Origin of the sequence: Rhizobium aureum (genome assembly GCF_030182495.1) — a bacterium.
GTDB lineage: Bacteria > Pseudomonadota > Alphaproteobacteria > Rhizobiales > Rhizobiaceae > Rhizobium > Rhizobium tropici_C.
This window is the reverse complement of the sequence record NZ_JAQJCI010000009.1, coordinates 112380-168840: the sequence shown is the minus strand read 5'-3', so window position 1 is coordinate 168840 and position 56461 is coordinate 112380. Positions and strand designations below refer to the sequence as shown.

Annotated in this window: 55 protein-coding genes, 2 tRNA genes and 1 riboswitch (1 of these 58 running past the window's edge); of the genes, 24 read left to right on the top strand and 33 right to left on the bottom strand. The window is 61.1% G+C overall.

The window, feature by feature from the left end:
• From PH552_RS21110 to PH552_RS21100, 3 genes are all read right to left on the bottom strand, one after another.
• Positions 1-157, bottom strand: partial view of a pyridoxal phosphate-dependent aminotransferase gene (locus PH552_RS21110; RefSeq protein WP_183762642.1) — the start only. The gene continues 1010 nt to the left of window position 1, outside the view; 157 of the gene's 1167 nt are visible here — the first part of the coding sequence; the start codon lies at positions 155-157; its stop codon lies beyond the left edge, outside the window.
• 146 nt (positions 158-303) lie between these two features.
• A complete protein-coding gene (gene mscL, locus PH552_RS21105; RefSeq protein ID WP_112343776.1) occupies positions 304-729 on the bottom strand; it encodes a large conductance mechanosensitive channel protein MscL in 426 nt (141 codons plus the stop codon).
• Positions 730-983: 254 nt separating this feature from the next.
• Positions 984-1550 (bottom strand): TetR/AcrR family transcriptional regulator, encoded by a 567-nt coding sequence (locus PH552_RS21100; RefSeq protein WP_183762639.1) that lies wholly within the window; start codon positions 1548-1550, stop codon positions 984-986.
• A 138-nt stretch (positions 1551-1688) separates the two neighbouring features.
• Between PH552_RS21100 and PH552_RS21095 the strand changes: the two genes are divergently transcribed.
• Positions 1689-2900, top strand: coding sequence for an MFS transporter (locus PH552_RS21095; RefSeq protein WP_183762636.1), 1212 nt, complete (start codon positions 1689-1691; stop codon positions 2898-2900).
• 8 nt (positions 2901-2908) lie between these two features.
• Here PH552_RS21095 and PH552_RS21090 read toward each other — a convergent pair whose 3' ends face one another.
• The 5 genes from PH552_RS21090 to PH552_RS21070 all read right to left on the bottom strand — a co-directional run bounded on the left by PH552_RS21090 (position 2909) and on the right by PH552_RS21070 (position 9137).
• Entirely contained in the window at positions 2909-3352 is a 444-nt protein-coding gene (locus tag PH552_RS21090; RefSeq protein ID WP_183762633.1) for a YybH family protein, read from the bottom strand.
• Positions 3353-3453: 101 nt separating this feature from the next.
• On the bottom strand, positions 3454-5664 hold the full coding sequence (locus PH552_RS21085; protein WP_183762630.1) for a 3-hydroxyacyl-CoA dehydrogenase NAD-binding domain-containing protein: 2211 nt from the start codon (positions 5662-5664) through the stop codon (positions 3454-3456).
• A 13-nt stretch (positions 5665-5677) separates the two neighbouring features.
• Positions 5678-6886: an acetyl-CoA C-acetyltransferase gene (locus tag PH552_RS21080; protein WP_112343771.1), complete on the bottom strand. Its 1209-nt coding sequence runs from the start codon at positions 6884-6886 to the stop codon at positions 5678-5680.
• A gap of 35 nt (positions 6887-6921) precedes the next feature.
• Complete coding sequence (locus PH552_RS21075; RefSeq protein ID WP_285166272.1) at positions 6922-8718, bottom strand: acyl-CoA dehydrogenase C-terminal domain-containing protein; 1797 nt, start codon at positions 8716-8718, stop codon at positions 6922-6924.
• A 56-nt stretch (positions 8719-8774) separates the two neighbouring features.
• Positions 8775-9137, bottom strand: coding sequence for a hypothetical protein (locus PH552_RS21070; protein ID WP_183762626.1), 363 nt, complete (start codon positions 9135-9137; stop codon positions 8775-8777).
• A gap of 62 nt (positions 9138-9199) precedes the next feature.
• On the opposite strand from PH552_RS21070, the gene PH552_RS21065 reads away from it, so the two are divergent.
• The 3 genes from PH552_RS21065 (at position 9200) to PH552_RS21055 (ending at position 14947) form a co-directional block, all read left to right on the top strand.
• A complete protein-coding gene (locus PH552_RS21065) occupies positions 9200-12868 on the top strand; it encodes a peptidoglycan-binding protein (RefSeq protein WP_285166271.1) in 3669 nt (1222 codons plus the stop codon).
• A gap of 292 nt (positions 12869-13160) precedes the next feature.
• Entirely contained in the window at positions 13161-14084 is a 924-nt protein-coding gene (locus PH552_RS21060; RefSeq protein WP_183762620.1) for a sulfite exporter TauE/SafE family protein, read from the top strand.
• Positions 14081-14947 (top strand): TIGR02186 family protein, encoded by an 867-nt coding sequence (locus tag PH552_RS21055; RefSeq protein ID WP_246698529.1) that lies wholly within the window; start codon positions 14081-14083, stop codon positions 14945-14947. Before PH552_RS21060 ends, PH552_RS21055 begins: the two co-directional genes overlap by 4 nt.
• Here PH552_RS21055 and PH552_RS21050 read toward each other — a convergent pair whose 3' ends face one another.
• Positions 14948-15451 carry a winged helix-turn-helix transcriptional regulator gene (locus PH552_RS21050; RefSeq protein WP_113249470.1) on the bottom strand — a complete coding sequence of 168 codons (504 nt, stop codon included), beginning with the start codon at positions 15449-15451 and terminating at the stop codon, positions 14948-14950. It lies immediately after the preceding gene.
• A 111-nt stretch (positions 15452-15562) separates the two neighbouring features.
• Between PH552_RS21050 and PH552_RS21045 the strand changes: the two genes are divergently transcribed.
• The gene (locus tag PH552_RS21045; protein WP_112343766.1) at positions 15563-16117 is read left to right on the top strand and encodes a dihydrofolate reductase family protein; all 555 of its coding nucleotides are present in this window, start codon (positions 15563-15565) and stop codon (positions 16115-16117) included.
• 1 nt (position 16118) lies between these two features.
• On the opposite strand, the gene pdeM is transcribed toward PH552_RS21045, so the two are convergent.
• Together pdeM and PH552_RS21035 are read right to left on the bottom strand one after the other, a co-directional pair.
• Positions 16119-16856: a ligase-associated DNA damage response endonuclease PdeM gene (gene pdeM, locus PH552_RS21040; protein WP_183762760.1), complete on the bottom strand. Its 738-nt coding sequence runs from the start codon at positions 16854-16856 to the stop codon at positions 16119-16121.
• 42 nt (positions 16857-16898) lie between these two features.
• Positions 16899-19409: a ligase-associated DNA damage response DEXH box helicase gene (locus tag PH552_RS21035; protein ID WP_285166277.1), complete on the bottom strand. Its 2511-nt coding sequence runs from the start codon at positions 19407-19409 to the stop codon at positions 16899-16901.
• Positions 19410-19813: 404 nt separating this feature from the next.
• On the opposite strand from PH552_RS21035, the gene PH552_RS21030 reads away from it, so the two are divergent.
• The gene (locus PH552_RS21030) at positions 19814-20317 is read left to right on the top strand and encodes an RrF2 family transcriptional regulator (protein WP_183762617.1); all 504 of its coding nucleotides are present in this window, start codon (positions 19814-19816) and stop codon (positions 20315-20317) included.
• A 30-nt stretch (positions 20318-20347) separates the two neighbouring features.
• Entirely contained in the window at positions 20348-20809 is a 462-nt protein-coding gene (locus tag PH552_RS21025) for a carboxymuconolactone decarboxylase family protein (RefSeq protein ID WP_183762614.1), read from the top strand.
• A gap of 215 nt (positions 20810-21024) precedes the next feature.
• Here PH552_RS21025 and PH552_RS21020 read toward each other — a convergent pair whose 3' ends face one another.
• Positions 21025-22065, bottom strand: a complete 1041-nt coding sequence (locus tag PH552_RS21020; protein ID WP_095433900.1) for a glutamine synthetase beta-grasp domain-containing protein — start codon at positions 22063-22065, stop codon at positions 21025-21027.
• 445 nt (positions 22066-22510) lie between these two features.
• Here PH552_RS21020 and PH552_RS21015 point away from each other — a divergent pair, with 445 nt between their 5' ends.
• Positions 22511-22702: a DUF2735 domain-containing protein gene (locus tag PH552_RS21015; RefSeq protein WP_015338743.1), complete on the top strand. Its 192-nt coding sequence runs from the start codon at positions 22511-22513 to the stop codon at positions 22700-22702.
• A gap of 9 nt (positions 22703-22711) precedes the next feature.
• On the opposite strand, the gene PH552_RS21010 is transcribed toward PH552_RS21015, so the two are convergent.
• On the bottom strand, positions 22712-23347 hold the full coding sequence (locus tag PH552_RS21010) for a YitT family protein (RefSeq protein WP_183762612.1): 636 nt from the start codon (positions 23345-23347) through the stop codon (positions 22712-22714).
• 108 nt (positions 23348-23455) lie between these two features.
• On the bottom strand, positions 23456-24400 hold the full coding sequence (locus PH552_RS21005) for a class I SAM-dependent methyltransferase (protein ID WP_113249473.1): 945 nt from the start codon (positions 24398-24400) through the stop codon (positions 23456-23458).
• Positions 24401-24566: 166 nt separating this feature from the next.
• Between PH552_RS21005 and PH552_RS21000 the strand changes: the two genes are divergently transcribed.
• From PH552_RS21000 to PH552_RS20990, 3 genes are read left to right on the top strand one after another with little or no spacing between them, the layout of a single operon-like run.
• Positions 24567-24833 (top strand): DUF6460 domain-containing protein, encoded by a 267-nt coding sequence (locus PH552_RS21000; protein ID WP_112343759.1) that lies wholly within the window; start codon positions 24567-24569, stop codon positions 24831-24833.
• Position 24834: 1 nt separating this feature from the next.
• Complete coding sequence (locus PH552_RS20995) at positions 24835-25338, top strand: CAP domain-containing protein (RefSeq protein WP_112343758.1); 504 nt, start codon at positions 24835-24837, stop codon at positions 25336-25338.
• Positions 25339-25354: 16 nt separating this feature from the next.
• Positions 25355-26704: an MATE family efflux transporter gene (locus PH552_RS20990; protein WP_183762610.1), complete on the top strand. Its 1350-nt coding sequence runs from the start codon at positions 25355-25357 to the stop codon at positions 26702-26704.
• On the opposite strand, the gene PH552_RS20985 is transcribed toward PH552_RS20990, so the two are convergent.
• The gene (locus tag PH552_RS20985) at positions 26680-27768 is read right to left on the bottom strand and encodes a quinone-dependent dihydroorotate dehydrogenase (RefSeq protein WP_183762607.1); all 1089 of its coding nucleotides are present in this window, start codon (positions 27766-27768) and stop codon (positions 26680-26682) included. The two genes, PH552_RS20990 and PH552_RS20985, sit on opposite strands and share 25 nt — an antisense overlap.
• The gene (locus PH552_RS20980; protein WP_183762754.1) at positions 27765-28121 is read right to left on the bottom strand and encodes a DUF952 domain-containing protein; all 357 of its coding nucleotides are present in this window, start codon (positions 28119-28121) and stop codon (positions 27765-27767) included. The genes PH552_RS20985 and PH552_RS20980 overlap by 4 nt, the downstream gene beginning before the upstream one ends.
• 105 nt (positions 28122-28226) lie before the next feature.
• Between PH552_RS20980 and PH552_RS20975 the strand changes: the two genes are divergently transcribed.
• From PH552_RS20975 to PH552_RS20960, 4 genes are all read left to right on the top strand, one after another.
• The gene (locus PH552_RS20975; RefSeq protein ID WP_246698528.1) at positions 28227-28655 is read left to right on the top strand and encodes an ELKS/Rab6-interacting/CAST family protein; all 429 of its coding nucleotides are present in this window, start codon (positions 28227-28229) and stop codon (positions 28653-28655) included.
• Between the two features lie 138 nt (positions 28656-28793).
• Complete coding sequence (locus tag PH552_RS20970; RefSeq protein WP_113249476.1) at positions 28794-29459, top strand: LexA family transcriptional regulator; 666 nt, start codon at positions 28794-28796, stop codon at positions 29457-29459.
• 15 nt (positions 29460-29474) lie between these two features.
• On the top strand, positions 29475-30560 hold the full coding sequence (locus tag PH552_RS20965) for a thermonuclease family protein (protein ID WP_183762605.1): 1086 nt from the start codon (positions 29475-29477) through the stop codon (positions 30558-30560).
• A 122-nt stretch (positions 30561-30682) separates the two neighbouring features.
• Positions 30683-31096 (top strand): tellurite resistance TerB family protein, encoded by a 414-nt coding sequence (locus PH552_RS20960; protein WP_112343752.1) that lies wholly within the window; start codon positions 30683-30685, stop codon positions 31094-31096.
• Positions 31097-31162: 66 nt separating this feature from the next.
• Here PH552_RS20960 and PH552_RS20955 read toward each other — a convergent pair whose 3' ends face one another.
• The 3 genes from PH552_RS20955 to PH552_RS20945 all read right to left on the bottom strand — a co-directional run bounded on the left by PH552_RS20955 (position 31163) and on the right by PH552_RS20945 (position 34076).
• Positions 31163-32038: a transporter substrate-binding domain-containing protein gene (locus PH552_RS20955; RefSeq protein ID WP_112343751.1), complete on the bottom strand. Its 876-nt coding sequence runs from the start codon at positions 32036-32038 to the stop codon at positions 31163-31165.
• A gap of 116 nt (positions 32039-32154) precedes the next feature.
• A complete protein-coding gene (locus PH552_RS20950; protein WP_112343750.1) occupies positions 32155-32730 on the bottom strand; it encodes an acyltransferase in 576 nt (191 codons plus the stop codon).
• Between the two features lie 119 nt (positions 32731-32849).
• Entirely contained in the window at positions 32850-34076 is a 1227-nt protein-coding gene (locus PH552_RS20945) for an MFS transporter (protein WP_183762602.1), read from the bottom strand.
• A 101-nt stretch (positions 34077-34177) separates the two neighbouring features.
• Here PH552_RS20945 and PH552_RS20940 point away from each other — a divergent pair, with 101 nt between their 5' ends.
• Positions 34178-35080 carry a LysR family transcriptional regulator gene (locus PH552_RS20940; protein ID WP_183762599.1) on the top strand — a complete coding sequence of 301 codons (903 nt, stop codon included), beginning with the start codon at positions 34178-34180 and terminating at the stop codon, positions 35078-35080.
• A gap of 16 nt (positions 35081-35096) precedes the next feature.
• Here PH552_RS20940 and PH552_RS20935 read toward each other — a convergent pair.
• Positions 35097-35170: transfer RNA gene (locus PH552_RS20935), tRNA-Gly, on the bottom strand.
• Between the two features lie 58 nt (positions 35171-35228).
• Positions 35229-36323, bottom strand: coding sequence for a 2'-deoxycytidine 5'-triphosphate deaminase (locus PH552_RS20930; RefSeq protein ID WP_162709562.1), 1095 nt, complete (start codon positions 36321-36323; stop codon positions 35229-35231).
• Positions 36324-36395: 72 nt separating this feature from the next.
• Positions 36396-36474: riboswitch (SAM riboswitch) on the top strand.
• 43 nt (positions 36475-36517) lie between these two features.
• Between PH552_RS20930 and PH552_RS20925 the strand changes: the two genes are divergently transcribed.
• Positions 36518-37705: an O-succinylhomoserine sulfhydrylase gene (locus PH552_RS20925; RefSeq protein ID WP_112343747.1), complete on the top strand. Its 1188-nt coding sequence runs from the start codon at positions 36518-36520 to the stop codon at positions 37703-37705.
• A gap of 81 nt (positions 37706-37786) precedes the next feature.
• On the opposite strand, the gene PH552_RS20920 is transcribed toward PH552_RS20925, so the two are convergent.
• Complete coding sequence (locus PH552_RS20920; RefSeq protein ID WP_183762596.1) at positions 37787-38500, bottom strand: DNA helicase; 714 nt, start codon at positions 38498-38500, stop codon at positions 37787-37789.
• A 610-nt stretch (positions 38501-39110) separates the two neighbouring features.
• Here PH552_RS20920 and apaG point away from each other — a divergent pair.
• Positions 39111-39503, top strand: coding sequence for a Co2+/Mg2+ efflux protein ApaG (gene apaG, locus PH552_RS20915; RefSeq protein ID WP_069611387.1), 393 nt, complete (start codon positions 39111-39113; stop codon positions 39501-39503).
• Positions 39504-39521: 18 nt separating this feature from the next.
• Here apaG and PH552_RS20910 read toward each other — a convergent pair whose 3' ends face one another.
• The 3 genes from PH552_RS20910 to PH552_RS20900 form a co-directional block, all read right to left on the bottom strand.
• Positions 39522-40511, bottom strand: coding sequence for an Hsp33 family molecular chaperone (locus PH552_RS20910; RefSeq protein ID WP_113249770.1), 990 nt, complete (start codon positions 40509-40511; stop codon positions 39522-39524).
• A 158-nt stretch (positions 40512-40669) separates the two neighbouring features.
• Positions 40670-41587, bottom strand: coding sequence for an ornithine carbamoyltransferase (argF, locus tag PH552_RS20905; protein ID WP_069611241.1), 918 nt, complete (start codon positions 41585-41587; stop codon positions 40670-40672).
• Between the two features lie 168 nt (positions 41588-41755).
• Positions 41756-42955 carry an aspartate aminotransferase family protein gene (locus PH552_RS20900; RefSeq protein ID WP_113249771.1) on the bottom strand — a complete coding sequence of 400 codons (1200 nt, stop codon included), beginning with the start codon at positions 42953-42955 and terminating at the stop codon, positions 41756-41758.
• Positions 42956-42959: 4 nt separating this feature from the next.
• Here PH552_RS20900 and PH552_RS20895 point away from each other — a divergent pair, with 4 nt between their 5' ends.
• A complete protein-coding gene (locus tag PH552_RS20895) occupies positions 42960-43253 on the top strand; it encodes a hypothetical protein (protein ID WP_183762593.1) in 294 nt (97 codons plus the stop codon).
• 126 nt (positions 43254-43379) lie between these two features.
• On the top strand, positions 43380-43907 hold the full coding sequence (locus PH552_RS20890; RefSeq protein ID WP_183762590.1) for a GcrA family cell cycle regulator: 528 nt from the start codon (positions 43380-43382) through the stop codon (positions 43905-43907).
• A 190-nt stretch (positions 43908-44097) separates the two neighbouring features.
• Here PH552_RS20890 and phoB read toward each other — a convergent pair whose 3' ends face one another.
• The 7 genes from phoB to phoR form a co-directional block, all read right to left on the bottom strand.
• Complete coding sequence (phoB, locus tag PH552_RS20885) at positions 44098-44781, bottom strand: phosphate regulon transcriptional regulator PhoB (protein WP_004128368.1); 684 nt, start codon at positions 44779-44781, stop codon at positions 44098-44100.
• Positions 44782-44812: 31 nt separating this feature from the next.
• Positions 44813-45526 (bottom strand): phosphate signaling complex protein PhoU, encoded by a 714-nt coding sequence (gene phoU, locus PH552_RS20880; RefSeq protein ID WP_112343740.1) that lies wholly within the window; start codon positions 45524-45526, stop codon positions 44813-44815.
• Between the two features lie 51 nt (positions 45527-45577).
• Positions 45578-46393: a phosphate ABC transporter ATP-binding protein PstB gene (gene pstB, locus PH552_RS20875; protein ID WP_112343739.1), complete on the bottom strand. Its 816-nt coding sequence runs from the start codon at positions 46391-46393 to the stop codon at positions 45578-45580.
• A 14-nt stretch (positions 46394-46407) separates the two neighbouring features.
• On the bottom strand, positions 46408-47742 hold the full coding sequence (gene pstA / locus PH552_RS20870; RefSeq protein ID WP_183762588.1) for a phosphate ABC transporter permease PstA: 1335 nt from the start codon (positions 47740-47742) through the stop codon (positions 46408-46410).
• A complete protein-coding gene (gene pstC / locus PH552_RS20865) occupies positions 47739-49220 on the bottom strand; it encodes a phosphate ABC transporter permease subunit PstC (protein WP_183762586.1) in 1482 nt (493 codons plus the stop codon). Before pstC ends, pstA begins: the two co-directional genes overlap by 4 nt.
• A gap of 74 nt (positions 49221-49294) precedes the next feature.
• Entirely contained in the window at positions 49295-50329 is a 1035-nt protein-coding gene (locus PH552_RS20860) for a substrate-binding domain-containing protein (RefSeq protein WP_183762584.1), read from the bottom strand.
• A gap of 184 nt (positions 50330-50513) precedes the next feature.
• Positions 50514-51770: a phosphate regulon sensor histidine kinase PhoR gene (gene phoR / locus PH552_RS20855; protein WP_112343735.1), complete on the bottom strand. Its 1257-nt coding sequence runs from the start codon at positions 51768-51770 to the stop codon at positions 50514-50516.
• Positions 51771-52016: 246 nt separating this feature from the next.
• On the opposite strand from phoR, the gene ppk2 reads away from it, so the two are divergent.
• Positions 52017-52898, top strand: coding sequence for a polyphosphate kinase 2 (gene ppk2 / locus PH552_RS20850; RefSeq protein ID WP_112343734.1), 882 nt, complete (start codon positions 52017-52019; stop codon positions 52896-52898).
• Between the two features lie 23 nt (positions 52899-52921).
• Here the strand turns inward: ppk2 and PH552_RS20845 are convergent, their stop codons facing one another.
• The gene (locus PH552_RS20845; protein ID WP_183762582.1) at positions 52922-54160 is read right to left on the bottom strand and encodes a hypothetical protein; all 1239 of its coding nucleotides are present in this window, start codon (positions 54158-54160) and stop codon (positions 52922-52924) included.
• Positions 54161-54532: 372 nt separating this feature from the next.
• On the opposite strand from PH552_RS20845, the gene PH552_RS20840 reads away from it, so the two are divergent.
• The 3 genes from PH552_RS20840 to PH552_RS20830 all read left to right on the top strand — a co-directional run bounded on the left by PH552_RS20840 (position 54533) and on the right by PH552_RS20830 (position 56367).
• Positions 54533-55492 (top strand): NAD(P)H-dependent flavin oxidoreductase, encoded by a 960-nt coding sequence (locus PH552_RS20840; RefSeq protein WP_183762580.1) that lies wholly within the window; start codon positions 54533-54535, stop codon positions 55490-55492.
• A gap of 138 nt (positions 55493-55630) precedes the next feature.
• Positions 55631-55706, top strand: a tRNA-Thr gene (locus PH552_RS20835).
• Between the two features lie 112 nt (positions 55707-55818).
• Positions 55819-56367, top strand: a complete 549-nt coding sequence (locus PH552_RS20830; RefSeq protein ID WP_183762578.1) for a hypothetical protein — start codon at positions 55819-55821, stop codon at positions 56365-56367.
• The last annotated feature ends 94 nt before the right edge of the window (positions 56368-56461 follow it).

The window sequence follows — 56461 nt, the reverse complement described above, 5'->3', positions numbered from 1 at the left end:
TGGCGGCGCGATTGATGAAATCCGGCGTCGGCAGATCGCCCTCGCCGACCCAAAGCGGCAGCAGGCCTTCGCGGCCGCGGGCATAATTGACCACTTCGACGATCCCGCTTTCGGGTGCTGCGAGCGCGCGCGGGCTGAGGCTATCTAGTATCGACATGCAAAGTCTCCGGTTTCCGCCTTCATAAAGCAGAGCGGCGGACAAATCCCATGACTTTGCCTTAGTGACCGATCGATTTTGGTGATGAATAAAGCCTCGATCCTTTCGGGACCGAGGCTTCTTATCGAACAGGACGAGCGAAGCCGTCAGCGCTTGGCGAGAAGATCGCGGATTTCCGTCAGCAGCTGGACGTCGGCCGGTGGCGGCGCTGCCTCGGCGACCTTGTCTTCCTTGCGCTCGACCTGGGCACGCAGCGTGTTTACGCCCTTGACCATCAGGAAGATGATCCAGGCGAGGATGAGGAAATTGATGAGGACAGTGATGAAATTGCCGTAGGCGAAAACCGCGCCCTGTGCGCGGGCGGCGGCGAGCGTCGGCGCATTGACCGCCGAGGAGAGGCCGATGAAATAGTTCGAGAAGTCGAAGCCGCCGAAAATCGCGCCAACGATCGGCATGATGATATCGTCAACTAGCGATTTCACGATGCCGCCGAAAGCGCCGCCGATGATCACGCCGACCGCGAGATCCATGACATTGCCGCGGGCGATGAATGCCTTAAATTCATTAAGCATTAAACAGTCCCCTTCGCGTTGCCGTTGAATTCACTGTCGATAATTAGCACCATCTTTTTCCTTAGTTTTCAACAGCAGATTGGCGAAAACTCTTATTCAGGCGCGAATATCCCAAGATAATCCCGTGGGTTAGGCAATTTATCCGCGCATATCACCAGTTACTTGTTCGTCAGTTGCGGGCAACGCAATCGTGGCCGCCACCCACGACACGTGAACAACTCTTTGATGACTCGCCTGGCGCTGGCTGCCATGTTTCAGCTTTTGAGCGTTCCTTCCGGCATCACTTTGGCAACCAGCTTGCGAACATACTCCGGGCCGGGGGCCTGGTCGAAGAGAATACGATATATGACCGGTGAGATGACATGGTCCATCAGTTCCGTCAGTGTCGGAAACGGCTCGCCCTGCTCCTTGGCACGGGCAATGAAAACAGCAAGCTGCTGCTGCGTATAACCGCTGCACTTCTCGGCATTTGCCACGTCTGACGCTGAAAGAATGTCGCGCAGCATTTGCCGCCCCACACCGGAGGCCATTTCGTCGGCATATTGCTCGGCCCAGGCTTCCAGATCCTCGCGGGGGCTGCCGATCTTCGCTGGCTCGGCTTCCGGCTGCAAACGCGAGGCGGCGACGTCGGCCAGAAGCTCTTGAAGATCGCCCCAGCGGCGATAGATCGTAGAAGGAGTGACGTTGGCGCGTTGCGCAATCATAGGGATGGTGATGTCGGCGCGATCCATCGTCGCCAGCATGTCGCGGACGGATTGATGCACCGCCGCCTGCACTCTGGCACTGCGCCCGCCGGGACGGGGATTTTCTCTGTAGCCCATAAGCCTTTGCCAATCTTTCCCTTTTGCCGATGGCGAATGACCAGGCGCCATTCACTAAGGCAAATTATTTGCTTTTGCGCGTTGAGCACCCTATATGCAGCTAACGCAATCTTTTAGCTTTAAGCTAGGATATAGTCGATGACCGAGCCCAATTCCACCGCCAGTGCACCGATCTCATTGGCCAGGCATTTGGCGCCATTCTACTACGCCGCGACGAGCGCATTGTTCTTCGCCGCCTCATCCGTGCCGACGCCTCTCTACCGCCTTTACCAGCAGGCCTTCGCCTTCTCGCCGATCCTGATCACGGTAATCTTCGCCGTCTATGCCTTCGCTCTCCTCGCTTCGCTGCTGATCGTCGGCTCGATTTCCGACCATCTCGGACGTCGGCCGGTGATCTTCGTATCGATCCTCCTCAATATGGTGGCGATGCTGCTGTTTTTAATGGCCAGAGGTCCGGATTGGCTGATTGCCGCCCGCGTCGTGCAGGGCCTGGCTACGGGAGCGGCGGCGAGCTCCATCGGAGCCGCTCTCGTCGATCTCGATCCGGTCAAGGGATCGATCACCAACAGCCTTGCGCCGCTGACGGGCATGGCGATCGGCGCGCTCGGCACCAGCCTCCTGGTTCAGTTTGCACCGGCGCCGACCCTGCTCGTCTATATCGTCACGCTCATCCTTCTTATCCTGCAAGCCGTGCTGCTCTGGCTGGTGCCCGAGACGACGCGTCGGCAGAGCGGGCTGCTTGCCTCGCTGAAGCCGGAAGTCGCCGTTCCCCCACAGGTTCGCCGCACTTTGCTGGCGCTGACGCCGATCAACATCGCCGTCTGGGCGCTTGCCGGCTTCTATCTGTCGCTGGTGCCATCGCTCGTCAGCACGACGACCGGCAGCACGGCGCCGCTGACCGGCGGCTCCGTGGTCGCGGCCTTGACGATCAGCGGTGCGGCGGGCGTGTTCCTGCTGCGCGAGAAATCCACCGCCATGATCATGAAGTTCGGCATACCGAGCATGACGCTCGGCATACTGACCGTTGTCGCCGGCATGCATGCAGCCGAGGTGTCGATCCTCGGCCTTGGGACGTTGATCGCCGGCGCCGGCTTCGGAGCGACCTTTCTCGGCACGGTGAGAAGCATCATGCCGCTGGCAAAGCCCGACGAACGCGCCGGGCTGCTCTCGGCCTTCTATATCCAGAGCTATCTCGCCTTCAGCTTGCCCGCCATTCTGGCCGGCTTCCTGTCGAAGGCGCTTGGATTTGCCGAAGCCGCCGACATCTACGCGGCAGCGATCCTCCTGCTCGTGGGTTGGGGCGTGCTGGCGTTGAGGGCGGAGCAAGAGAAATCAGTGAGTATGTCGTAAGCTTTCTCTTACGGTTTGAGCCCAAGTTCGGCAAGGCCGCTGCCATCCATCGCAAACGGCACCGACGTATGCTCGTGAACGATCTTCCAGATGCCCGCCGCCTTTCTGAGGCCGAGCGTCTGGCGAAACCATAGATCGACCTCGACGCCGTCCGTCTTCCTGCCGGTCATATGCACAAGGCCGGTCCAGAAGGCGACGTCCTCGCCGACGGTCAACCTGACATCGACGGCATCGCCGGCGATCGGCCCTTCCCAGGTCGAAAACCAGCCCCGCAAGCCTTTCTCGCCCTTACCCTTGTGTACGAGCGGCGCCGCCAGAGTAAAGCTGATGACATCGTCGCTTAAGTGCTCGACGACACCGGCGGCGTCCTTATTGCCAAGCGCAGACATCCAGCCTGCAAGCATTGCGTTGATGGCTTCGGCTTCGTCACGATTGCCGATGATCTCGATCATGTCATTCTCCTCGGTTTGATGGACTCAAGCAGAGGACGAATGAAAAGGGCCGCTCCCGACAGGAACGGCCCATTATTTGCCGTCAGCGACGAGCTGTTGGCTCAAGCCGCCTTCTTGGCGCCATAGGGATCGAAGCGGCCGTAGAAGGTCTCGCCCTTCGCGGCCATATCCTTCAGCAGCGCTGCGGGCTGGAAATGCGGGCCGTAGGCGGTTGCAAGCTTTTCGCAGAGATCCACGAAAGCCTTCACACCCATGCCGTCGATGTAGGACAGCGCACCACCCGTGTAGGGCGCGAAGCCGAAGCCGAGGATGGAGCCGACATCGGCCTCGCGCGGATCGGTGACGATGCCTTCCTCGATGGTGCGGGCAGCTTCCAGTGCGATGGTGACGAGGAAGCGCTGCTTCAACACGTTGACATCGATCTCATCGGCCTTCTTCTGCAGATAGAGATCCTTGAGGCCCGGCCAGAGCGACTTCTTGGCCGGCTTCGGCGGGTAATCGTAGAAGCCCTTGGAGTTCTTCCGGCCCAAACGACCCTCGCCTTCGACGAGACCGCTGATCAGCTGCATGTGACGCGGGTCAACCGCCTTCTCGCCGAGATCGGCAACCGTCGCCTTCAGGATCTTGTAGGAGAGGTCGATGGCGACTTCGTCGTTCAGCGCCAGAGGTCCGACGGGCATGCCAGCCATCTTGGCGGCGTTTTCGATCATGGCTGCGGGCACGCCTTCGATCAGCATGTCATAGGCTTCGTGGATGTAGCGGAAGACGCAGCGATTGACGAAGAAGCCGCGGGTGTCGTTGACGACGATCGGCGTCTTCTTGATGGCGGCGACGTAATCAAGCGCGACGGCCAGCGCATGATCGCCGGTTTCCTTGCCGAGGATGACTTCGGTCAGCATCATCTTCTCGACCGGCGAGAAGAAGTGGACGCCGATAAAATCGGCCGGGCGCTTGGAATTCTTCGCAAGACCGGTGATCGGCAGCGTCGAGGTGTTGGAGGCGAAGACGGCGCCAGCGGGCAGCACGGCTTCGACAGCCTCGATGACGGCCTTCTTGACGTCGCGATCCTCGAATACCGCTTCGATGACAAGATCGGCATCCTTCAGGTCGGTGTAGTCGGCCGACGGCGTGATGCGGGACAGAAGGGCCGCTCCCTCGTCCTGCGTCAGCCTTCCCTTACCGATTGAATCCTTGACCAGCCCTTCGCCGACGCCCTTGCCCTTGGTCGCGGCCTCGATATCGCGGTCGATGAGCGTGACCGGAATGCCGGCTGCTGCGGTGACATAGGCGATGGACGCGCCCATGAAGCCAGCACCGACGACGCCGACCTTCTTGAGCTCCGTCTTCGGCTGGCCTGCCGGTCGGCGCGCGCCCTTGCCGAGTTCCTGCATGGAGACGAACAGCGAGCGGATCATCGAATAGGCTTCGGTGGTCTGCAGCACATGGGTGAAATAGCGCTGCTCGATCTTCAGGCCGGTATCGAAGGGGACCTGCAGGCCTTCATAGACGCATTTGAGGATCGCGAGCGCTGCCGGATAGTTGCCCGCCGTCTCGCGGCGCAGGATGGCGGGTGCTGCCGGCCAGAGCTGGGCTGCGGCCGGCGTCCAGATGCCGCCGCCGGGCGCCTTGAAGCCCTTTTCGTCCCAGGGGGCGATGGGCTTCAAGCCATCCTTGATCATCTGCTTCGCGGCCGAGATCAGCTGATCCGGCTCGACCACCTGATGCACGAGGTTCATGGCCTTGGCGCGCGCCGCCGTCAGCGACTGGCCCGTCGTCATCATCTGCAGGGCGGATTGTGCATCCGTCAGGCGCGCGACGCGCTGCGTGCCGCCAGCGCCGGGGAAAATGCCGACCTTGACTTCGGGCAGCGCGATCTTGACGCTCTTGGCGCTCGACGCGACGCGGCCGTGGCAGGCGAGCGACAGTTCGAAAGCACCGCCCATGCAGGTGCCGTTGATAGCCGAAACCCAGGGCTTGCCGCAGGTTTCGAGCTTGCGGAACAGGCCGGTCATGCGCCCGACAAGATCGAAGAGCTTCTGCGTGGCAGCGGCCGGGTCCTTCGCCTTTTCCTCCTGGTAGAAGGAAAACATCGACTTGATCATCGAAAGATCGGCGCCGCCGGAGAAGGACGATTTGCCTGAGGTGAAGACCACGCCCTTGACGGCCGCATCGGCAACCGTGGCATCGATGATGGCGTTCAGCTCTTCCAGGATCTCGGCGGTGAAGACGTTCATGGACTTGCCGGGCATGTCCCAAGTAACGAGGGCTATGCCGTCTGCGTCGGTTTCGACGGTGAAATTCGTGTAAGCCATTGGTTTCCCCTCCTCAGACGCGTTCGACGATCGTGGCAGTGCCCATGCCGGCGCCGATGCAGAGTGTCACAAGCGCCGTATTGAGATCGCGGCGTTCCAGCTCATCGAGCACCGTGCCGAGGATCATCGCGCCGGTCGCACCGAGCGGATGGCCCATGGCGATCGCACCGCCATTGACGTTGATCTTGTCATGCGGAATGTCGAACGCCTGCATGTAGCGCAGCACGACGGCGGCGAAGGCTTCGTTGAGCTCGAAGAGATCGATGTCGGCAAGCGTCAAGCCGCTGCGCTTCAGGAGTTTTTCGGTGACATCGACCGGGCCTGTCAGCATCAGCGCCGGGTCGGAGCCAATATTGGCGAAGGCCTTGATACGGCCCCGCGGCTTCAGCCCCATGCTTTCACCGCCCGCCTTGGAGCCGAGCAGAACAGCGGCAGCGCCATCGACGATGCCTGAGGAATTGCCGGCATGGTGGACGTAATTGATGCGCTCGACTTCCGGATGCGCCTGGATGCCAACGGCTTCGAAGCCGCCCATCTCGCCGGGCAGCTGGAAGGACGGATTGAGCGAGGCGAGCGCCTGCATATCAGTGCCGGGACGCATGTGCTCGTCGCGGTCGAGAATGGTCAGGCCGTTAATATCCTTCACCGGAATGACGGAATTCTTGAAGTAGCCTTTCTCCCAGGCATTGGCGGCGCGCTTCTGGCTCTCGACGGCATAGGCATCGACGTCATCGCGCGAGAAGCCGTATTTCGTGGCGATAAGATCGGCCGAGACGCCCTGCGGCATGAAATAGGCCGGAAAGTTGACCGAGGGGTCCATGAACCAAGCGCCGCCGGACATGCCCAAGCCGACGCGCGACATGCTTTCGACACCGCCGGCGATGACGATGTCATCAGCCCCTTGCGCGATCTTGGCCGCACCGAAATTCACGGCATCGAGGCCTGAGGCGCAGAAGCGGGAAATCTGCATGCCGGGCGCCTTGGTGGAATAGCCGGCTTCGAAGGCAGCGCCCCTCGGGATAACGGCGCCTGCTTCCATGACAGGATCGACGCAGCCCATAATGATGTCGTCAACCGTTTCGGTATCGAGGCCGTTGCGGTCGCGGATCGCCTCCAGCGTCTTGGCGGCGAGGCGAACGGACGGCACTTCGTGCAACGCCCCATCCTTCTTGCCGCGCCCGCGCGGCGTGCGCACGTGGTCGTAAATGAAAACCTCGGTCATGTCTCATCTCCCTGCAGCAGCTGACGCCGCCTTGCTCAAAAGGCTTCCGCCGCCAGTTCCATCATCGTGTCGGCGCCAGTTTCGATGCGGGCCTTGCGGAGCGCCGTTTCCGGCATGATGCGCTCCATATAGAACCGCGCCGTGACAAGCTTGTTCTTCAGATAATCCTCGCGCGCGCTGTCGCCAGCCGCAAGGCCTGCCTGCGCCGCCTTGGCCATCTTTGCCCACATATAGCCGAGGACAACGAGGCCGAAGAGATGCATGTAATCAGTCGAGCCGGCGCCGGCATTGTCGGGCTTGGCCATGGCGTTCTGCATGAACCACATGGTCGCGGTCTGGACGTCGTTCAAGCCTTTCTTCAGATGCTTGGTGAAGAAAGCCATCTGCTCGTCATTGCGGTTTTCTTCGCAGAAATCGCCGATCTCCTTGAAGAGAGCCATGACGGCGCGGCCGCCGTTCAGCGCCAGCTTGCGGCCGACGAGATCGAGCGCCTGGATGCCGTTCGCGCCCTCATAGATCATGGTGATGCGGGCATCGCGGACATACTGGCTCATGCCATGCTCTTCGATGTAGCCGTGGCCGCCGAAGACCTGCTGCGCCATGACGGCATGGTCGAAGCCCTTGTCGGTCATGACGCCCTTGAGGATCGGCGTTGCGAGGCCAAGGATATCGTCGGCTGCCTGGCGTTCCTTCTCGTCCGGAGAGCGATGGGCGATATCGGATTTCAGCGCCGTCCAGAGCAGGAAGGCGCGGCCGGCCTCGTTGAAGGCGCGGATGGTCATCAGCGAGCGACGGATATCGGGATGGACGATGATCGGGTCCGCCTTCTTGTCCGGTGCCTTCGGACCAGAGAGCGAGCGGCCCTGTATGCGTTCGCGGGCATAGGCGGCGGCATTCTGATAGGCGATCTCGGCGATGGAGAGACCCTGCAGGCCGACACCGAGACGCGCCTCGTTCATCATCACGAACATGGCGTTGAGGCCCTTGTTCTCGGCGCCGATCAGGAAGCCAGTGGCCTCGTCGTAATTCATGACGCAGGTGGCGTTGCCGTGGATGCCCATCTTATGTTCGATCGCGCCGCAGGAAACCGGGTTGCGCTCGCCGAGCGAACCATCTTCCTTGACGAGGAACTTCGGCACGATGAAGAGCGAGATACCCTTGGTGCCCTCTGGTGCGCCTTCGATGCGGGCGAGGACGAGATGGACGATGTTATCCGTCATGTCGTGTTCGCCGGCGGAGATGAAGATCTTCTGGCCTGATATCTTGTAGCTGCCATCAAGCTGAGGCACTGCCTTGGTACGCAGCAGGCCGAGATCGGTGCCGCAATGCGGTTCGGTGAGGTTCATGGTGCCGGACCAGGTGCCTTCGACCAATTTCGGCAAGTAGGTCTGCTTCTGCGCATCTGAGCCGTGGACGAGGATCGCAGCGATCGCGCCCTGCGTCAGGCCCGGATACATCATCAGCGACATGTTGGCGGCGGAGGTATATTCACCGACGGCGCAGTGCAGCACGTAGGGGAGCCCCTGCCCGCCGAACTCCTCCGGCACAGCGAGACCCAGCCAGCCGCCTTCGCGATAGGCACGATAGGCCTCCTTGAAGCCCTTCGGCGTCGAGACCGTGCCATCGTCATGACGCACGCAGCCTTCCTGATCGCCGGAATAGTTGAGCGGGAAAAGCACCTCTTCCGACAACTTGGCCGCCTCGCCGACAATCGCCTCGATCATGTCGGGCGTAGCATCGGCATAGCCCGGAAGATTGTTATAGCGCTCCAGCCCGAGCACATCGTTCAGGACGAAGAGCGTATCGTTCACCGGGGCCTTGTAGACTGGCATTTCTCGAATTCCTCCAATTCGCCGCCGGACTTCAGATTCCAGCCACTGCACTATCCTTACAAAATATTGACGTTTGCGTAAACGTCAAATTTTGGACACGCGTTGAAATTTTGATGAAGATGATCGACGGGAGGACGAACGTCCACGCAATGCGGCCCCTCTCCAGCGCCTGAAAGATCCCGCCTGCTCGCAAGAATATCAGGGCGTGAGACAGCAGAACCGAAATAAAAGGTTAAGACTTCAGGCAAACTTAACGAGTTGTTTACCACGTTTCGTAAATTGTATGAGTTGAGCAGCAGTGCTTCGCGTCTATTCAACTTATCCTTCGATAGGCGCGCCGTTTTGCAGCTCGGTTTGAGGAAAGCCAATACATTTATCCCTTTCCAAATGGCGGGATGCGGGCGGTGCGGCAAAGCCACGACGTCTTCTTTCCGTCAGCATGTTGGCCCCGGGTGGTCCATAGTTCGAAGCGAGCAAAGATATGAGCGGATCGCGATCAAATCCTAACGGCACGGGCGACTGGGCATCGCTGGATGCTCTGAGCCGCACGATCGAAGGACTGGAAGCGCGCATCGAGGGGCTGATGGGCACGGCCGCCTCGCGCGATACGCGCCAGCGTGCCGTCGCCGGCTATGCACCCGCCCCGGAACGTGCCACCGCAGCCGAACGGATGCCGCAGCGCACCGAGCGCGAGCAGTTCGCCAGCCGGTCATATGAACGCCCATTGCGCAACGAAAGCGATCTTCGTGCCGATCCGCTCGCCGAAATCCGTCAGCGTCAGCGCGCGCTCGAAGCAAGCCGCGAGCGGCAGGTTCGCCGCGAAGATACGGCGCATGCCGAGCCGCAGCCGGCCCGGCGGCCGCTCGATGCTTATGCTCAACGCCAGCCGATGCGCCCTTCCGCTGAAAACTCGGTCGACATCGCGCAGGCGCTCGTCAATCTTCGTCAGGATCTGAAGCGCGACATCGCCGACAGCGTGAGCCGCGAGATCAACGCTTTGCGGGCCGAAATCCGCGATATCCGCGAGAATGCCGAGGACAAGCATTTCGTCGCCGATGTCCGCGAGGACATGGCTCGGCTCGCCAACAGCATCAATCAGCTCGCCGGCCAGCCGGAGACGGCGGGCCTGAAAGCCGAATTCGATGAGCTGCGCTCGCTGATGGACGGCCTTGCCCGCGAGGAATCGCTGCATCACGTCGAACGCCAGATCAAGGCGATCGATACGACGGGGCTGCAGGACGAACTTGTTTCACTTGCCTATCGCCTTGACGACATCAAGCAGCATCTCGGCGGCATGAACCACAGCCCGGCCGTGCAGGCGCTGGAAAACAAGCTGTTGACGATCGCGACCGCGATGGAAAGCCTCGGCTCCATGATGCAGCCACAGGATCAGGCGATGCAGCGGTTGGAAGGCCGCTTGAGCGGCCTTGCCGATCAAATCGACCTGATGGGCCGCGATGCGGCGCGACGCCAGCCTGCGGACGACCTTTCCGGCCGTCTCGAAGCGCTCGCCATGCGCATCGACGAGCTGGGCAGCGCCAAGGCGGTTGCCCGTCTCGAGGAACGGCTGGACCAGCTTTCGCATCTGATGGAGCGTTCGCAGAAGGCCGCACCGCAGCCCGAACTCGTCACCTATCTCGCCGATATCTCCCACAAGATCGATGCGCTGGAACACGGATCCATCGGCAACGTACTGGCCGACCGGCTGGATTATCTCGCTCGCCGCATCGACGAGATCGATTTCCATCCGTCCGCGCCGGCCGCAAGCCTCGACGACAGCATGGCGCGTCGCCTGGAGGGCCGCCTCTCCGACATCGCAGCCCGGCTGGAAGCGAGCACTGCCGCCCCGCCGACGGATACGCAGGCGCTGCGCAGTCTCGAAGAGCAGATCGCCCATCTCTCGACATTGCTGACGAACGAGCCAAGGTCCGTCGCCGATCACATGCCCGCCGACTTCGACCGCCGGATGAGCGCGATCGAAGATTATATGGCGACCAATGACGAATATATCATCGAGGCGGCCCGCCATGCGGCGGAAACCGTCGTCGAGGCCTATTCGCGCGAAGGCATGACGGGCAACGGCGCACAGGCCGCCGACATGTCCGCGCTGGCGGCACTTGCGGAGGACCTTCGCCATCTCGAGGATATCAGCCGCGCCAGCGACGAACGCACGCACCGCACCTTCGAGGCGCTGCACGATACACTGCTGCAGATCGCCGACCGGCTCGACCACATGGAACATCGCAGGCCGGCGCCTCCGATGCCGGCTGCGACATTCGAAAGCGACGTCTTCGCCCAAGAAGATGCGCCAGCCATAAAGCCGCCGATGGCCGCTCAGCAGCAGAAGGCCGGGCCGATCATCCGCACGGTCGCATCTGCCGAACCGGCCATCTCCTCCGAAGCCGCCGTTGCACAGGCGATCGACGCCAATACAAAGGCTGAGATCAAGGCTGCCGCCAAGAGCGGAAAGGCCAGCCTCTTCGCCAGCCTCGGCAAGCGCCTCTTCACGCCGGAAAAGGCCGAGCCGATCTTCCCGCCGGACCGCCCCGTGATCGAACAGGCGCCGTCGATCGATCCGGCCGACCTGATGCCCGGCGAAGAAGCCAACGAATTGCTGGAGCCAGGCTCCGGCGCTCCCGACATCAAGAAGATCCTCGAGCGGGTACGCGCCAGCCAGAATGCGTCGCGCAACGGAAATGCGCGTCAACCGACGGAAAACGAACGGGCCGATTATATCGCGGCAGCCCGGCGCGCCGCGCAGGCGGCAGCGATGGAAGTCGACCAGACGCAGCGCTCGGCTCCCGCCCCCAAGAAGGACGCGAAAAAAGGCGGGGCATTCTCGCGCTTCCGCCGGCCGATCCTGCTGGCCGTCGGCGCGGCACTTCTCGCCATCATGGCCTTCCCGCTGGTCAACACGCTGACGCGCGGCCAAAAGGCGCCTCCGCCTGCCGAAATCTCGACGATGATCGCGCCGCCGGCCAATGCCGCCGGCAATAACATCGTGGCGGCTGCGAGCCCGGCCGCGAACAATCAGCAGCCCTCGGTCAACCAGGCTGCAGCCCCCGCAGCATCGGCCGAGGCTGTGGACACGCAGGCCGCGAGCGGCCCCGCCAATCCGGCAACTGCGCCTGCGAGCGACCACCTGACAGCAGCAGCGCCGCTCGACGGCAACCAGGTCGCAAGCGAGACCCTATCTCCTGGCGGCAGTGCAGCGCCCGCACAACAGACGGCTGCCTTCGTCCAGCCGGACAAGGCGGCCGCAGCTCCCGTCGCCATCCCGGCGGCACCCGAGATCACGGTGCCTGACGGCATCCAGCCGCCATCGCTCGTCGCGGCCGCCAAATCAGCCGATCCCGTGGCGCTCTTCGAAATCGGCGCACGCTATACGGACGGCCGCGGCGTTGCGGCCGATATGAAGCAGGCTGCAAGCTGGTATCAGCTTTCGGCCGACAAGGGTTATGCGCCCGCTCAGTACCGCCTTGCCAGCATGTACGAGAAGGGCAATGGCGTCGACCGCGACCTCGTCAAGGCCAAGCAATATTACGAGCAGGCAGCCAATCAGGGCAACGCCAGCGCCATGCACAATCTTGCCGTTCTCTTTGCTTCGGGCACGGCCGGATCTCAGGATTACGATAGCGCGGCAAGCTGGTTTACCCGCGCCGCCAATCTCGGCGTCTCCGACAGCCAGTTCAACCTCGCCATCCTCTATGCACGCGGCAACGGCCTGAAACAGGATCTGCAGGAATCCTACAAGTGGTTCGCGATCGCCGCAAAGAGCGGCGACAAGGACGCCGCCCAGAAGCGCGATGAAGTCGCCAACGCCATGAAGCCGGCCGACCTCGAAAGCGCTCGCGCCAAGGTCGACCTCTGGAAGGTGCAGCCGGCCGATGCCAAGGCCAACGGCACCGACATTCCCGACGAATGGACGACCGGCAAGGGCGTGAACACGGCCTCTATCGATATGAAGAAGGCCATCCGCAACATTCAGGCCATCCTCAACAAGAACGGCTTCGACGCCGGTGCGCCGGATGGCTCCATGGGCGACAAGACCGTGGCCGCCCTGAAAAGCTTCCAGAAATCTGTGGGGCTGCCGGCGGACGGACGGGTGACCGATCAGGTGGTCAAGGAGCTTCTGGCCCGAAACAAGTAGATTTGGGCCTCTCTTCGGAAAACAGCCAATCGATCATGCCGGCGCAATCGCGCCGGCATTTTGTTTGGCCGGTCGGAACGGCCTCATCTCGCACGCGCCGTCCACCCATGCTCTCGCAACAATGTCACAGAAATGCGGAAAAAGCCGCGTTAGACTGTGGCCGGCCATTCGAAAACTGGAACAACACGGCTTTTCCTAAGGCTCTGGCAAGGATTTCAGATTAGAATCCGCCGTTTAAAAGGGGACTATGGTTCAGGCTCGGCCATCGGCCGCCTGCAGGTGGGAACAACGCGTGACGATCTATCTGCCGATCGCAGAACTGTCGGTGAATATCCTCATTATTCTCGGCATGGGCGCCGCCGTCGGGTTTCTTTCCGGCATGTTCGGCGTCGGCGGCGGCTTCCTCATCACGCCTCTCCTGATCTTCTACAACATCCCGCCCGTTGTCGCGGTCGCCACCGGCTCCAATCAGGTCGTCGCCTCCTCGGTATCGGGCGCGCTCACGCATTTCCGCCGTGGTTCGCTCGATCTGAAACTGGGCGCGATCCTGCTTGCCGGCGGTCTGGCGGGCGCGACATTCGGCCTTTGGCTATTCGTCCTGCTGCGCCGGCTCGGTCAGATCGACCTGATCATCTCCCTGATCTACGTGGTGCTGCTCGGCACCGTGGGAACGCTGATGCTGTGGGAGAGCGTGCGGGCGATGCGCCGGGCCGCCGGCAAGCTGCCGCCGTCGACCGGCAAGCCGCGCCACCACAACTGGGTGCAGCGGCTGCCGTTGAAGCTGCGGTTCAAGAAATCCAAGCTCTATCTCAGCGCCATCCCGGTGATCGGTCTCGGCTTCTTCATCGGCATGCTGACGCCGATGGGCATCGGCGGCGGCTTCATCCTGGTGCCCGCCATGATCTATCTGCTGCGGGTGCCGACCAATGTCGTCGTCGGCACCTCGCTGTTCCAGGTCATCTTCGTGACCGCCTTCACGACAATCGTGCAGGCGGCCACCAATTATTCCGTCGATGTCATCCTGGCCTTCCTGCTGATGGTGGCGGGCGTGATCGGCGCGCAATACGGCGTGCGCGTCGGCCAGAGGCTGCGCGGTGAGCAATTGCGCGCCCTGCTCGGCCTGCTCGTCCTTGCCGTTGGCCTTCGCTTGGCAATCGCCCTGGTGGTCACGCCGGCCGAGGTCTATTCGGTCGTCATGGAAAGCGTGAGCCGATGAGAGGTTTCGGGCTGCCAGAGCATTTCCCCGCAATTCCCGCAAAACGGCTGCGCACGTTCGGGGGAATTGCCCTGGTCGCCGCACCATTGCTGCTTGCGCCGCTTGCCGGACAGGCGCAGGTGATGCTCGATCAGCCGACGACCTCGACCACGGCGCGAGAGACGATGGAAATCGGCACCTCGACGAGCGAGATTGCCATTACCTCCGACTTCACCGGCGCCGATCTGACGATTTTCGGCGCCTTGTCCAATACCGACCAGCTGCTTCTGGCGATCGGTCAATATGACATCGTCGTCGTGCTGGAGGGTCCGCGCGAAAACGCCACAGTGCGACGGAAGGAACGGGTCTTCGGCATCTGGGTCAATACCCGCTCAATGACGTTCGAGCATGTGCCGGAAGCCTATTCGCTGTCGAGCACGCGCGCCGTCGACAATATCACCACACCGCTCGAACTCAGCGATCGCGGCATTGGCGTCGAGCATATTCCGCTGACGCCGCTCGGTTTCGTCGGCAATGTCGGGGATGTTCCGGAATTCCGCAACGCCTTCCGGCGGCTGCAGAAGACAGGCGGCCTCTATGAAAGCGATCCGGCCGGCGTGCGCTTCGTCAGCTCCTCGCTGTTCAAGGCGACGCTCAGAATTCCCGCCGACGTGCCGAATGGCGTACATACGGTGCGGGCCTATCTCTTCAAGAGCGGCAAGTTCCTGAGCGAGAAATCCTTGCCGCTGCGCGTCATCAAGACCGGCATCGAACAGACCATAACCGATGCCGCGCACCAGCAGCCGATTGCCTATGGCGTCTTCTCCGTATTGCTGGCGCTCGTCACCGGATGGGGTGCGAGCTTCATGTTCCGGAAAAACTGATCAGCCGCTTTTTCGGCGGTTGACGACTTCGAGATAGGCTTCCGTCAAGCGACCAAGCACCGAGGGCGTGTCCGGCGGCAGCACCTTGCCGAGATGCTTGGCGCGCAGCTCATCCATGAAATCGTCCCAAAGCTTCTGACCGCCATCTTCCAGAAGCTCCGCCCGGATCGACAGCTCTTCCGATACCGGAAGATACTTGCGGCCCCAGGCGCCCATATGGGCGAAGAGCGGCACGAGGTCGATCGCCATTTCCGTAAGGCTGTAGACGGCCTTCTGCTTGTGGGTCGGATCATCCTCGCGCGTCAGCAGACCACGCTCGACCAGCCGCTTCAGGCGATCGGCGAGAATATTGGAGGCAATCCCCTCCTGCGACTTCTGCAGCAACTCGCGAAAATGCCGGCGATTGCCGAACATGATGTCCCTGATGACGATCAGGCTCCAGCGGTCGCCGAGAATTTCCAGCGTCAGATTGATCGGGCAGCCGGAACGATGCAGCGCGTCCATAATGATCTCCAAAAAACCACTTGCATTTTGCCATCAGTTTGACTAGCTTGCAACCACTTGCTTTTAGCAACCAGTTTTGATTATGGTGCAGTTGTCACGTTGGAGGAAATGATGAGAAAGCTTGTTATCTGGAATCTTATGACGCTTGACGGCTATTTCGAAGGAACCAAGCCCTGGGATCTTGATTTTCATATGCTCGCCTGGGGCGACGAGCTGGAGAATTATGCGAAAGATCTCGGCAAGGAAGGCGATCTGCTGATCTTCGGCCGCAAGACCTATGAAGGCATGGCCGCCTATTGGTCGACCGCGACGGAAACGCCCGACATCGCCGCCTATATGAACGGAATCGCCAAGATCGCCGCCTCGCGGACGCTCGACAAGGCGGAGTGGAACAATACCCGCGTCGTCAACGACATTGTCGCTGAAGTGAAAAAGCTGAAGGAAGAACCCGGTAAGACCATGTTCGTCTTCGGCAGCGCCGAGGTAACAGATGCGCTGCTCAAAGCGGGGCTGGTGGATGAGCTTAGGATCTGCCTCGTTCCTGTCGTGCTGGGCTCCGGCAATCCGCATTTCAAACCGGCATCCGAACAGCTGCCGATGAAGCTCATCGACTCCACGCCTCTCAAGACCGGAGCTGTCATCCTGCGTTACGAGCCGTTGAAGTAACTTAGGCCGAGAGATTGCCGAACCGCACAGAATAGATGCGGTCACGGCCGAGCAGGTGCGCAATCAGGCTCTCCCGCTCGAAGAGGCCGGCCATCGCCTTGTGGCGAAGATCGAGGCCACCGGTCATCACGCCGAAGGCAGGCATCAGCAGACGGGCGCCATCCGTTGCAAAGCACGGACGGCGCACCGATTTCTCGCGGCGCCGAACGGTGGCCGAGGGATGCAGATGGCCGGCAATTTCGCCGGCCTGCAAACCCGCCTTCGGCTCATGGCGGAACGTCAAACCAGCGTAATGCATCTCATCGACCGAGTGCCCCGGCAGATCGACCGTACCGTCCGGATCGTGATTGCCGTTGATCCAGATCCATTCGCGGCCGCGGGCCATGTTGACGATCAGGCTGCGAAACGCTTCCGGCAGATGCTGTGAACCGACCCGATCGTGGAAATTATCACCAAGCGACACCACGAGTTTCGGATCGTAGCGTGCGATGGCAGCGGAAAGAACGGTCAGTGTCGCCAGCGTATCGTAAGGCGGCAGCAGCATGCCGCGACGGGCGAAGGCCGCTCCCTTTTCCAGATGCAGATCGGAGACGACGAGAATGCCGGCATCCGGCAGATAAAGCGCACCCATCGGATCGCAGACGGCGGCGACACCTTGAACGACGGTCTCGACGCCCGACGCACTGGCTGCGCCGTTGCCTTGAGCATTCATATCTCGCGCTAGCGCTAGGCGGTTCATCACCTTTAACAATCTACCTTCGTCGTCTGCCTTGCGGCATCCCTATTCCATCGCCTCGCGGATCAAATCGTCGGCCGCTTCAGCAAGCAGGGAATCGTGGGCCTCGCCCGGCACCGGCAGCTTGCCGATCTCCAGCATCACCGGCACGGCGAGCGGGGAAATATGGTCCAGCGCGCGATGGGTGATATGGCCCTTGATTCGCTTCAGCATATCCGCAAGTCGTCCAATATCCAAAAGCCCGGTCGCAGCATCCTGCCTCGTCGCCTGCAGTAAGATGTGGTCCGGCTCATGGCTGCGCAGCACATCATAGATCAGATCGGCCGAAACGGTCATTTGCCGGCCGGTCTTTTCCTTGCCCGGATGCCGGCGCTCGATCAAACCGGCAATCACGGCGCAATTGCGGAAGGTGCGCTTCAAAAGAAAGGATTCATCGAGCCAGGCTTCGAGATCGTCGCCGAGCATATCCTCGTCGAAGAGATCGGAGAGGCTGAGATGGCCGTTGGCGATCATCAGTCCCATATCCTCCAGCCCCCAGATGCCAAGGGAATAATCGGTCGCGACGAAGCCCATGGGCTTGGCACCGGCGCGCTCCAGCCTTCGGGTCAGCAGCATGCCGAGCGTCTGGTGCGCCAGCCTTCCCTCGAAAGGATAGGCGACCATGTAAGCACGGCTGCCGCGCGGGAAAGTCTCGATCAGAAACTCATCGCGCTTCGGCAGGAGCGATTTCTCGTTCTGAATTTCCAGCCAGTCGCGCACCTGATCCGGCAGACGGTGGCGCCGGTCGGGATCGGCAATCATCGCCCGCACCTGATCGGCGAGGTATGTGGAAAGCGGAAACTTGCCGCCGGCATAGGAGGGAATTTTCGGATCCAGCGAGAAAGCCTGCGAGGCCAGGCATTCGCTCTCGCGGATGCCTTCGAAGCGCAGAACCTTGCCGGAAAACAGGAAAGTATCGCCGGGCGAGAGCTGCTCGACGAAATATTCCTCGACCTTGCCGAGCGGAGCGCCGCCTCTTCCAAGCGAGCCCAGCGCGTTGCGTTTCACCAGGCGGATATTCAGCATCGCCTCTTCGACGATCGTGCCGAGATTCAACCGGTACTGCTGGGCGACTTGCGGATTGGAGACGCGCCAGCGCCCATCCGCCGTCTTGCGGATGCGGGCATAGCGCTCATAGGTTCGGAGCGCATAGCCGCCGGTGGCGACGAAATCGACGATGCGCTCGAAGGTCTCCCAGGAAAGCTCGGCATAGGGCGCCGCACTCTGAACCTCGTCGTAAAGCTCCAGCATATCAAAGGGCTCGGCGCAGGCCATGCCGAGCACATGCTGGGCAAGCACGTCGAGCGCACCGGCGCCGATCGGTGGCGTATCCTGCGCGCCGGTATAATTGGCATCAAGCGCTCCCTGGCATTCCATGACCTCGAAGCGGTTGGCCGGCACGAGGATTGCCTTCGAGGGTTCATCCATGCGGTGGTTGGCGCGGCCGATGCGCTGGGCAAGGCGGCTTGCGCCCTTGGGCGCACCGACATGGATGACGAGATCGACATCGCCCCAGTCTATGCCGAGATCGAGTGTGGAGGTGGCGACGACGGCGCGCAGCCGGTTCTCCGCCATGGCGGCCTCCACCTTGCGGCGCTGGCCGACATCGAGCGAGCCGTGATGCAAGGCGATCGGCAGATTGTCGTCATTGGCCGACCACAGCTCCTGAAACAGCATTTCGGCCTGCGAGCGCGTGTTGACGAAGAGCAGCGTCGTGCGATGCGCCTTCAGCTCGCGATAGATATCGGGGATCGCATATTTGGCGGAGTGGCCAGACCAGGGGATACGCTCTTCCGTCGCAAGGATCGAGATATCCGGCTTGGCGCCACCCTCGACAATGACGAGGCCGGCGTGGCGCTCTTCCCGCGGCTCTTGCGCCACCAGCCATTTCTGCAGGTCCATGGGATCGGCAACGGTCGCCGAAAGGCCGATGGTTTGCACATGCGGCGCCAGCTTGCGGATGCGGGCAAGGCCGAGGGACAGCATATGACCGCGCTTGGAGGTGACGAGCGAATGCAGCTCATCGAAGATGATGTATTTCAAATCCTTGAAGAAGCGCTCGGCTTCGCGATTGGCGAGCAACAGCGCGACCTGCTCCGGGGTCGTCAGCAGGATATCCGGTGGATTGAGCTTCTGCCGCTGGCGCTTGCCGCTTGGCGTATCGCCCGTGCGGTTCTCGACCGTGACAGGCAGCCCCATTTCGGAAACGGGCTTCATCAGGTTGCGCTCGATATCGACCGCAAGCGCCTTCAGCGGCGAAATGTAGAGCGTATGAATGCCGGTGAAGGCCGAACCGGGCGGGATCTTGCCGCGCCGGGTGATATCCGTCAGCGACGGCAGGAAGCCGGCGAGCGTCTTGCCGGCGCCGGTGGGCGCAATCAGCAACGTGCTTTCACCCGCTTCGGCGCGGGCCAGCAATTCCAACTGATGCGCACGCGGCTGCCAGCCCTTTTCCGCAAACCAGCGGGTGAAGGGGGCAGGCAGGGCAACAGGGGGCTTCGGCTCGATCTGGTCCACGGGGTTCAATGTAATGAATATGCGGCGGATGAGAAGCCGGGGAGGATGGTGAAGCACAAGGATGGGCCGCACGTTCTTTTACCAAGGCCGCCTTAGGCCCATTGATTTCCCCACACGCCGTCATCCTCGGGCTCGACCCGAGGATCCAGACACAAGCACTTCCGATTGGTGCCTAAATCTCTCAAAGGCAATGATCGATATCCCCTCGTCGGCCACAGCCCATGATTACTAGGCTTGGGCGTGGATCCTCGGGTCGAGCCCGAGGATGACGGAACCCTTCTTCCGGCAGCTGCAATAACCAGAAATTTCGCGCTCATTCGCCCAGCAACAACTCTGTCGCATTCCCTACTTGACTCCTATCATAATCATAGATAAAAAATATCCATGATTTGAAAGGCACCAAAATGAAGCTCGGAGACGGCGTCGAACAATCCATCCATTGCGTTGCCATGCTGGCGGGATTGTCCGATGGTGGCGTGCTTTCGGCTGCGGCGCTTGCCGAATTTCACGGCGTTTCGGTCAGCTATCTTCTGAAGCATCTGCAGGCGCTTTCGGGCGCCGGCATTCTCGATACCGTGCCGGGGCCGAAGGGTGGCTATCGGCTGGCGTGCAAGCCGGAGGAGATCACCCTTCTCGATATCGTGCTGGCGGCAGAAGGCCCCGCACCAGCCTTCCGCTGCGCGGAAATCCGCCAGCGCGGCCCGAACCCGCTGGAGGGGCGCTACTTCGCCAAGCCCTGTGGCATCAACGCCGCCATGCTGGCGGCCGAGCGCGTTTATAGGGCCGAGCTGGCCAAAACGAGCATCGCCGACGTGCTGACCGACCTCAGGCAGACGGATACGGACGGCGGCATCGCTGCGAGAGGCTGCGCCTTTCTTGAGCTGCATGAACGCAGGACCAAAAACTGAACCTCAAATTCAAACCCAAGGAGAAGACCCATGCATCCGCGTTTCAACTTCGCCAAAGCCTCCCCCGATTCCTACAAGGCTGTCGTCGCGCTGGAAAACTTCGTCCAGAGCAGCGGCCTCGAGCGCCGCTTCATCCACCTGATCAAGCTCCGTGCTTCGCAGATCAACGGCTGCGCCTATTGCGTCGACATGCACTCGAAGGAAGCCCGCCACGATGGCCTGAGCGAACAGTGGATCAACCTGATGTGCGTCTGGTGGGAATCGCCTGTTTATGACGACCGCGAGCGTGCCCTGCTCCGCTGGGTCGATTCCGTCACCAAGATCGCCCAGACCGGCATTCCGGATGCCGATTTCGAACCGCTGAAGCAGCATTTCAGCGAAGAAGAGATCGTCAAGATCACGGTGGCGATCGGCACGATCAACATCTGGAACCGCCTCGCCGTCGGCTTCCGCTCGCAGCATCCGGTGGATGCGGCCAGCAAGGCTGCTTGAGTCTGGTTTTTCTGAGCGTGGTGTCCGCCTGACCTCCCGCACAGTCCGTCATCCTCGGGTCAAGCCCGAGGATGACCGTGTATGGGGTTGGCAGTGGGGCCCACGAGACGCTGGGCGGTGACTGCCATTTGATAACCCCAAAACGAAAAACGCGGAGCCGAAGCCCCGCGTCATTATTGGTTGTCCCATGCTTGGCAAGCCAAGCATGAAACCTATCAGGCAGCGACCGAGCCGAAGCCAGCCGTCGGAACTTCCGAGATGGTCTTCAGGACCTGCGAAGCGATCTGGTAGGGGTCGCCTTGCGAGTTCGGGCGACGATCTTCGAGGTAGCCCTTGTAGTCGTTCTTGATGAACGAGTGCGGAACGCGGATCGAGGCGCCACGGTCGGCAACGCCGTAGGAGAACTTGTTCCACGGTGCCGTCTCGTGCTTGCCGGTCAGACGCATGTGGTTGTCCGGGCCGTAGACAGCGATGTGGGCTTCGAGGTTCTTGTCGAACTGAGCCATCAGCGCTTCGAAATAGGCCTTACCGCCGACTTCGCGCATGAACTTGGTCGAGAAGTTGCAATGCATGCCCGAACCGTTCCAGTCGGTATCGCCGAGCGGCTTGCAGTGGAACTCGATGTCGATGCCATACTTTTCGCACAGACGCAGCAGCAGGTAGCGTGCCATCCAGATCTGGTCGGCTGCCTTCTTGGAGCCCTTGCCGAAAATCTGGAATTCCCACTGACCCTTGGCCACTTCGGCGTTGATGCCTTCGTGGTTGATGCCGGCTTCGAGGCAGAGGTCGAGGTGTTCTTCAACGATTTCGCGGGCGACATCGCCGACGTTCTTGTAGCCGACGCCGGTGTAGTAGGGACCCTGCGGAGCCGGGTAGCCGGATTCCGGGAAGCCGAGCGGACGGCCGTCCTTGTAGAAGAAGTATTCCTGCTCGAAACCGAACCATGCGTCTTCATCGTCGAGGATGGTCGCGCGGCTGTTGGACTCGTGCGGTGTGACGCCATCGGGCATCATGACTTCGCACATGACGAGAGCGCCGTTCGTACGGGCCGGGTCCGGATAGATAGCGACGGGCTTCAGCACGCAATCAGAGCTGCGGCCTTCGGCCTGCATCGTCGACGAACCATCGAAGCCCCAAAGCGGAAGCTGCTCGAGCGTCGGAAATGCGTCGAATTCCTTGATCTGCGTTTTACCGCGCAGGTTCGGTACCGGGGTGTACCCGTCGAGCCAGATGTACTCGAGCTTATATTTCGTCATTACGCACCTCATAACAGTTAATCAGGCGAAGTAGGAAAAACTTGCCCGGCGCGCCCGCCGGAAAATTCCTCACTACGAACGGCTGCCAAGAGAGATGCATGTGCCGTGCCAGATCGCATCGACACCCGGCTCGTCAGGCGAGTTTTTTATGATTCAGCCATATTCGGGCAAGATTTCCCGCTACCAAACATCGGATTCTTTTCAAATCACCGCCGTGGCTCCATTCGAGCTGCCAAAATGTCGCAGGCTCGGCCCGCCCCCTAAACGGATTGTAAAATCGGCAGATCAAAGAAACGGCATTCACCGCCTCATCTTCTAATTGCCTATAATTTCATCATTTAGCATTTTTTTTAAGCGGAATGGTGATATTTGCCTTCGGCTTTGCTATATATGAGCTGTCTCTTGAAGCGCGCCCGCTTGAACACCAAAAAGGGAGAGACAACGAATGGCAATCGGTACTCGGCACGAAACAGCAAAGATCTATCAGTTTCCCGTCACGGCACGCCCCACGGCGCTCAGCCAGCGTCCGAAGGTGAACCTCACTCCGGATATCGGCCCGTCTATTGCGACGGCCGCATTCGACAGCTGGTATCACGAAGCCGCGATCGTCGAATCCGACGAGACCCGCAAGCAATAGGCTTCAGCTTTACAGCGCTATATAGCGATCCGAGCGATGATTGATCGCGACGAAGAGGTTGAGCGCGATTGCGCCGATCACCGAGCAGATGACCACAAAGGGCGTGGTCACCGCAAAAGCGACTGCGAGCACGCATAGGTCGATCGCAAGCTGCACCAGCCCTGCCCTGATGCCGAAACGTTCCTGCAGGTAAATCCCCAGAATCCCGACGCCGCCGAGGCTTGCCCGATGGCGATAGAGCGCGAGCAGCCCGAAGCCGAGCAGAATGCCGCCGAGCACCGCCGACCAGAGCGCGTTGATATGCGCGACATCGAAAAGCAGCGGCTGCAGGTTGGTCAGCAGCGAGGTCAGCGCGATGGCGATGAAGGTCTTGACGGTGAAGACCGGGCCGAGCTGCTTCAGAGACAGATAGAAGAACGGCAGATTGACCACAAAGAAGGCCAGGCCGAAATTCACGCCGATCGCGTAATGCAGCAGGAAAGCGATGCCGGCGGTGCTGCCGGTCAGAAGGCCGGCGCTTGAAAGGCAGAACAGCCCGAGCGAGGAAATCAGGCTGCCGGAGATGATGCCCTGAACATCCTCGATCCACGAATGCCGGGTCGCGGACGTATTCCAGATACCAAATGCGCTCTTTGCGTTTGCCATGTGATTTCCCCTGGGTTTCAAGGCTTTTTTGCTGAAATCTCAGGCGACAATCAAGCGAAAATACGTAAGCAATGCTGACCTATTTCAAATTCGCAAGATTCGAAATCATCAGGCCGATTTCCGAGTAATGAACAGAATGCCGTGGACCGGTTTTCCGCCATCCATGCGAATGACGCTGCGGACGAGATCCAGCACCGTAAAGCCGTGAGCGGCCAAAATCTGCCTGACATAGGCTTCCGAATGGGCAAACCGCAGGGAATCGCGCAGCACATAGCCGTCCGGCTGCTCCGCATCCTCGACCGAAAAGGCGAAGACGGCGCCATCGGCCGCGAGCCTGCGGACGATCGCCATCACGCCTTGCAGATTGCCGAGATACATCAGCACATCGGCAGCGGTGATCAGATCGGCGCGGCCGGCTTCAAACTCGGCATCGAAAACGCCTGACAGATCCGGCTCCAGCGACAGATCGGCCTGGCCAAGATGATTGTAGACATGCTTTTCCGCTGCTTTGGCGAGCATGCCGTTCGACAGATCGTAGCCTTCCAGCCGATCGACGCGGGCGCGGATTTCCGGCCCGAGCAGGCCCGTGCCGCAGCCGAGATCGACGGCGAGACGGAAATGTTTCGAGATATCGGCCGTTCCGGCAATCAACTCCGCCAGCTTGCCGGGCACGCTATAGCCGAGCTTCTCGACCAGCGAGGTTTCGAAGCGATCGGCATAGTCATCGAACAGCCGCTCGACATAGAGGCTCGGCGGCCGGCCGGGCACCTCGGCGCCGCCGAGAACCGCAAGCTTCAGGCGCGCGCCGAAGACGTCGCCCTCATCAAGCACCAGCACCTCCTTCAGCGCTGCGATGGCACCGGATGCATCGCCGGCCTTCTCACGATAGGTCGCAAGCGTGAACCAGCCCGCCGCCCAGCGCGGCACCAGCTCCAGCGCCTGCTCCATCAGCTCGGCGGCACTCGCCGGCTCGCCGCTCTCGGCAAGCATCTTCGCATAGTCGGCACGGCGGTCGGCAATGACATCGCCGGAGGAAAGCTGGCTCGGCAGCATCGGTTTCATCCTGTTAGACGCTCGCCTTTGAACGCGGCCACAAAAAAACTCAAGTCCTATTTCAGGCAGAGGCTTGTTTGAGGCGCGCGCCTGGCAAAAGTGCTTGCGAGTCGCAGGCCCCGGCCCTATCTCAGGCACCACCGACTGCCATCATGGAGACGTCTGCATGTCCGATCAGGTGAACAGATTCCTTGGGGACTCGCCCGGCCGCACGCTGGTGAAGCTCATCATCGTGTCGCTTGTCGTCGGCTTCGTGATGAAGTTCTTCGGCTGGCGACCGCTCGATTTCCTCTATGGCGTCCGCCGCTTCCTGCTCGATCTCTGGCACAGCGGCTTTGCCGCGCTTGGCGAATTCGGCGATTATGTGCTGCTCGGCGCATCCATCGTCATTCCCATCTTCATCATACTTCGTTTGTTCAACTACCGCCGCTGACATGACCTCCCAGACACTGACCTGCACGCGCCGCGATGCGCTGCGCCTCGCCGCTCTTGCGCTCACCGCATCCGTCGCAAGCTGCGCCACGCCGCCAGCCCGCGTTTCCAATATTCCGGCCAGCGACGAAACCGCCTCTGCCTTGCCGCTCGTCAATGCGCTGCGCGCCAAGAATGGCCTGCCGCCGTTGAAGATCGATACCGCCGCTAGCACCGCCGCCGTCTATCAGGCGCGGCGCATGGCCAATGCCGGCAAGATGGAGCACCTGATCGGCATCGGCGACGATTTCGGCAAGCGCGTCAAGGCAAGCGGCGTCAAGCTGCCGGCGGCCGAGAACATTGCCGAGGGCCAGCGCGACGTGAGCGCCGCGGTGACGGCCTGGATCAATTCGCCGAAGCATTTGCACAACATGCTCGGCAAATATGACGGCCTTGGCGTCGCTCTTGCCTATGCTCCCTCTTCCGGTGACAGGCCCTATTGGTCCATGGTGCTGTCCTCGAACTGATGAGGCGTAAGGCGACATGGATATTCAGCAGAGGAGCGTAAGGGTCCTGCCCTTCGACGTAACGCATCGGCTGGTGCTGTCGATCGCTATTCCGATGACGCTGGGCTTCATGACGACGCCACTGCTCGGTCTCGTCGACACGGCTGTCGTCGGCCATCTCGGACAGCCGGATGCATTGGCGGGGCTCGCCATCGGCGCAGTGCTGTTCGACCTCCTCTTTGCCAGCTTCAACTTCCTGCGCGCTTCCACGACGGGCCTCACCGCTCAGGCCTATGGGCGCCACGACCGGCACGAGCAGCAGGCTGTCTTCTGGCGTGCCCTGATCTCAGCGCTCGGCTGCGGCATCCTGATCGTCATTCTTTCGCCGCTGCTGCTCTGGCTCGGCATCAAGCTGATGGGGCCGCAAGGCGGCATTGCCGATGCGACGCGCACCTATTTCTCCATCCGCATGCTGTCGGGACCGGCGGCGCTTGCCAATTACGCGCTGCTCGGTTTCGTGCTCGGCCGCGGCCAGGGCCGCGTAGGGCTCTTGCTGCAGACCGTCATCAACGGCGTCAACATCATGCTCGCCATCCTGCTCGGGCTCTATCTGGGCTGGGGTGTGGCGGGTGTGGCCTGGGGTACCCTGATCGGCGAGGCGAGCGGCATGCTGCTCGGGCTTTTCATCGTGCTGCGCAGCTTTGCCGGCGAGGAACGCCCGCCGCGCGCGGAGCTGCTCTCGCGTACAAAGCTCACGCAGCTTTTCGCGCTCAACCGCGATATCCTGATCCGCACCTTCGTGCTGATTGCCGCCTTCACGCTGATGACGCGTATCGGCAACAGCTTCGGCGCCGTCATGCTGGCAGCCAATGCGGTGCTGATGAACTTCTTTCTGCTGTCGGGCTATTATCTCGACGGGCTCGCGAACGCAGCCGAGCAGATCACCGGACGCTCGATCGGCGCCAACTACCGTCCAGCCTTCGAGCGCGGGCTGAAGCTGACCGGGCTCTGGTCCTTCGGGCTGGCGCTTGCCGCCGCCATCTTCTTCGTCACCGTCGGACCGGCACTGATCCGCCTGCTGACCACCTCGGAGGAGGTCCGCACTGCTGCCGGAACCTATCTGCCTTGGGCTGCGATCACCGGCTTGACCGGGGCGCTCGCCTTCCTGATGGATGGGGTCTTCATCGGTGCCACATGGTCGCGAGAGATGCGCAACAAGATGCTGCTGTCGTTCGGCGGCTATCTCATAGCACTCGCCGTCTTCGTGCCGACGCTTGGCAATCACGGCCTGTGGATGGCCATGAACGCCTTCCTGCTGTTTCGCGGCATCTTCCTGGCCATGGGACTGAAGAAGCGGGCGGATCAGACGTTCCGGTTCGCCCAGTAATCCAGCCTGGCGTCGCGCAGGTCGCGGATCGAGCCGGCGCGCTCGCGATCGAGCAACTTCGAGAGATCCGCCACGATGCGGCCCGGTAATCCCGGGCCTTCATAGACCATGCAGGAATAGAGCTGCACGAGATCGGCCCCGGCCTTGATCTTCTCCAATGCGGTCTCCGCCGAGGAAACGCCGCCGACGCCGATGATCGGCAGCGCGGCACCCACACGGCGGCGCATCTTGGCGAGTACCACGGTCGATTTTTCGAAGACCGGTTTGCCGGAAAGGCCGCCTGCCTCCTTGGCCTGCCGCTGATCCTTCAATCCGTCGCGCGATAGCGTGGTGTTGGAGACGATCAGGCCATCAAGCGCATGGGACAAGGCTTCGGCGGCGATATCGTCCATACCCTCTTCGGTGAGATCCGGAGCGATCTTGAGGAAGACGGGAATGCGCTTGCCGGCCTTCGCCGCTTCCTCGTCGCGCGCGGCAAGCACGGCCGACAACAGGGCGGACAGGCTTTCGCGCGCCTGCAGGTCGCGGAGACCCGGCGTATTCGGCGAGGAGATATTGGCGGTGAAATAGCGCGCGACGGAACAGAAGCAGCGGATGCCGGCAACATAATCGGCGATACGGTCGGCGCTATCCTTGTTGGCACCGATGTTGACGCCGATGATGCCGTTGCGGCGGATCGCCTTGAGGCGCTGGAACGCCGCTTCATGGCCCTCATTGTTGAAGCCGAGGCGGTTGATGACGCCTTCGTCTTCGACCAGGCGGAAGATGCGCGGACGTGGGTTGCCCGACTGCGCCTTCGGCGTCACGGTGCCGATCTCGGTAAAGCCGAAACCGAGTTTCAGCAATGCCTCCGGCACTTCGGCATTCTTGTCGTAGCCGGCGGCCATGCCGATCGGGTTGGTGAAATCGAGCCCAGCCACGGTCTGACGCAGGCGGGGATCGGCTTTGACGCTACAGGATGGCACCAGCCCCGACTTCAGCGCCGCTATCGACATGCCATGCGCAGTTTCCGGATCGAACAGGAACAGGCCGCGCCGGCCGAGGTCGCGAAAGGCGCCGATCATTCCGCCATCTCCGGAAAGAGGTGAGCGCCATCGTCGCCAATCGGCAGCGGCTTTTCCCAGAGCACGGCCGAAAGCGGCAGCGGCGCGTAGAGATGCGGGAAGAGATCGCCGCCGCGCGAGGGTTCGAACGCCAGCTTGTCGCCGAGCGCGTCGCCGTCCACCGCCACCAGCAGCAAGCCGGTCTGTCCGGCGAAATGGCGCACGGCCGTCTCTCTTGCTTGCTTCGCGGTGGAGAAATGAATGTAGCCATCGGTCAGATCGATCGCCGCGCCATGAAAAACACCGGTTTGTCTGGCTTGCTGCCAGAGCGCATCCGGCACGATCTTGTAAACCACTGGCATGGCGATCATCATCCCTCTGTAAAGCTGTGCTGATAGGGCTTTGCACGAAAACATCAGCTGATGTCCACGGTTTCCGTGATGGATTTGGGGTTTAACGCAGAAAATCCGGAGGATGACATGACGAAGGAATTGAAAATCGGCCTTGCGGCCATGCTTCTGCCTGCCGCTTTTCTTCTCTCCACACCGGTTCTATCGGCCGAACTGGACGCAACGCGCTTCCAGCTGGAGCGCAGCGGCGATCATTTCATCCGCCTCGACAAGCAGACGGGCGCCATGTCCATTTGCCAGGATCAGGGCGGCAACCTCGTCTGCCGCATGGCCGCCGATGAGCGCGCTGCCTATGACGACGAGCTCGACCGCCTCGCCGATCGCGTGACGAAACTGGAAAAGACCGTCGCCTCGAACAAGGAATCCAGCCTGCCAAGCGATGCCGAAGTCGACCGCACCCTCGGCATCATGCAGAAATTCATGCACGGTTTCATGGGCATGGCGAAGGAATTCCAGAACGAGCAACCGGACGCCAAGCCGCAGCCGCAAAAGACGTGAGTGGTGAAAAGCCACGCGGCGAAAGCAAGGGGATAAAGGACCGTATTCCTATGCCGGCCTTTACTCGCCAAAATGCCTCGGTTAACCTTTTTGACGAATTGAGCGCCGGGCGAACCGGTGCGCGGATGCTGAGCGGCGATGCTGTCACACGAGCAGATATGGGGTGCGATCGACCGGCTTGCCGAGCGGCATGCCTTGACGCCCTCCGGCCTCGCTCGCCGTGCCGGCCTGGACGCCACCTCCTTCAACAAATCGAAGCGATTGAGCCAGGACGGGCGCCTGCGCTGGCCATCGACGGAATCGATCGCCAAGATCCTGGATGCGACGGGCGCCAGCCTGGAGCAGTTTCTGAGCTTCATCCGGCCGGGCGAACCGGCTGGCACTATGGCGATGCGCGGAATTTCGCCGGCTGGGAACGCCATTCCCCTGATCGGCTTTGCCCAGGCGGGCGCCGGCGGCTTCTTCGCCGACGGCGGCTTTCCCGCCGGTCAGGGCTGGGACATGGTGGAATTTCCCGTTGCGGCCGGGCAAAGGGCCGGCGTCTATGCGCTCGAGGTCCAGGGCGAAAGCATGTTGCCGCTCTATCGTGACGGGGATATTCTGATCGTCGAGCCGGGCGCTCAGATCCGAAAAAATGACCGTGTCGTTGTGAAGACCCGCGAAGGTGAAGTCATGGCCAAGGTCCTGCTGCGGCAGAGCGCAAAGTCGATAGAACTCTTGTCGCTCAATCCCGAACACCCCAACCGCAGTTTCGATCTCGCGGATGTGGAATGGATCGCCCGAATCATATGGGCTAGCCAATAGGAAAGTTTTCTCGTTATGCGTCGTAAGATCTGGCTTGTTGGCGTGGCAGGCGCTGTCGTCGGTTCCTGGTTGACCCTCGTCGCGGTTCAAATCGGGGAACGCAGCTTTACCCTGCCCGGCCGAGGCGCTAGCGACACGACGGCCGAGAACAAGTCCGCCGCGACCACACCGACCGAGACCGCCAGGGCCGACGCAAAAGCCATCGAAACGACAAAGCAGGACGATGCAGCGTCGGGCAAATCGCAACCAGACAGCCAGCCGGCCGTGCAGGTGGCCAGTTCCACCCACGAGAAGACGATTCCGCCAGTCACGGTCTCAGACAGCGGTCTGGAATTACCGGCGATTGCGGCCGCAGCGTCGCCGGCCCCGGCAACGGACGATGCCGCGAAAACGCCGGCCAGTGACGTTGCGAAGGATATAGCCGCCGCCCGGAAACCGGAACCGGCGAGCGCCACTTCGAACAAGGCCGACGCCGCTTCTACGGAGGCAGCCACAGCCGATCCCACCCCGGACAACCGAATCCCGGCCGACCAGATCGATAGGGAAGCGGCGGCAGCCGCACACCGGACGCTTCCGCTACAGCCGCTGCAGCAAGCCCAGCCCAAGCTCGAGTCGCAACAGACTTCGCTCGATCCGGCATCCAGGCCACTGGGGCAGACGACAACGATCGAGCTTGTCCATCCCTTCGCCGATCAGGCGGGCATATTGACCCTTGGCGGCAGGAGCGTGCAGCTGAGCGGGATCATTCCGACCGACATCGGCAGAATGTGCACCGGCCCGAGCGGCGACAGCTGGCCCTGCGGTCAAGCCGCGCGCACGGCATTCCGCATGTATCTGCGCGGCCGCTCCGTCAATTGCGATGTGCCGGACCCCGCCTGGAAGGGCATGGTCAAGGGCGAGTGCCGCTATGTCCGCGTCGATCTGAGCGCCTGGCTCGTCCGCTTCGGCTGGGCCGATCCGGAACCGGGATCGCCGCTAGCGTCCCTTGTCGACGAAGCCAAGCAGAAGAAGCGCGGCATGTACGGAGACGATCCGCGCAAGAACGGGAAATCGACGCTTGCGCCGCCGCCGGCCAAGGAAGATCCGCTCAATCCGATCTGACGCCTTGCTTCCGCTGCATAATTAATCCGTAAATCGATTCCGATTTAAGGAATTATGCAGTAACTTTTGCCATGAGACCGCGCGACTTTTCAGTCTGCCAAATTCGAAGGACTTCGCCTGTCATGAACAAGCCGCTTTCCGCTCACGAGGCCCTCATCTACGTCATGGTGCTGGCCTCGGCCGTCGACCGCACGATGAACGACCGGGAACTCAGCCGCATTGGCGAGCTCATTCACGCCCTGCCGGTCTTCAAGGGGTTTGACGACGAAAAGCTGATTTCCGTCTCGCGCGATTGCGCCAAGCTGCTTTCCAACAATGAGGGCCTGGATATCGTGCTCGAAACCGTGCGCGACACGCTGCCCGCGCGCCTTTACGATACGGCGTATGCGCTTGCCGTCGAAGTCGCTTCGGCCGACCTGTCGGTCAAGGCCGAGGAATTGCGCCTGCTCAGCCTGCTTCGCGACCGCTTCGGCCTAGATAAGCTGACCTGCGCCGCCATCGAGCGCAGCGCCATCGCCCGCTATCGCAAAGCTTGAAGCATTTTCCTGCCTGATACATTCCGGACGGAAAATCGCCGCGCATTTTTCCTGGACCTGCGCTGATCAGTAAAGACCGTAAGGGAAATAGCGCAGATAGATTTCCTGCAGCCTGCCGTCGCGTGAGAGCATGGCAAGGGCATGGTTGATTGCGGCCGTCAGATCGGCATCCTGCTGGCGCAGCATGATGGTCATGCCCTCTCCGAGGAACTGCTGCGACAGATAGGGACCATCGAACAGAGCGCAGCATTTTTCCGCGGCCGGCGACGAGACCCAGAAGGAGAGCTGCAGACCATCGGCAAAGGCGGCATCGACCTTGCCGTCCTTGACGGCAGTCAGCAGCGCATCCTTATCATCGAACGGCACCGGCTTGATCGCAGGGAAGAAGGCGGTCAGCATAGCCTCGTGCACAGTGCCCCTGACGACGCCGACCGAATGGCCGGAAAGCGATGCGGCCGTGGTGCCACTGACCGACGCCTTGAGATTGCGCACGAAGCGGGCCGGCAGCGTCATGAAAGGGCGCGAGAAGGCGAAGCTCTTGCGCAGCTCGGGCGTCACTGCCACGCCCGCAATCACGGCATCGCCCTGCGAAGCCGCAAGGGCACCCTGAAGCTCGCCAAAGGGCAAGGCCTGGATCTGGCACTTGTCTGCTATGTCGAGCTCGTCGCAGATCTTGCGGGCGAGCTCGACATGGAAGCCCGTAAGCTTGCCGTTCTGATCGAGAAAATTGAAGGGCGGAAAATCGGTCGAAGTCAGGAAGCGGAGCCTGACCAGCGAAGACAGATCGGGTTTCGGCAGGCGCTCGCGCGCATCGAACAGGATCGGCAGGTTCGACGGCTTCGTCTCCTGGGCGGAAAGCGGCAGCGCGCAGGATACGGCGATCAATGCCGCATGCGCGATGACCCGGGCCACGGAGATCGGCGACGAAAGGCAAACACGCATGGTCTTGATCCCGCCTCCGGTCGTGGCTGCACATTCCTGATTCACCGATACGATGTAGCAGAGTCATGCCGCAGGGGGAATATCGCGCCTGACGAGGAGTGCGGCAGCGCGTGCGACTACTTTTTCGCGTGGGCGAGCATTTCGACCCTTCCGGATCCGCGGCTGCCGGTCTCTCCGCGCCGCTTCAGCAGTCTCGCCGGAGCTCCGACATAGATGCCGTAGGGCTTCGTCTTTCCCTTGACGACGGCATTGGCGCCGATGACGCATCCCTTGGCGACGTGGGCGCCGCCGAGAATCTTGGCTCCCGCCCCGATCCAGACATCGTCTTCGATGATGATCGGTTTCTTCGTCACGCCCTGAAGGCGGATGGGCTGCGAAACATCATCGAAATTATGATCGAAGGACACGATCATCGCATGCGCGGCAATGCGCACGTCGTTGCCGATGACGATGCCGCCGCGGCCCAGCAAAATGGTGTAATCGTTGAAGGAAACATGGTTGCCAATTTCGATGCTGCCTTCTTGCGCATCGATGACGACACCCTTGCGGAAATGCACCCGATCGCCAATACGAACATCGCCGCGCTTCCATATGATCCTGGTGCCGAGCGGAACTTTCGTACTATGGGCGATCTTGAGCACACCGCTCCGAAAGATCGCCCTCAACCTGTAAAACCATGCAATGCCACGCATTCAGACGCTCCTAACAGGGGCGCCTTCTGCCATATCCGTCTGACGCTCACCTGAAGGGCTAAGGCATAACCATGGCGATGCCGAGGCGGGACCGCAAAAGCTGCCCCTCACTGCATAATTCATACACGCGCGGCAAGGCCGGTGATCAAGGCAATCAGCCCGAAGCAAGCCGCCGCCGCGCAGACGGCGATCCAGCCACCGAAATCCCACGCGGTGCCGGCAAGCGCCGAACCCAGCGCGCCGCCGAGGAAGAAGATGCCGACGAAGAGGCCATTGATGCGCCCTCGTGCCTCCGGCTTCAAAAGGTTGACGGCGCGACGTCCCAGGGTCTGGTCACCGGTCACACCGACATCGAGCATCACCGCGCTCGCGCCCAGAAGGATCAGCAAGGCCACGGAGCTACCGGACCTTATCTCGCCGACCCAGGCAGCCAAGGCAATGGCGGCAAGCACGATCAGATGCGCGACAAGCGTCGCCGTCCGCGTCCAGCCGCGGTCGCCCATGCGGCCAAAGGCGGAGGTAGCAGCCGCACCGCCCGCCCCGACCAACGCGAAGAAAGCGATGCCGGACTGGCCAAGGGAGAATGGCGGCTGTGCCAGGCGAAGGGCAACGGAAGTCCAGAAGAGGCTGAAGCTCGCCATCATCAGGGCCGCGGTGAAGGCACGCAGACGCAGCACGGGCTCTTCCCGCAGCAACTGGAAGAGCGAGCCGATCAGGGCTCCATAGCTGGCGCTGACCAAAGGCCGCCGTTCGGGCAGACGCAGGGCCAGCACGGCCGCCAGAAGCGCAAGCGTCGCGGCACTCATGGCATAGAAGCTCCTCCAGCCCCAGAAATCGGCAATCAGGCTCGCCAGAGGGCGGGATACCAATATGCCGACCATCACGCCGCTCATGACATTGCCGATCACCTGGCCACGATGCTCGGGTGGCGCCATGGCAGCGGCGATCGGCACAAGGATCTGGATGGCCGAACAGGCCGCACCCAGCAGGAAGAGGAAGATCAGAAGGCTCCAACCCGTCGGCGCAAAGGCGGCAGCAACGGCCATGATCAAGGCCGATAAAAGCATGCGCAGCACCAACTGGCGGTTTTCCATCAAATCGGCCAGCGGCACCAGGAAAAACAGGCCGGCGGCATAACCGAGCAGCGACGCCATGGCCACGAGACCCGCACCGCGTTCGGAAAAGCCGAGCGACGGCCCGATGATGCCGACCAGCGTCTGCGGCGCAAAGAGATTGATGATGATGACGCCGGTGGCGACCGCAAACAGCAATGTCGAGGGAGCGGCGACAGCCTCGGATACGTCGTCCGCCGCCTCGCTCATTACACGTTCGGGATTCTGAGACATAGGCTCTCCAATAATTTTTGATAATAAAGATAGCCATGTTTATCCTTATGCCGCATAATGCAGCAATTGAAATGAAATAATAATGATTATGCGAGATCGTCATGAACATTCATGATCTGGAAGCTTTCGTCGCCGTGGTGGAAACGGGCTCGATCATTGCCGCCTCGGCGCGTATCAACCTGACGCAACCGGGCATCACCCGGCGCATCCAGAACCTGGAAGACAGCCTCGGCATCGCGCTGCTCGACCGGCAGTCGAAACCCCTCAAGCCGACTGCGGCGGGACGCGAAGCCTACGAGCATGGACGGCGCGTCCTGCGTTCGCTCGACGATCTCAAGGCCGGCGTTTCTCCGAGCGGGGCGATCGGCGGCGAATTCCGCCTCGGCATCATGCCCTATCTCTCGGAGGCCGCACTCGCGGCCCCGCTCGATCAGCTCCGCAACGTATTTCCGCAACTGACGCTGCGCATCGTCTCGGGCTGGTCGCCGCAACTCATCGAGCAGGTGGCGCATAGCCAGCTGGATGCGGCCACCGTCTGCCTGGCGGAGGGCGTCGACCCGCCTGACAATGTCGTCGGCGATGTGCTCGGGATCCACAGCGTCATCCTCGTCGCCGCGCCATCGCTTGGCGTTCCCAAGGCGCCGCGGCTTGAAGAACTCTCCCGCTTTCCATGGATCATGAACCAGAGCGGCTGCGGCTTCCGCGCCTTCATTCATCACCGCTTCGAAGCCGAGCGGCTGCCCTTCGACGTCGCCATCGAGGCGATGAGCGCCGATCTCAGAATGTCGCTGGTCGCCCGCGGCCTCGGCATCGGCGTGCTGACACCTGCCGCACTGGCTGACAGCCGATGGCGCGATGCCATCGAGATCGTCGAGGCGCCTGATTTCAACCCGAAAGTCGTCAACTGGATGATACATCGCCCGCCGGCGGGGCGGCTTGCGCGTCCGATCGAAATCTTCGGTGAGGCGCTGGTGGAGGCGCTGAAAACGAGAGGCCGTTTTTGACCTGACAATTAGGAACTGGAGCGGGTGAAGGGAATCGAACCCTCGTATTCAGCTTGGGAAGCTGCTGCTCTACCATTGAGCTACACCCGCCTGACACCCTGAGATGTCCAACAGTTGCCGGCCTGTGTCAAGGCCGGTCGGCTATCGATTAGAGCCGGAAGTGTTTCGATAGCTTCAGGCCCTGTGCCTGGTAATTCGAGCCGAGGCCGGAGCCGTAGAGGCTGCTCGGCTGTTCCAGCATGTGTTCGTAGATCAGGCGGCCGACGATCTGGCCGTCTTCGAGGATGAAGGGCACTTCGTGGCTGCGCACTTCCAGCACGGCGCGGCTGCCGCGGCCGCCGGCCGGGGCATGGCCGAAGCCGGGATCGAAGAAGCCGGCATAATGGACGCGGAATTCGCCGACCAGCGGATCGAAGGGCGTCATTTCGGCGGCGAAATGCGGGGGAACATGCACCGCCTCGCGCGAGACGAGGATGTAGAATTCATCGGGGTCGAGTATCAGCTCGGTCCGGCCACGACTGTAGAGCGGTTCCCAGAAATCGAAAATATCGTGCTGGGCCTTCTTGTCGACATCGACGACGGCCGTGTGGTGCTTGCCGCGATAGCCGATCAGCCCTTCCTTATCACCGGCAAGATCGATCGACAGCGCGATGCCGCCACCGGTGATATTCGGCTTCTTGCTGGCGACCAGCGTCTCGGTTTCGTGCAGCGCCAGCAGTTCCGGCTCGGTGAGCAGGGCCTGGCCGACGCGGAAGCGGATCTGCGACAGGCGCGAGCCGCGGCGAACGACGATCGGGAAGGTGCGCGGGCTGATTTCGAGATAGAGCGGCCCGGAATAGCCGGCCGGGATCTTGTCGAATTCCTGCGCCCGGTCGGTGATGACGCGGGTAAAGATATCGAGACGGCCGGTCGAGCTCTTCGGATTGGCGGAGGCCGACATGTCCTCAGGCAGGTCGAGGCGCTCCATCAGCGGCACGATATAGACGCAGCCGGTTTCCAGCACCGCGCCTTCGGAGAGATCGACAACATGCAGCTTCAGCCGGTCCAGCTTGTCGGCGACCAGATGCGACGGGCCGGGCATGAAGCTGGCGCGGACACGGAAGGCATGCGAACCGAGCCGCAAGTCAAGGCTTGCCGGCTGGATCTGATCGACGTCCAGTTCTCTCTCGCTCGTCAGCCGCCCCGTTTCAAACAACGCCGCGATGGCGCGATCGGCCAAGATTCCAGTATTGCGAGCCATCATGCCTCATCCATAATTTGCCGCAGACAAAACCAAACTCGGGGAATTGACGCAAGCCGTCAACGGCAGTATTGCAACTTATCCCGTGGTGATTTGGCCGGTCGGCTTGCAGCCACGTTAAACAAATGGCTAAAAAGACCGGGGTTGAACCGGTCTGCTTTTGCGACCGGTTTTTTTGTTTTGAAAGTGGTGATGGCATGAGCAAGACTTGGCGCCCCGCAACCCAGCTCGTTCACGGCGGAACGCTCCGTTCGCAATTCGGCGAGACCTCCGAAGCAATCTATCTGACCCAGGGCTTCGTCTACGACACCTCGGAAGCGGCGGAAGCCCGCTTCAAGGGCGAGACGGATGGTTTCATCTATGCCCGCTACGGCAGCCCCACCAACGACATGTTCGAGAAGCGCATGTGCGCGCTGGAAGGCGCCGAAGATGCTCGCGCCACCGCGTCCGGTATGGCCGCCGTCTCCGCCGCCATCCTTTGCCAGCTGAAGGCCGGCGATCATATCGTCGCTGCCCGCGCCCTCTTCGGCTCCTGCCGCTGGGTGGTCGAGACGCTCGCGCCGAAATACGGCATCGAATGCACGCTGGTCGACGGCCGCTTCACCGAGAACTGGGAAAAGGCCATCCGCCCGAACACCAAGCTCTTCTTCCTCGAAAGCCCGACCAATCCGACGCTGGAAGTGGTCGATATTGCCGCCGTCGCCAAGCTTGCCAATCAGATCGGCGCAAAGGTCGTGGTCGACAACGTCTTCGCGACGCCGCTTTTCCAGAAGCCTTTGGAACTCGGCGCCCATATCGTCGTCTATTCCGCCACCAAGCATATCGACGGCCAGGGCCGTTCTCTCGGTGGCGTCATCCTCTCTGACAAGCAGTGGATCGACGAGAACCTGCAGGACTATTTCCGCCATACCGGCCCGGCCATGTCTCCCTTCACCGCCTGGACGCTGCTGAAGGGCATCGAGACGCTGCCGCTGCGCGTTGCGCAGCAGACGGCGAACGCCTCCAAGGTTGCCGACTTTCTGGCCGAGCAGACGAACAAGGTCGCCCGCGTGATCTATCCCGGCCGCAAGGACCATCCGCAAGCCGATATCATCGCCAAGCAGATGAGCGGCGGCTCGACCCTCGTCGCCTTCGAACTGAAGGGCGGCAAGGAAGCAGCCTTCAAACTGCAGAACGCGCTGGAGATCGTGAAGATTTCCAACAATCTCGGCGACTCGAAGAGCCTGATCACCCATCCGGCCACCACGACGCACAAGAACCTCACCGACGAAGCCCGCGCCGAACTCGGCATTTCGCCGGGTACCGTGCGCTTCTCCGCCGGCATCGAGGACAGCGCCGATCTGGTCGAGGATTTCGCTCGCGCGCTCGAGCAGATTTCCGCCTGATTGCAATCGGGCCGCCCAGAGAAAATCTGGGCGGCCCAACCTGCCCTCATCGGGCGATCTCGCAAGACATGGGTCAGCTGGTCAGCTGGCGGCCTTGAATTCGACCAGGCCGTTGTTCAGGCAGACCATCTTGTTGAACAATTTGAGATCCAGCGGGTTCGGCAAGCGAACATCCGAAAGATCGGGCAAGGGTTTCAGCGCCGGATCGTAGGAGCGATCGATCTGCGAGACAAAGACGACGATCACGCCTCTGGCGCGCGCAAACGCCTTCAACATCTGAACCTGGATCATCAGCTCCGGTTTTTCCCGCTTCTGATCGAGCAGCTGCAGAAAATCGACGACCGCCAATGTGCCGCGCGGCGCCTCGGCCAGCTTCCCGACGATATAGTTGGCGCTGATGGCATCCGAATTATCGAATTCGAATAGCGATGCAAATTCCGCATGATCGGCACCGATCATCGGAAAACGGTCCAGAACCACTTTCTCGGTGTCTTCCAGCGTGAAAAAGGCACCGCGATTGCCAGCCTTCATGGCTTCGATGGCGAGCCGCAAGCTCATCAGGGTCTTGCCGTGACCGCACCGCGCGCCGATCAGCACCAGATCGCCAGGGCTTAAACGTGAATACAGTTCACTGGCGGACACGGCTGTGTTCGTTTTGCTTGCAAGCAAACTCCAGCCTCCAAAACCTTCGCCGATCGCGATGCGATCGAGCGCGGCATGCAAGGGGATATTCTGCTGACGGGACAGGAGCCTCGCCTTACGCTTCAAATGATAAACAGGGGCAGAAAGCCTCATATAAACCTCCTATTGCGAGCAGTGACCGCAACCCCTCCTTATGCCAGGCGCTCAAACAGTCGGTTTGGATATCGACGGCCCCGCATGAAATATACTTTCCCAAATGGAGGGGGGAGGCATGGGCATTGCCAGAATCACATGATAGCCGAAATTTTTGCGACAGAAAATCGCGGCTCTCTTCGAGCGGAACATAAGACCGGACAAGGAATTATATGATCTGGAGATTTTGATTGCAGGAAGCACAGATATGATGACCGACCTGCAAGTGCACCTGAAATTGCGGCAAGCGTTTTTGCACGTTGGAAACGGGGCTGGCGGCACTAAGGCGGGTAAGATCAAATGGCAAGCAGATCGAGATACTTTTGGGAGCGCTCCGTTAACCTTCATCATTAGCCGTAATAGCTAAATTGCGGCAGGCATTGGCTGTTCACGCAAGTTTTCATCACGCCGTTCCTTGACGGAAGGAATAGGTTATAGGATACCGCTAGATATCCTGCACTTTGCGGGAGCAGTGGAAAGCGGATAAGATGCCGCGAAAAGGAAAATATTGGAACGTTCACCCCGCTTGAAAGAGCGCCGGACGTTTCAGCGCAGTGGCAAGGTATCGAGCATGTATCGCGCCCTCACACGCGACATCGAGGTGGTGGTAGAGCCGTTTTATCTGGAGGAGCAATCCGATCCGGACGACGATCGTTATGTCTGGGGATATCGCATCGTCATCTCCAACCATTCGAAGAAAGCCGTCAAGCTGGTGACGCGCTATTGGCACATTACCGACATGAACGGCATCGTGGATGAGGTGACGGGACCCGGCGTGGTCGGCGAGCAGCCGCACCTGAAGCCCGGCGATACCTATGAATATTCTTCGGGCTGCCCGCTGGACACGCCGTCAGGCATGATGTTCGGCCATTACCAGATGGAAACGGACGACGGGGAGCAATTTCATGTCAAGATCCCCGCCTTCTCCCTCGATACGCCAAACCTGCTGCGCACGCTGAACTGAGCCGCTCCACGTGCAGCGTCAAGCTGCTTCTATTTCCGACACTTCGAAACGATAGGTCGTCGAGCAGAACTCGCAGGTCACGGCGATTTCGCCATTGTCCTGGCTTGCCTCGATCTCTTCGGCCGTGAAGCCCTTTAGCACACCCTTCAGCTTATCACGCGAGCACGAACAGCGATCGAAAACCGCCTTCGGCTCGTAAACGCGCACGCCGCGCTCGTGGAAGAGGCGATAGAGGAGCCGTTCGGTGCCGACCTGCGGATCCGTCAACTCGTCGGCATCGATGGTTTCCACCAGGCTGCGCGCTTCCGCCCAGGCATCGTCCTCGACGTGGTCGCGCATGCCGGTATCGCCATCACCGCCATGCAGGTCCGGCTGGCGCATGCGCTCAGGCGCTTCGGGCAGAAACTGCGCAATCAGGCCGCCGGCGCGCCAACGGTGACGCGGCTTGCCGTCGCTATCGCGATCGAAGAGTTCGGCGGCACCCAGGCGCACGCGTGTCGGGATCTGTTCAGACTGGCGGAAGTAGGTGCCGGCAATCTCCTCCAGCGAGGCGCCATCAAGCGCGACAATGCCCTGATAAGGCTGGCTGAAGCGGCCCTGATCGATGGTGAAGGCGAGCACGCCCTTGCCTAGCAGCTGCTCAGGCTCGGTTCTGCCTTCCGCAACTGCCTTGGCCAGCGCCTCTTCGTCGAAACGCGCGTAGGCCCGAACGTTTTCCGGCGTTGAGAAATCGGCGACCAGAAGGTCGACGGGACCGTCGCCCTTGGTCTGCACGGTGAACTTGCCTTCGAATTTCAGCGACGTGCCGAGCAGGACGGTCAGGACGATGGCTTCGGCGAGCAGCCGCGCGACCGGCGCCGGATAGTCGTGCCGGGCGAGAATGGCGTCCAGCAGCGGACCAAGTTGCACGGCACGGCCGCGCACATCCAGACCTTCCACCTGGAAGGGGACAACGTGATCGTCACCGGCGAAATCGAACTGACCCAGCGAGGCGGCATTTTCTGCCATTAGCTTACTCCTGCAGCATGACGCCGAAAAGTGAGAGCGGTTTTCGGGCGCCGTCATGCTCTATTCTTTGATTCTAGACCGGATTCAGGTCCTAGGTCGCTTCGACCTAGGACCATCCGGCTCTAGGGCCCGCGCCCTTGAGACGCGGCTTGATATCTTCAGATCGCGCCCAGGCACCAAGCAAGAATCGACTTTTGCGCATGAAGGCGGTTTTCCGCCTCATCGAAGACAACGGATTGCGGGCCATCGATCACCTCGTCCGTCACTTCCTCCCCGCGATGGGCGGGCAGGCAATGCATGAACAAAGCGTCTTTGCCGGCCTGTGCCATCAAAGCCTTGTTGACCTGATAGGGCTGGAAGACGTTGTGACCGCGTGCCCGGTGCTCCTGATTCATGGAAACCCAGGTATCGGTTACCACGCAATCGGCGCCGGCGACCGCACGGTCTGCATCATGCGAGAGCATGATTTCGGCGCCCTCGTTGCGGGCCCAGTTCAGATAGTGATCCTTCGGCTCGGAACCAAGGGGTACCGCCATATTCATGCGATAGCCGAAGCGTGCCGCACCTTCGATCAGCGAATGCAGCACGTTGTTGCCGTCGCCCGTCCAGGCGAGCGTCTTGCCCTTGATGGGGCCGCGATGCTCTTCGAAGGTCATGATATCAGCCATGATCTGGCAGGGATGCGTATCGTCGGTCAGCGCATTGATGACCGGAACGGTCGCATGTTCAGCGAGCTCCAGCAGGCGGGAATGATCGGTCGTGCGGATCATGATCGCGTCGACATAGCGCGACAGCACCTTCGCCGTATCGCCTATCGTTTCGGCGCGGCCAAGCTGCATTTCCGTGCCGGAGAGGAACAGCGTCTCGCCGCCCAGCTGACGCATGCCGACATCGAAGGAAACGCGGGTACGGGTGGACGGCTTCTCGAAGATCATCGCCAGCATCTTGCCGGCGAGCGGCTTGTCGGCCGTGCCAGCCTTCTGCGCGCTCTTTCGGACGATCGCATCGTCGATGATATTGCGCAGATCGGCAGCCGGGACGGCAGAGAGATCGAGAAAGTGTTTCGGAGAAGCCATGTCCTTACCTGTGCTCCAGAAAAAACAATAACGCCCGCGTGGGGCACGCATAAGCCCTTAAATCGGCATCGATTTATGGAAAGCTTATGCGATTCCTAAATGTTACTGCGCCCTTGCGCGTCGCCTCGACGCGCGGCGCAGTAATCGCCCCATCTACGGGCGTTGAACTCAAGCCGATTTTTTCGTGCGGGCAGCGCGCGCACGCTCGGCGGCTCGCTCCAGGCGAGCAAGACCTTCGCGTGCTTCTTCGGCTGTAACGACCAGCGGCGGCAGCAGGCGGATGACGTTGTCGCCGGCCGGAACGCCGAGCAGATGCTCGGCACGGATTGCCTGCAGCAGCTCTCCCTGCGGAATGGCCGCCTTGATGCCGAGCATCAGGCCTTCACCGCGAACGTCCTCGATGATATCGGGAAAGCGGTCCTTGAGCGAGGCGAGCCCCTGGCGGAACACCAGGGCGACATCGCGCACATGCTGCAGGAAGCCTTCGGCAAGCACGATGTCGAGAACGGCATTGCCGACCGCCATGGCGAGCGGATTGCCGCCATAGGTCGAGCCGTGCGTTCCCGCCTTCATGCCTGAGGCGGCTTCCGCCGTCGCAAGGCAGGCGCCGAGCGGGAAACCGCCGCCGATGCCCTTGGCGACCGCCATGATATCCGGCTTGATCCCGGCCCATTCGTAGGCGAAGAGCTTGCCCGTGCGGCCGACGCCACACTGTACTTCGTCGAGGATCAAAAGCAGGCCGTGCTCATCGCAGATCTCACGCAGTCCGCGCAGGAACTCGTTGGTCGCGGGACGAATGCCGCCCTCGCCCTGAACTGGTTCAATGAGGATTCCAGCCGTCGCATCCGTAATGGCGGCACGCACGGCATCGAGATCGCCGAACGGCACCTGATCGAAACCCGGCGCCTTCGGACCGAAGCCTTCGATATACTTCTCCTGGCCACCGGCGGCGATCGTCGCGATGGTGCGGCCGTGGAAGGCGCCTTCGAAGGTGATGATATGGAACTTTTCGGGATGCCCCTTGGCAAACTGATAGCGCCGCGCCGTCTTGATGGCACATTCCAGCGCCTCCGCGCCCGAATTGGTGAAGAACACCTTGTCGGCGAATGTCACTTCCGTCAGACGCTTCGACAGCTTTTCCTGGCCCGGTACTTCATAGAGGTTGGACAGGTGCCAGACCTTGTCGGCCTGCGCCTTCAATTCGGCGACCAGATGAGGATGGGCATGACCCAGCGAATTGACTGCCACGCCGGCTGCGAAATCGAGATAGCGCTCGCCGTTTTCGGTAACCAGCCAGACGCCCTCGCCTCGCTCGAACCGCAGCGGAGCGCGCAGGTAGGTGTCGTAAAGCGGCGTGGTCTCGGCCATGGCCATGTCTCCTGATCACAACTTTAAGGACCGATCGCTTCCATTTGATGAAACGGGCCCGAAAAAATCAAAAATGCCGCCTTGCGGCGGCCTGGGCACTATTGATGTTTTGCACCGCGATGTCAACAAAACTGCCGTTTTAGCAGGTGCGAGAAAGCGCTTGCCGGCAAAAGAGACGGCTTCGGCGGCTCCTATTGCAGAAATGCCACGCCGGGGCAGCAAGTTGGGGAAAACCTCGAAATCGATTCCTCAAGATTCCCGCGACTCTTGTCACGGAGTCAGCCTCACACTAGGTTAAAAAGCAATTGCTAGACTGCATGCGGCGGAACTAGTCACCACAATTTTAGAGCGTTTCGCGCCTCGTTCCCATGCGAGGCAATGGTGAGGGATTCTGCCATCGGAAACGCGACAGCGGAGACAGGGCATGAATTGGACAGACGAACGCGTCGAGAAGCTGAAAAAGCTATGGTCCGAAGGGTTGAGCGCCAGCCAGATCGCTGCGCAGCTCGGTGGCGTGAGCCGTAATGCCGTTATCGGCAAGGTACATCGCCTGAACCTTCCCGGCCGAGCGAAGGCCGGCGGCACGGCAACCGCGACGCGCACGCCGAAGCGCAGTGCTGCAGCACCCCGCGCCACGAGCTACGGATCGCGCGTTGCAACACGGACGGTCGTCACCCGCCAGCAGGGCGTAACCATGCTGAAGGAAGAGATCGAGGTCGATTCCGTCAACGAAATCCAGTATCGCCCGGCTGCGAACGTCGTCGTTCCGATCTCCCGCCGCCTCGGCCTGACGGAGCTGACGGAGCGCACCTGCAAATGGCCGGTCGGCGATCCGCTGAAGGACGATTTCCACTTCTGCGGCAATGACAGCCCGGATTCGTCGCCCTACTGCACCTATCATCAGCGCATGGCCTACCAGCCAGTGCATGACCGCCGGCGCAACAACGGCTGAAAGTGACAGCAAGACAAAGAGCAACAGGCCCCTCGAGGCCCGTTTTTCTATTTCCGCCGCTCCTGCATAATTCCTTAAACCGGAATCGATTTAAGAGAAAATTATGCAGCATTTCAAGATGTTACAGCGACCTTAACGCGTCTTGAAAGACGCGTGGAGCTGTAATGTTGATACCCGAGCGGCAAGCCGCTCAGGCTTCCATGGAATAGCCCGCGCCGCGAACGGTACGGATGACATCCTGCATATTGGAGAAATTGAGCGCCTTGCGCAGGCGGCCGACATGGACGTCGACCGTGCGTTCGTCGACATAGATATCGTGACCCCAGACGCCGTCGAGCAGCTGCGAGCGCGAGAAGACGCGGCCGGGCGAGGACATCAGGAATTCCAGCAGGCGGAATTCCGTCGGCCCCAGCCGCACTTCGCGGCTCTTGCGGTGAACGCGATGAGTTTCGCGATCGAGCTCGATATCGCCGCAACGCAGCACCGTGGAGAGCACCTCCGGACGGGCACGCCGCAGCATCGCCTTGACGCGGGCCATCAGCTCCGGCGTCGAGAACGGCTTGACGACATAGTCGTCCGCGCCGGTCGAAAGCCCGCGCACGCGCTCGCTTTCCTCGCCGCGGGCCGTCAGCATGATGATCGGCAGGCGCTCCGTCTCCGGCCGCATGCGCAGCCGGCGGCAGAGCTCTATGCCCGATACGCCGGGGAGCATCCAGTCGAGGATCAGGAGATCGGGGATGCGCTCCTGGAGACGCAGCTCAGCCTCATCGCCTCTTAGGATCGTGTCGACCTCGAAGCCTTCGGCCTCAAGATTGTAGCGCAGCAGAACGCTGAGCGCTTCCTCGTCTTCTACAACAGCAACTCTCGGAACCATGCGCTTATGGTCTCCTTTCTTCACTTCCAGATTATTCCGTCACCGCGCCGACGGTATTGGCGGTATCATCCTTCGGACGCTCGCCTTCGGGCTGAGCGCCGGTCGCCATGTAATAGATCGTCTCGGCGATGTTGGTGGCATGGTCGCCGATGCGCTCGATGTTCTTGGCGCAGAAGAGAAGATGCGTGCAGGTGGTGATGTTGCGCGGATCTTCCATCATGTAGGTCAGCATCTCGCGGAAGAGCGAGGTGTACATGGCGTCGATTTCCTCGTCGCGCTCACGGATCGATACGGCCTTGTCGGGCGAACGGGTGGCGTAGACATCCAGAACTTCCTTGAGCTGGCTCAGTGCCAATTCGGAAAGGTGTTCGATGCCGCGGGCGAGACGGCGCGGAACGCCGGTGCCCTGCACGGCGATGACGCGCTTGGCGGTGTTCTTGCCGAGATCGCCGACGCGCTCCAGATCGGAAGCGATGCGGATCGATCCCATGATTTCACGAAGGTCGGCTGCCATCGGCTGACGGCGGGCGATGGTGACGATCGCCTTGTCGCCGACTTCGCGCTCGGCATGGTCGAGAACGACGTCGTCGGAGATGACCTTCTGCGCAAGGGCAGCATCGCTTTGGACCAATGCGCGTACGCTGTCGCTGACCATCTGCTCGGCCAGGCCGCCCATTTCCGCAATACGGCGCGTCAGGAACTTCAGGTCTTCGTCATAGGCAGAGAGAATGTGTGTGGAGACCATTTTTCTATCCTCAAGGTGAACTGTGTGAAAGGGGCCGCGCGCTTGATATCATCAACCAAAACGGCCCATGATGTAATCCTGCGTGCGGTAATCGTCGGGATTGGTGAACATTTTATCGGTGTCGTTCTCCTCGACCAGATGGCCGAGATGAAACATTGCGGTGCGCTGCGAAACGCGGGCGGCCTGCTGCATGGAATGCGTCACGATGACGATCGTGAAGTTTTCCCGCAGCTCGTGAATGAGATCCTCGACCTTCGCCGTTGCGATCGGATCGAGCGCCGAGCACGGCTCGTCCATCAAGATGACTTCCGGACTGACGGCAACGGCGCGCGCAATGCACAGACGCTGCTGCTGACCGCCCGACAGGCTGGTGCCAGCATCATGAAGCCTGTCCTTGACCTCGCCCCACAGGCCCGCCTTCTGCAGGCTGGTCTCGACGATATGATCGAGATCGGCCTTGGAGCGATGCAGGCCATGGATGCGCGGCCCGTAGGCGACATTTTCGTAGATCGACTTCGGAAACGGGTTGGGCTTCTGGAAGACCATGCCGACGCGGGCGCGCAATTCCACGACATCGATGCTGTTGTCGTAGACGTCCTGATCGTCGAGCGTAATCTTGCCGGTGACGCGGCACGTGTCGATCGTATCGTTCATGCGGTTGAGGCAGCGCAGGAAGGTGGATTTGCCGCAGCCGGAAGGGCCGATGAGGGCCGTCACCGTATTGGCGCGAATCTTCAGGTTGACGTCGAAGAGCGCGCGCTTGTCCCCGTAGAAGACCGAAACGTCCTGGCCGATCATCTTGTAGGGGATCGTGGTCATCTTCTTGGCCAAGGCTCTTTCGCTTGCCGCTTCGCTCATCATGTTCATTTCTCGGCCCTCCCTTACCAGCGCCGCTCGAAGCGGCGGCGCAGCAGGATGGCGCCGATGTTCATCGCGACGAGGAAGAAAAGTAGGACGATGATGGCGCCGGACGTCCTTTCGACGAAGGCACGCTCGGCTTCGCTCGCCCACATGTAGATCTGCACCGGCAGCGCCGTCGAGGGATCGAGGGGCGATGTCGGATAGTTGGCGACGAAGGCGACCATGCCGATCAAGAGCAGCGGCGCCGTCTCCCCGAGAGCATGAGCAAGCCCGAGTATGGTGCCCGTCAGGATGCCCGGCATGGCGAGCGGCAGGACATGATGGAAGACCACCTGCATGCGCGATGCGCCGAGGCCGAGCGCGGCGCTGCGGATGGACGGCGGCACGGCGCGCAGCGCCGAGCGCGTCGCGATGATGATCATCGGCAGCGTCATCAGGCTCAGCACCAGCCCACCGACGAGCGAGGCCGAACGCGGCAGTCCCATCATGTTGATGAAGACCGAGAGGCCCAGCAGGCCGTAGACGATGGAGGGCACCGCTGCGAGGTTGTTGATATTGACCTCGATCAGATCCGTCAGCCGGTTCTTCGGCGCGAACTCTTCCAGATAGATCGAGGCTGCAACACCAACCGGCAAGGCAAGCGCGAGCACGGTCAGCATGAGGTAGAGCGAGCCGATCAGCCCGACGCCGAGGCCGGATGCTTCCGGGCGGCTGGAATTGCCGGCCACAAAGAGACCGGTATTAAACGCCTTATAAAGCGCGCCGCTTTCGCTGAGTTGCTTCATCCAGGCAATCTGCCGGTCGGATATCTTGCGATCCTTCTCGTCGACGGTGAGATCGATCTGGCCCTTGTTGGCGGAATCGATATTGGCGCTGGCAAGGAAGGTGACGTTCTGCGTCGTCCCTATGATCGAGGGATTGGCGACGACCCTGTCGCGCAACGCGATCCTGGCGCTATCCGATACCATCGCCGTCGCCTCTCGGACGAGCGCGCGATTGGTGGGATCGATGCTCAGGGCTTTCACCAGCGCGTCCCGCACCAGCACAAGGTAATTGGCACCGATCAGCACCTTCGGATCCGTGGCCCGCTTGGCCGCGGGGTCGATCACCTCCTCGGTGAATTCGATCGGCAGAGTGATCGATGTCTGAACAAAGGCGCTGTAGCCGGTGCGCACCACGGTCGAGACCAGGATGGCAAGGAAGACGAGGCCGAAGATAACGGCCGTGACGCCATAGGCGCGGAAGCGGCGCTCGGCGGCATAGCGCCGCTTGATGCCGATATCACGCCGCGCCGGGGCGCCTAGCGTGAGGCCCCGCGGCATATTCGACATCGGGGAGGATACGACGCCGCTCATTCGTATTGCTCCCTATAGCGGCGGACGATGTAGAGAGCGTAGACATTGAGGCACAGCGTCAGGCAGAACAGCGTAATGCCGAGTGCAAAGGCGACGAGCGTCTGCGGCGAGGTGAACTCCAGATCGCCGGTCAGCTGATTGACGATCTTCACGGTCACGGTCGTCATCGGCTCGAAGGGATCGAGCTGCATGCGGGCGGCGACGCCGGCAGCCAGCACCACGATCATCGTTTCGCCGATCGCGCGAGACGCGGTCATCAAGAGGGCGCCGACAATGCCCGGAAGCGCTGCCGGCAGCAGGACGCGCTTGACCGTTTCGGAACGCGTGGCGCCAAGCCCGAGCGAACCGTCGCGCAGCGACCGCGGCACGGCCATGATAATATCGTCCGACAGCGAGGAGACATAAGGGATGAGCATGACGCCCATGACGAAGCCTGCCGTTATCACGCTCTGAGCCTCGATGAAGCTTCTGTAATCTCCCGTCAACAGACCATTGATCTCGGCAGAGATGTCCCTGAGGAAGGGACCGACGGTGACGAGGGCGAAGAAGCCGTAGACGATCGTGGGAATGCCGGCCAGAACCTCCAGCATCGGCTTGGCGATGGAGCGGACTCTCGCCGACGCATATTCGGCCATATAGATCGCGGCGAACAGACCGATGGGTACGGCAAAGAGCATGGCAACGAAGCCGATATAGATCGTTCCCGCCAGCAGCGGTATCAGGCCGAAGGTGCCCGAGGTCTGCGAGCCGGCGCCGGTGAAGCGCGGATCCCAGACGGTTCCGAAAAAGAATTCCCTGGCGGGCACCATGCCGAAGAAGCGCGCCGCTTCCGAAAACATCGAAACGACAATCCCGCCCGTCGTCAGAACGGCAATGGAGGAGGCAACGATCAGTGCGCCGAGAATGACCTGCTCGACACGGTTGCGGGCGCGGAAACGCGGAGCGATAACGCGCAGGCCATAGAGCGCGCAAAGCAGCGACAAGAGGATCGCCACTGCGGACATCACCATGCGGCTGATTTCGCGCATGCCGTTGTATTTGTTGGCGGCATCGATCATGTAGCCGGTGGGACGGATGGCGAGCGGCACGCCCTTCTGCGCCAGCAGCAATTGCAGGTCGGCCGTGCCGCCGGCAACTTCCGCAAGCTCCTGGCTCTCCAGCAGGCGCATACCGCGGGCGATGCTGCGCACCATGCCGTAGCTGAGATTGAGCTCCGCCTGCGGCAGAGACTTTACCTCCTCCGGAAAGGATTTGGTCACCAGGCGATCAATGACGATGGGACTGGCGATCAACCAGGCGCAGACGAGCGCTAAGGGCGGAAGTACCGCCCATATGGCGGCATAGGCGCCGTGATAGCCGAGCCGGGAATGCATGGACGATGGCCTGCCGCCCGATAGCGCAGCCGCCCTCACCCGCCCCAGCACAAAAGCGGAGGCGCCGATGACCGACAGGCACAGCAGCAGCAGCGATACACTCATTCCCATTCCCCGGCCCATTCCCCGGCGAACGCCGGCGCAGCGAAAAGCCACGCTGGTGCTCGATCCTTACGCACTCACATGATCTTTCCGCCCGAGAAATCCTTACGGATCTGGTCGCGCTCAGCATCCGGCGCAGGCACGAGGCCGTATTCCGCCAGCGGGCCGTCCGGTCCGATCATCTGATCGCTCGTGAAGAAATCGACATATTCCTTGAGGCCCGGGATGACTCCCAGATGAGCCTTCTTGACGTAGAAGAACAACGGCCGCGACACAGGATAGGTGCCGTCGGCGATCGTCTGCCCCGAGGGCACGATGCCGCCGACGGTGGCGACCCTAAGCTTGTCGGCATTGTTCTGGAAAAAGTAGAGGCCGAAAACGCCGATGCCATGCTTGTTGGCATTGATGCGGGCCTGTGTTTCCGGATAGTCGCCGTCGATATCGACCGCAACGCCATCCTTGCGCACCGCGATGCATTTTTTGGCCTGCTGGTCGGCATCCTCAACCGCGGCCTTGATCACACCGGCCGCACCGGAAGCCTTACAGCCGGCAGCAAGCACCTTTTCCTCGAAGACTTCGCGCGTGCCGTGCTTCTCGCCCGGAATATAGGCCGCGATCTCGAAGTCCGGCAGCGACGGGTTGATCTGCGACCATTTTTTGTAAGGATTGGCAACCAGCTTGCCGTCGACGACGACCTCGGCAGCGAGCGCCTTGTAAAGATCGACCGGCTCGAACCTGATATCCGGATTGCTCTTGTCGAAGGCGAAGACGATGCCGTCATAACCGATCTTGATCTGCTGGATATCTGCAACGCCGGCGGCCTTGCAGGCTCGAACTTCGCTGTCCTTGATCGGCCGCGACGAATTGGCGATATCGATGGAATCCGTTCCGACACCCTTGCAGAATTCCTTCAGGCCGGCCCCGGAGCCACCGGACTCCACAATGGGAGTCTTGAAATTGGTAAAAGTCTCGCCAAAGGATTCGGCGACGATCTTGGCATACGGAAATACCGTAGACGAGCCGGCGATCTGGATTTGATCGCGCGCCATGGCAGCACCTGAAAAGGCGGCCGACGCAACCAGCGCAAGAATGGATAATTTCAAAGCATTCATAATGAATCCCCTAATGAGCTTTGAAGAGCGCCGCGGCGGACGCCACATCCACCTTTTCAGCCATCCATTCTTACCGGCGAAAACACCGCCCTTTTATGTCAGGCGAGTGAAACAATTATGACAGTCCATCTAACTGAAATTGTTTGGATAAATGCGACCGGAAATAGAGGTTTCACAGAGGCATTCAGAAACGGACGGTAAAGTCGGTTCCCTTCCCCACTTCCGACTTGACGATCAATCTGGCGCGGTGGCGGGTGAGAATGTGCTTGACGATGGCAAGCCCGAGACCCGTGCCTTTCTTGGAGCGGCTGTCCTCAACGTTTACGCGATAGAAGCGCTCGGTCAGACGCGGCACATGTTCTGCGGGAATCCCTGGCCCCTTGTCGGAGACGACGACCTCGACGGCCTGGCCGGCATCGCTTTGGAGGGATACGTCCACCGACTTGCCTTCCTGACCATATTTGCAGGCGTTCTCGATCAGGTTTTCGAAGACCTGCACCAGCTCGTCGCGATCGCCCAATACCTCGACCTTGCCGGGCGGCAGATGCAGGTTGATCGAGACGTCGAGATCTCCGGCAAGGGGAAGCAGCGAATCGCGCACATGGCCGAGCAGCGGCACCAGATCCACCTTCTGATCCGGCGCGATATGCGACTTCAGCTCCAGCCTGGACAGCGACAGCAGGTCGTCGACCAGCCGGCTCATGCGTGTCGTCTGGTCGAGCATGATCCCGAGGAAGCGCTGCTGCGCCTTCGGATCCGATTTGGCAGGTCCCTGGATCGTCTCGATGAAGCCCCGCAGCGACGCGAGCGGCGTGCGTAATTCATGGCTGGCATTGGCGACGAAATCGGAGCGCATGCGATCGATGTGGCGCAGCTCGGATATGTCTCGGAAGGAGAGCAGGAAAAGCGCTTCCGCCTGCGCACCCGTCTCCGGCACGTCGATGGGCGCGATGCGGACAACGTAGACCCGCTCCGAGGGCAGGCGCTCGGAATGCTCGATCTGGTTCGGCGTGTTGGTCGCGATGGTTTCGCGCACCATGTCGAGCAGGGCCGGCGAGCGCAGCTTCGAAGAAATATGGGCGCCGATCGGAAACGCACCGAAGGCTTTTTCGACTGCGGCATTCTGCAGCAGCACGGATGCCTCACGGTCGATGATCAGCGCCGGCATATCGAGCGCCGCCAAGCCTGAGAAAACGGTATGCAACAATGCCTGCGGATCGACCGGCGCCGGTTCGGCCTGCGACGGCATCACCACGCGCTCCACCAGCGGCGGGCGCAGCAGCGCGACGATTACGACGATGATCCAGATCCAGACGACGGCACCGGTATTGATGCCTTCAATGAGCGCAAATATGGCGATGAGCGTCGCCAAGACGAGGATGGCAACCTCCTGCCGCAGCCGCGCCGCCAACTTCCTGACAAATGACCATTCGTCTTCCAAATGCGCCCGTCCTTTCGCCTACCATCATGGAATGCTGGATTCCGCGTCTTAGACGTGATTCATGACAGAAGTATTCGGCTCCATCCACAGAAGCCGGTAACTGACCATAATAAATGTAGCCGGCAAAAGAGGAAGTGGGCAAAGGGCTTGAAACTATTGGATAAAAGCGCCAACTTCCCCGAAGAGCTTTTTTGCCGCGGCCGAGCGGCAGGATTAACGAAGCGTAAACGACCGAGGAGCCGATAGATGGGAGAGGAAGCGGAAAGCCGCGCGGTGGAACTGGATATCCATGGCACAAAGCGCCTGTTCGATGTCGACGATCCCGTTCTGCCAAGCTGGATCGATGACCAGGCGCTGACATCAGGCGACTATCCCTACAAGAAGAAACTCAAGGAAGAAGAATATCTGGAGGAGCTGAAGGCGCTGCAGATCGAGCTCATCAAGGTGCAGTTCTGGCTACAGGCGACCGGCAAGCGGGTGATGGCGCTGTTCGAAGGGCGCGATGCCGCCGGCAAGGGCGGATCGATCGCTGCGACCTCGGCACATATGAACCCTCGCCTGGCGCGCGTCGTGGCACTGACCAAGCCAACGGATCGCGAGGCCGGCCAATGGTATTTCCAGCGCTATGTCGCCCAGTTCCCGACGGCGGGCGAATTCGTGCTGTTCGACCGCTCATGGTACAACCGCGCCGGCGTCGAACCGGTCATGGGTTTCTGCACACCGCAGCAATACGAGCAGTTCCTGAAGCAGGCACCCCGGATGGAAAAGCTCATCGTCCAGGACGGCATACATTTCTTCAAATTCTATCTCGATATCGGCCGGGAGATGCAGCTGAAGCGCTTCCACGACCGGCGTCATGATCCGCGTGCCGTGTGGAAGCTTTCCTCCATGGATATCGCCGCCCTGCCGAAATGGAAGGATTACGGCGAAAAGCGCGATCGCATGCTGGAGGAAACGCATACCGATCACGCGCCCTGGACCGTCATCCGCGCCAACGACAAGCGGCGGGCGCGCCTGAACCTCATCCGTCACATTCTGCTGACGCTCGACTATGACGGCAAGGACAAGAAAGCCATCGGCGAGATCGACGACAAGATCCTCGGCATGGGAGCAAGCTTTTTCAAATAGGCGAGAGCTATCCGACTCGAAGCTTACTGCCCGGGCAGAACGCGGATGGCATAGACATTGACGCCACGAGCCTTGCCGTCGACATCGCTGTTGATGACGAGGCGGCCGGGACTGGTCGGCGCCAGCGAGCGATCGAACTGGATCTGGAAAAGCGCATCCGTTTTCTGGCGGCTGACGGTGAAGCGATGACGTCCGCAGCGGCCGAGCGAGCCGAAATCGCATTCCACGGTGATCTGCGTCGGCGCATCCGAGGTGGACTGCAGTGTCAATGCGATCGTCGATGCCTTGCCTGCCATCTGCTGCAGCACATTGACGGGCACTTCGACCGTGGCATTGCCGTCCGAACCGCTGCTGAGCGAGGTCAGCCGCACGGCCGGTCCCTCATTCTCCGAGACATTCTCCGCCTTCGACTGCTGGCCGGTCGTAACCTTCTGGGCGTCCGTCGGCTTCAGGACTTCGACCCATTCGTCGGAGAAGCTGTTCTGCGGGTCGATGGTCGCCAGTCCAGGATTGACGGGACCGCTGTTATCGTCCTCCTCGGACGTATCGTCATCGCTGCTGTTGCCGCTGAAATCCTGCGAATCGACATGCGCCGGCGGGTTGCGCACGCTCGTATCTCTCTGCGCGGCGGACATGAACACGCCCGATGTCTTGATCCACCAGGCACCGACACCAAGGAAGGCAAGCAGGATGCAGAAGATCAGCAGGCGCGAAAAAAATTTGCGCGGCTTGCGGCGCACGGCCGCCCGCTCCGGCTTGAAATTCATCGATCGGGTCCGAGCTGGCGCATCGGCTACGGAGTGCGTGTCGCTATCTGCACCGAGATGATCGGCCGGACCGGCGCGCATGTCGCCGAAATCGCTCTCACGCGCCGCTGATGCCACCGACATCGGCTCGGCGGCCTGAGGCGCACGCGCCGAAGGCGGCGGGTCGCGGGTTTCACCGCGCACGCTCATGACGGGATCCGGCCGCTGCACGGTTTCCACCTCATGTGCGGCGGGGGAAACATGCGGGGCGTCGAGCTGCGGCGAAACTGACACCTCCTGTGCCGGGCGGGTGCGCTCCTCGGCCTCGATCTGCCGGATCGTCGCCTCCAGCCGCTGACGCTGGGCGGAGACAACATCGATATCGGTAATGTCCTGCTTGCGAAGACCGGCTTCCAGCGCCTGCCGTGCCGATTGATAGATACGAGCCCGGATTTCCGGATTGGCGCGATCGGACCGCTCCAACGCGCTTCTGATAGCCGTTTCTAATCCGCTCACATCAGGTCCTTTACTCTTACTCGCGGCATACTCGCGTACTCCACGAGCAAGACAGCCATACTTTTATCATTCGTTAACCGGATTCGGTAACGCCCCATCCGGCAATACGCAAGCCTCCGGCTGACGCTGCGGGCACTCGGGCGGGGATAAAGGGCAAAGACGACGCAAATGGGGTGGAGGGAGGCAGTAGGCAGTAGGCAGTAGGCAGTAGGCTGAGCGAAAAACCGCGATCGCGGATGCGGTCAATCACTCAGCCTATTGCCTATTGCCTATTGCCCATTACCCATTGCCTACCGCCTCCATCTTCCCCTCACGATCCACATCTGCTATCCCTTTGACGTTTTCGTAAACGTCAAATATCGGATGATGTTCATGGCCCTTCCCTCCATCCTGACCGAACGTCTGCGCCTGCCGGTTGTGGCTTCGCCTCTCTTCATCATCTCACACCCGGCGCTGACGCTGGCGCAATGCAAGGCTGGTGTGGTCGGCTCCTTTCCGGCGCTCAATGCGCGCCCGGAAAGTCAGCTGGACGAGTGGCTGGCGATGATCACCGAGGATCTTGCCGCATACAATGCCGCAAATCCGGAGCGACCAGCAGCTCCATTTGCCGTCAATCAGATCGTCCATACGTCAAACAAGCGCCTGGAGCACGACCTCATGCTTTGCGTGAAATACAAGGTGCCGATCGTCATTTCCTCGCTCGGCGCCGTGCCCGAGGTGAATGCGGCCGTGCATTCCTATGGCGGCATCGTGCTGCACGACATCATCAACAACCGGCATGCGAACTCGGCGATCCGCAAGGGCGCGGACGGGCTGATCGCCGTGGCAGCGGGTGCCGGCGGCCATGCCGGCCAGCTTTCGCCCTTTGCGCTCGTGCAGGAAATCCGCGAATGGTTCGACGGGCCGTTGCTGCTGGCCGGTGCCATCGCCACCGGCGGCGCGATCCTGGCGGCGCAGGCGGCCGGCGCCGACCTCGCCTATATCGGCTCGCCCTTCATCGCGACGGAAGAGGCGCGCGCGGCGGACGCCTACAAGCAGGCGGTCGTCGAGGGCACCGCCGCCGATATCGTCTATTCCAACTATTTCACCGGCGTCCACGGCAATTATCTGAAGCCCTCGATCCGCGCCGCCGGCCTGGATCCCGACAACCTGCCCGAAGCGGACCCTTCGAAAATGGATTTCGAAGCCGCCACCACCGGCGTGAAGGCCTGGAAGGATATCTGGGGCTCCGGCCAAGGTATCGGCGCCGTCAAATCCATCCGGCCAGTTTCAGCCCTCGTCGACAGATTGGAAGCGGAATACCGGCAGGCGCGCGCCCGGCTGTCGCTTTGAGCAGCGCCGAAAAGCGGTTCTTTTTTCACAAGCGTCTCGCTTTTTTGCCAATTGGCAATTTGAGCGCTTGAAATCTGACCGCATAGACTGTATCAGCGCCATGCAAATCGCGGGGCCGAACCGAATGCTCCGCAGAATGCCGCTTTAGCTCAGTCGGTAGAGCACATCATTCGTAATGATGGGGTCACGTGTTCGAGTCACGTAAGCGGCACCATTTGTTTCCAAACACTGAGCATGAATGAGCCGAGCTGCCGTTCCTTGGCGCCTCTTCGCTCTATGTTCGTGGCTGCAGTATCGCAGTCCGAAGCGCCCTATTCAGGGATCGAATGCAATCCAGAACAAAATGGATTGCATTCGAGTTTCGAAAGTGTGAGCTGATGATGGCTGAACCGGAGACCTCAATGAAGCTCATAAACGCAATCGCCGTTACCGCCTATCTGGCAGCTGCTGGAACGGCGTTGGCAACGCCTGCAGAGAAGCCAATGCATCTGCTCTGCAAGGGTGACGGCGATGCTGACGTATCCGTTCACCTGAACTCCAAAAAGCAGTTCGGCCACATCCTCAGTTGTGTCAGCGGCCCGTTTATCTCCGACATGACGCCTTGTGCGCCCAATGGCGGATACGGTCTGTCAGCATCCACCGGATCAGCGGCTCTCGTCGGCGTCGTCATGCGCCCGCAGGAATATCAACGCCACCTTGGCGGTGTCACCGCGTTCAACCGGCAGGGAGAGGACGTGACCTTCATGGGAGGTTTCATGGGCTCGAACGGCTTGCAAACGTCCTGGACTTTGAAGCTTGATCCCGAAGGCAATGCGGTCGTTCGCGACAAGGAAGGTTCAACACCCTATAAATGCAAGCCTTATACACCCCAGTAACTTCAAATGAGCCATTTTAAAATCAGCGCGCGGCCAACCACTATGGCCCCTTCGACCTAAGTCTGACCGTCTCGCTGCCGGCGGATAGAGCGGC

Bases quoted from the DNA above. Each gene is read 5' to 3' on its own strand.
- mscL (WP_112343776.1), bottom strand. From the start codon at position 729: ATGCTTAATGAATTTAAGGCATTCATCGCCCGCGGCAATGTCATGGAT.
- PH552_RS21100 (WP_183762639.1), bottom strand. From the start codon at position 1,550: ATGGGCTACAGAGAAAATCCCCGTCCCGGCGGGCGCAGTGCCAGAGTG.
- PH552_RS21095 (WP_183762636.1), top strand. From the start codon at position 1,689: ATGACCGAGCCCAATTCCACCGCCAGTGCACCGATCTCATTGGCCAGG.
- PH552_RS21090 (WP_183762633.1), bottom strand. From the start codon at position 3,352: ATGATCGAGATCATCGGCAATCGTGACGAAGCCGAAGCCATCAACGCA.
- PH552_RS21085 (WP_183762630.1), bottom strand. From the start codon at position 5,664: ATGGCTTACACGAATTTCACCGTCGAAACCGACGCAGACGGCATAGCC.
- PH552_RS21080 (WP_112343771.1), bottom strand. From the start codon at position 6,886: ATGACCGAGGTTTTCATTTACGACCACGTGCGCACGCCGCGCGGGCGC.
- PH552_RS21075 (WP_285166272.1), bottom strand. From the start codon at position 8,718: ATGCCAGTCTACAAGGCCCCGGTGAACGATACGCTCTTCGTCCTGAAC.
- PH552_RS21065 (WP_285166271.1), top strand. From the start codon at position 9,200: ATGAGCGGATCGCGATCAAATCCTAACGGCACGGGCGACTGGGCATCG.
- PH552_RS21055 (WP_246698529.1), top strand. From the start codon at position 14,081: ATGAGAGGTTTCGGGCTGCCAGAGCATTTCCCCGCAATTCCCGCAAAA.
- PH552_RS21050 (WP_113249470.1), bottom strand. From the start codon at position 15,451: ATGGACGCGCTGCATCGTTCCGGCTGCCCGATCAATCTGACGCTGGAA.
- PH552_RS21045 (WP_112343766.1), top strand. From the start codon at position 15,563: ATGAGAAAGCTTGTTATCTGGAATCTTATGACGCTTGACGGCTATTTC.
- pdeM (WP_183762760.1), bottom strand. From the start codon at position 16,856: ATGAACCGCCTAGCGCTAGCGCGAGATATGAATGCTCAAGGCAACGGC.
- PH552_RS21030 (WP_183762617.1), top strand. From the start codon at position 19,814: ATGAAGCTCGGAGACGGCGTCGAACAATCCATCCATTGCGTTGCCATG.
- PH552_RS21025 (WP_183762614.1), top strand. From the start codon at position 20,348: ATGCATCCGCGTTTCAACTTCGCCAAAGCCTCCCCCGATTCCTACAAG.
- PH552_RS21020 (WP_095433900.1), bottom strand. From the start codon at position 22,065: ATGACGAAATATAAGCTCGAGTACATCTGGCTCGACGGGTACACCCCG.
- PH552_RS21015 (WP_015338743.1), top strand. From the start codon at position 22,511: ATGGCAATCGGTACTCGGCACGAAACAGCAAAGATCTATCAGTTTCCC.
- PH552_RS21010 (WP_183762612.1), bottom strand. From the start codon at position 23,347: ATGGCAAACGCAAAGAGCGCATTTGGTATCTGGAATACGTCCGCGACC.
- PH552_RS21005 (WP_113249473.1), bottom strand. From the start codon at position 24,400: ATGCTGCCGAGCCAGCTTTCCTCCGGCGATGTCATTGCCGACCGCCGT.
- PH552_RS21000 (WP_112343759.1), top strand. From the start codon at position 24,567: ATGTCCGATCAGGTGAACAGATTCCTTGGGGACTCGCCCGGCCGCACG.
- PH552_RS20995 (WP_112343758.1), top strand. From the start codon at position 24,835: ATGACCTCCCAGACACTGACCTGCACGCGCCGCGATGCGCTGCGCCTC.
- PH552_RS20990 (WP_183762610.1), top strand. From the start codon at position 25,355: ATGGATATTCAGCAGAGGAGCGTAAGGGTCCTGCCCTTCGACGTAACG.
- PH552_RS20985 (WP_183762607.1), bottom strand. From the start codon at position 27,768: ATGATCGGCGCCTTTCGCGACCTCGGCCGGCGCGGCCTGTTCCTGTTC.
- PH552_RS20980 (WP_183762754.1), bottom strand. From the start codon at position 28,121: ATGATGATCGCCATGCCAGTGGTTTACAAGATCGTGCCGGATGCGCTC.
- PH552_RS20975 (WP_246698528.1), top strand. From the start codon at position 28,227: ATGACGAAGGAATTGAAAATCGGCCTTGCGGCCATGCTTCTGCCTGCC.
- PH552_RS20970 (WP_113249476.1), top strand. From the start codon at position 28,794: ATGCTGTCACACGAGCAGATATGGGGTGCGATCGACCGGCTTGCCGAG.
- PH552_RS20965 (WP_183762605.1), top strand. From the start codon at position 29,475: ATGCGTCGTAAGATCTGGCTTGTTGGCGTGGCAGGCGCTGTCGTCGGT.
- PH552_RS20960 (WP_112343752.1), top strand. From the start codon at position 30,683: ATGAACAAGCCGCTTTCCGCTCACGAGGCCCTCATCTACGTCATGGTG.
- PH552_RS20955 (WP_112343751.1), bottom strand. From the start codon at position 32,038: ATGCGTGTTTGCCTTTCGTCGCCGATCTCCGTGGCCCGGGTCATCGCG.
- PH552_RS20950 (WP_112343750.1), bottom strand. From the start codon at position 32,730: ATGCGTGGCATTGCATGGTTTTACAGGTTGAGGGCGATCTTTCGGAGC.
- PH552_RS20945 (WP_183762602.1), bottom strand. From the start codon at position 34,076: ATGTCTCAGAATCCCGAACGTGTAATGAGCGAGGCGGCGGACGACGTA.
- PH552_RS20940 (WP_183762599.1), top strand. From the start codon at position 34,178: ATGAACATTCATGATCTGGAAGCTTTCGTCGCCGTGGTGGAAACGGGC.
- PH552_RS20930 (WP_162709562.1), bottom strand. From the start codon at position 36,323: ATGATGGCTCGCAATACTGGAATCTTGGCCGATCGCGCCATCGCGGCG.
- PH552_RS20925 (WP_112343747.1), top strand. From the start codon at position 36,518: ATGAGCAAGACTTGGCGCCCCGCAACCCAGCTCGTTCACGGCGGAACG.
- PH552_RS20920 (WP_183762596.1), bottom strand. From the start codon at position 38,500: ATGAGGCTTTCTGCCCCTGTTTATCATTTGAAGCGTAAGGCGAGGCTC.
- apaG (WP_069611387.1), top strand. From the start codon at position 39,111: ATGTATCGCGCCCTCACACGCGACATCGAGGTGGTGGTAGAGCCGTTT.
- PH552_RS20910 (WP_113249770.1), bottom strand. From the start codon at position 40,511: ATGGCAGAAAATGCCGCCTCGCTGGGTCAGTTCGATTTCGCCGGTGAC.
- argF (WP_069611241.1), bottom strand. From the start codon at position 41,587: ATGGCTTCTCCGAAACACTTTCTCGATCTCTCTGCCGTCCCGGCTGCC.
- PH552_RS20900 (WP_113249771.1), bottom strand. From the start codon at position 42,955: ATGGCCGAGACCACGCCGCTTTACGACACCTACCTGCGCGCTCCGCTG.
- PH552_RS20895 (WP_183762593.1), top strand. From the start codon at position 42,960: ATGTCTCCTGATCACAACTTTAAGGACCGATCGCTTCCATTTGATGAA.
- PH552_RS20890 (WP_183762590.1), top strand. From the start codon at position 43,380: ATGAATTGGACAGACGAACGCGTCGAGAAGCTGAAAAAGCTATGGTCC.
- phoB (WP_004128368.1), bottom strand. From the start codon at position 44,781: ATGGTTCCGAGAGTTGCTGTTGTAGAAGACGAGGAAGCGCTCAGCGTT.
- phoU (WP_112343740.1), bottom strand. From the start codon at position 45,526: ATGGTCTCCACACACATTCTCTCTGCCTATGACGAAGACCTGAAGTTC.
- pstB (WP_112343739.1), bottom strand. From the start codon at position 46,393: ATGAACATGATGAGCGAAGCGGCAAGCGAAAGAGCCTTGGCCAAGAAG.
- pstA (WP_183762588.1), bottom strand. From the start codon at position 47,742: ATGAGCGGCGTCGTATCCTCCCCGATGTCGAATATGCCGCGGGGCCTC.
- pstC (WP_183762586.1), bottom strand. From the start codon at position 49,220: ATGAGTGTATCGCTGCTGCTGCTGTGCCTGTCGGTCATCGGCGCCTCC.
- PH552_RS20860 (WP_183762584.1), bottom strand. From the start codon at position 50,329: ATGAATGCTTTGAAATTATCCATTCTTGCGCTGGTTGCGTCGGCCGCC.
- ppk2 (WP_112343734.1), top strand. From the start codon at position 52,017: ATGGGAGAGGAAGCGGAAAGCCGCGCGGTGGAACTGGATATCCATGGC.
- PH552_RS20840 (WP_183762580.1), top strand. From the start codon at position 54,533: ATGGCCCTTCCCTCCATCCTGACCGAACGTCTGCGCCTGCCGGTTGTG.
- PH552_RS20830 (WP_183762578.1), top strand. From the start codon at position 55,819: ATGCAATCCAGAACAAAATGGATTGCATTCGAGTTTCGAAAGTGTGAG.